General features: G+C 72.6%; 51 protein-coding genes, 3 tRNA genes and 1 pseudogene (2 of these 55 only partly in view). 34 read left to right on the top strand and 21 right to left on the bottom strand.

Features of this window, described 5'->3' with window-relative positions; all coding sequences use genetic code 11:
* Positions 1–1,608: the 3' portion of a pyruvate dehydrogenase (acetyl-transferring), homodimeric type gene (gene aceE, locus HEK131_RS06240; RefSeq protein ID WP_244333952.1), read on the top strand. It extends 1,149 nt beyond the left edge of the window; 1,608 of the gene's 2,757 nt are visible here — the last part of the coding sequence; its start codon lies beyond the left edge, outside the window; its stop codon occupies positions 1,606–1,608.
* Positions 1,609–1,726: 118 nt separating this feature from the next.
* On the opposite strand, the gene HEK131_RS06235 is transcribed toward aceE, so the two are convergent.
* Positions 1,727–3,343: an MFS transporter gene (locus HEK131_RS06235; protein ID WP_244333949.1), complete on the bottom strand. Its 1,617-nt coding sequence runs from the start codon at positions 3,341–3,343 to the stop codon at positions 1,727–1,729.
* A 121-nt stretch (positions 3,344–3,464) separates the two neighbouring features.
* On the opposite strand from HEK131_RS06235, the gene HEK131_RS06230 reads away from it, so the two are divergent.
* The 3 genes from HEK131_RS06230 (at position 3,465) to HEK131_RS06220 (ending at position 6,365) form a co-directional block, all read left to right on the top strand.
* A complete protein-coding gene (locus HEK131_RS06230) occupies positions 3,465–4,091 on the top strand; it encodes a TetR family transcriptional regulator (protein WP_217462796.1) in 627 nt (208 codons plus the stop codon).
* Positions 4,092–4,217: 126 nt separating this feature from the next.
* Positions 4,218–5,438, top strand: a complete 1,221-nt coding sequence (locus tag HEK131_RS06225; protein WP_244333948.1) for an alpha/beta hydrolase — start codon at positions 4,218–4,220, stop codon at positions 5,436–5,438.
* Between the two features lie 66 nt (positions 5,439–5,504).
* Complete coding sequence (locus HEK131_RS06220; protein WP_217462794.1) at positions 5,505–6,365, top strand: DUF4429 domain-containing protein; 861 nt, start codon at positions 5,505–5,507, stop codon at positions 6,363–6,365.
* 13 nt (positions 6,366–6,378) lie between these two features.
* Here HEK131_RS06220 and HEK131_RS06215 read toward each other — a convergent pair whose 3' ends face one another.
* Both HEK131_RS06215 and HEK131_RS06210 read right to left on the bottom strand, forming a co-directional pair.
* Positions 6,379–7,398, bottom strand: a complete 1,020-nt coding sequence (locus HEK131_RS06215; RefSeq protein ID WP_244333947.1) for an aldo/keto reductase — start codon at positions 7,396–7,398, stop codon at positions 6,379–6,381.
* The gene (locus HEK131_RS06210) at positions 7,395–7,850 is read right to left on the bottom strand and encodes a MerR family transcriptional regulator (RefSeq protein ID WP_217462792.1); all 456 of its coding nucleotides are present in this window, start codon (positions 7,848–7,850) and stop codon (positions 7,395–7,397) included. Before HEK131_RS06210 ends, HEK131_RS06215 begins: the two co-directional genes overlap by 4 nt.
* 97 nt (positions 7,851–7,947) lie before the next feature.
* Between HEK131_RS06210 and HEK131_RS06205 the strand changes: the two genes are divergently transcribed.
* Positions 7,948–8,418 (top strand): GNAT family N-acetyltransferase, encoded by a 471-nt coding sequence (locus HEK131_RS06205; protein ID WP_244333945.1) that lies wholly within the window; start codon positions 7,948–7,950, stop codon positions 8,416–8,418.
* A gap of 19 nt (positions 8,419–8,437) precedes the next feature.
* A complete protein-coding gene (locus HEK131_RS06200; protein WP_244333943.1) occupies positions 8,438–9,259 on the top strand; it encodes a serine hydrolase domain-containing protein in 822 nt (273 codons plus the stop codon).
* A gap of 29 nt (positions 9,260–9,288) precedes the next feature.
* Here HEK131_RS06200 and HEK131_RS06195 read toward each other — a convergent pair whose 3' ends face one another.
* Complete coding sequence (locus tag HEK131_RS06195) at positions 9,289–9,942, bottom strand: pirin family protein (RefSeq protein WP_244451952.1); 654 nt, start codon at positions 9,940–9,942, stop codon at positions 9,289–9,291.
* A gap of 119 nt (positions 9,943–10,061) precedes the next feature.
* Between HEK131_RS06195 and HEK131_RS06190 the strand changes: the two genes are divergently transcribed.
* The 5 genes from HEK131_RS06190 (at position 10,062) to fabF (ending at position 15,034) form a co-directional block, all read left to right on the top strand.
* Complete coding sequence (locus tag HEK131_RS06190) at positions 10,062–11,270, top strand: PucR family transcriptional regulator (protein ID WP_217462789.1); 1,209 nt, start codon at positions 10,062–10,064, stop codon at positions 11,268–11,270.
* A gap of 89 nt (positions 11,271–11,359) precedes the next feature.
* Positions 11,360–12,307 (top strand): ACP S-malonyltransferase, encoded by a 948-nt coding sequence (locus HEK131_RS06185; RefSeq protein WP_244333942.1) that lies wholly within the window; start codon positions 11,360–11,362, stop codon positions 12,305–12,307.
* A gap of 16 nt (positions 12,308–12,323) precedes the next feature.
* Positions 12,324–13,355 (top strand): ketoacyl-ACP synthase III, encoded by a 1,032-nt coding sequence (locus tag HEK131_RS06180; protein ID WP_217462787.1) that lies wholly within the window; start codon positions 12,324–12,326, stop codon positions 13,353–13,355.
* 83 nt (positions 13,356–13,438) lie between these two features.
* Positions 13,439–13,687 carry an acyl carrier protein gene (locus tag HEK131_RS06175; RefSeq protein WP_135785772.1) on the top strand — a complete coding sequence of 83 codons (249 nt, stop codon included), beginning with the start codon at positions 13,439–13,441 and terminating at the stop codon, positions 13,685–13,687.
* 84 nt (positions 13,688–13,771) lie between these two features.
* The gene (gene fabF / locus HEK131_RS06170; RefSeq protein ID WP_217462786.1) at positions 13,772–15,034 is read left to right on the top strand and encodes a beta-ketoacyl-ACP synthase II; all 1,263 of its coding nucleotides are present in this window, start codon (positions 13,772–13,774) and stop codon (positions 15,032–15,034) included.
* 82 nt (positions 15,035–15,116) lie between these two features.
* On the opposite strand, the gene HEK131_RS06165 is transcribed toward fabF, so the two are convergent.
* A complete protein-coding gene (locus HEK131_RS06165) occupies positions 15,117–15,611 on the bottom strand; it encodes a DUF3145 domain-containing protein (RefSeq protein ID WP_161147600.1) in 495 nt (164 codons plus the stop codon).
* 265 nt (positions 15,612–15,876) lie between these two features.
* On the opposite strand from HEK131_RS06165, the gene HEK131_RS06160 reads away from it, so the two are divergent.
* Positions 15,877–16,752: an SGNH/GDSL hydrolase family protein gene (locus HEK131_RS06160; protein WP_244333940.1), complete on the top strand. Its 876-nt coding sequence runs from the start codon at positions 15,877–15,879 to the stop codon at positions 16,750–16,752.
* 21 nt (positions 16,753–16,773) lie between these two features.
* Positions 16,774–17,745 carry an aldose epimerase family protein gene (locus HEK131_RS06155; protein WP_244333939.1) on the top strand — a complete coding sequence of 324 codons (972 nt, stop codon included), beginning with the start codon at positions 16,774–16,776 and terminating at the stop codon, positions 17,743–17,745.
* A 187-nt stretch (positions 17,746–17,932) separates the two neighbouring features.
* On the opposite strand, the gene HEK131_RS06150 is transcribed toward HEK131_RS06155, so the two are convergent.
* Both HEK131_RS06150 and HEK131_RS06145 read right to left on the bottom strand, forming a co-directional pair.
* A complete protein-coding gene (locus HEK131_RS06150; RefSeq protein ID WP_244333938.1) occupies positions 17,933–18,721 on the bottom strand; it encodes an EI24 domain-containing protein in 789 nt (262 codons plus the stop codon).
* A 51-nt stretch (positions 18,722–18,772) separates the two neighbouring features.
* Complete coding sequence (locus HEK131_RS06145) at positions 18,773–19,225, bottom strand: MarR family winged helix-turn-helix transcriptional regulator (protein WP_217462782.1); 453 nt, start codon at positions 19,223–19,225, stop codon at positions 18,773–18,775.
* A 96-nt stretch (positions 19,226–19,321) separates the two neighbouring features.
* On the opposite strand from HEK131_RS06145, the gene HEK131_RS06140 reads away from it, so the two are divergent.
* A complete protein-coding gene (locus HEK131_RS06140; RefSeq protein ID WP_244333937.1) occupies positions 19,322–20,344 on the top strand; it encodes an NADP-dependent oxidoreductase in 1,023 nt (340 codons plus the stop codon).
* A 99-nt stretch (positions 20,345–20,443) separates the two neighbouring features.
* Here HEK131_RS06140 and HEK131_RS06135 read toward each other — a convergent pair whose 3' ends face one another.
* Positions 20,444–21,601, bottom strand: a complete 1,158-nt coding sequence (locus tag HEK131_RS06135; RefSeq protein WP_244333936.1) for a serine hydrolase domain-containing protein — start codon at positions 21,599–21,601, stop codon at positions 20,444–20,446.
* A 351-nt stretch (positions 21,602–21,952) separates the two neighbouring features.
* A complete protein-coding gene (locus HEK131_RS06130; protein ID WP_244333935.1) occupies positions 21,953–22,804 on the bottom strand; it encodes an SCO2400 family protein in 852 nt (283 codons plus the stop codon).
* A gap of 201 nt (positions 22,805–23,005) precedes the next feature.
* Between HEK131_RS06130 and HEK131_RS06125 the strand changes: the two genes are divergently transcribed.
* From HEK131_RS06125 to HEK131_RS06075, 11 genes are all read left to right on the top strand, one after another.
* On the top strand, positions 23,006–24,163 hold the full coding sequence (locus HEK131_RS06125) for a mandelate racemase/muconate lactonizing enzyme family protein (RefSeq protein WP_244333934.1): 1,158 nt from the start codon (positions 23,006–23,008) through the stop codon (positions 24,161–24,163).
* Complete coding sequence (locus HEK131_RS06120) at positions 24,160–25,155, top strand: zinc-dependent alcohol dehydrogenase (protein WP_244333933.1); 996 nt, start codon at positions 24,160–24,162, stop codon at positions 25,153–25,155. The genes HEK131_RS06125 and HEK131_RS06120 overlap by 4 nt, the downstream gene beginning before the upstream one ends.
* An 80-nt stretch (positions 25,156–25,235) precedes the next feature.
* On the top strand, positions 25,236–26,204 hold the full coding sequence (locus tag HEK131_RS06115) for a hypothetical protein (protein WP_161148332.1): 969 nt from the start codon (positions 25,236–25,238) through the stop codon (positions 26,202–26,204).
* 68 nt (positions 26,205–26,272) lie between these two features.
* On the top strand, positions 26,273–27,391 hold the full coding sequence (gene chvE / locus HEK131_RS06110) for a multiple monosaccharide ABC transporter substrate-binding protein (RefSeq protein ID WP_244333932.1): 1,119 nt from the start codon (positions 26,273–26,275) through the stop codon (positions 27,389–27,391).
* Positions 27,392–27,429: 38 nt separating this feature from the next.
* Positions 27,430–28,959 carry a multiple monosaccharide ABC transporter ATP-binding protein gene (gene mmsA, locus HEK131_RS06105; protein ID WP_217462354.1) on the top strand — a complete coding sequence of 510 codons (1,530 nt, stop codon included), beginning with the start codon at positions 27,430–27,432 and terminating at the stop codon, positions 28,957–28,959.
* Positions 28,956–30,188 carry a multiple monosaccharide ABC transporter permease gene (gene mmsB / locus HEK131_RS06100; RefSeq protein ID WP_244333931.1) on the top strand — a complete coding sequence of 411 codons (1,233 nt, stop codon included), beginning with the start codon at positions 28,956–28,958 and terminating at the stop codon, positions 30,186–30,188. The genes mmsA and mmsB overlap by 4 nt, the downstream gene beginning before the upstream one ends.
* A 118-nt stretch (positions 30,189–30,306) precedes the next feature.
* The gene (locus HEK131_RS06095) at positions 30,307–32,100 is read left to right on the top strand and encodes a pyridoxal phosphate-dependent aminotransferase (RefSeq protein ID WP_244333930.1); all 1,794 of its coding nucleotides are present in this window, start codon (positions 30,307–30,309) and stop codon (positions 32,098–32,100) included.
* Between the two features lie 206 nt (positions 32,101–32,306).
* A complete protein-coding gene (locus tag HEK131_RS06090; protein ID WP_244333929.1) occupies positions 32,307–35,276 on the top strand; it encodes a beta-galactosidase in 2,970 nt (989 codons plus the stop codon).
* Positions 35,277–35,404: 128 nt separating this feature from the next.
* Positions 35,405–36,001 (top strand): toxin-antitoxin system, toxin component family protein, encoded by a 597-nt coding sequence (locus HEK131_RS06085; RefSeq protein ID WP_217460428.1) that lies wholly within the window; start codon positions 35,405–35,407, stop codon positions 35,999–36,001.
* An 11-nt stretch (positions 36,002–36,012) separates the two neighbouring features.
* Positions 36,013–37,230 (top strand): MAB_1171c family putative transporter, encoded by a 1,218-nt coding sequence (locus HEK131_RS06080; RefSeq protein ID WP_244333928.1) that lies wholly within the window; start codon positions 36,013–36,015, stop codon positions 37,228–37,230.
* Positions 37,223–38,617 carry an NAD(P)/FAD-dependent oxidoreductase gene (locus tag HEK131_RS06075; protein WP_244333927.1) on the top strand — a complete coding sequence of 465 codons (1,395 nt, stop codon included), beginning with the start codon at positions 37,223–37,225 and terminating at the stop codon, positions 38,615–38,617. The genes HEK131_RS06080 and HEK131_RS06075 overlap by 8 nt, the downstream gene beginning before the upstream one ends.
* Positions 38,618–38,692: 75 nt before the next feature.
* Here HEK131_RS06075 and HEK131_RS06070 read toward each other — a convergent pair whose 3' ends face one another.
* Positions 38,693–39,538: an SMP-30/gluconolactonase/LRE family protein gene (locus HEK131_RS06070; RefSeq protein WP_244333926.1), complete on the bottom strand. Its 846-nt coding sequence runs from the start codon at positions 39,536–39,538 to the stop codon at positions 38,693–38,695.
* Positions 39,535–40,308 carry an IclR family transcriptional regulator gene (locus tag HEK131_RS06065; protein ID WP_244333925.1) on the bottom strand — a complete coding sequence of 258 codons (774 nt, stop codon included), beginning with the start codon at positions 40,306–40,308 and terminating at the stop codon, positions 39,535–39,537. The genes HEK131_RS06070 and HEK131_RS06065 overlap by 4 nt, the downstream gene beginning before the upstream one ends.
* Positions 40,309–40,446: 138 nt before the next feature.
* Here HEK131_RS06065 and HEK131_RS06060 point away from each other — a divergent pair, with 138 nt between their 5' ends.
* On the top strand, positions 40,447–41,004 hold the full coding sequence (locus HEK131_RS06060; RefSeq protein WP_244333924.1) for a hypothetical protein: 558 nt from the start codon (positions 40,447–40,449) through the stop codon (positions 41,002–41,004).
* A 3-nt stretch (positions 41,005–41,007) separates the two neighbouring features.
* Here HEK131_RS06060 and HEK131_RS06055 read toward each other — a convergent pair whose 3' ends face one another.
* Complete coding sequence (locus HEK131_RS06055) at positions 41,008–41,886, bottom strand: ATP-grasp domain-containing protein (RefSeq protein ID WP_244333923.1); 879 nt, start codon at positions 41,884–41,886, stop codon at positions 41,008–41,010.
* A gap of 146 nt (positions 41,887–42,032) precedes the next feature.
* Between HEK131_RS06055 and HEK131_RS06050 the strand changes: the two are divergent.
* The 3 genes and pseudogenes from HEK131_RS06050 (at position 42,033) to HEK131_RS06040 (ending at position 45,789) form a co-directional block, all read left to right on the top strand.
* A pseudogene (locus tag HEK131_RS06050) lies at positions 42,033–43,098 on the top strand (MerR family transcriptional regulator).
* A 37-nt stretch (positions 43,099–43,135) separates the two neighbouring features.
* Positions 43,136–44,611, top strand: coding sequence for an acyl-CoA synthetase (locus HEK131_RS06045; RefSeq protein ID WP_244333922.1), 1,476 nt, complete (start codon positions 43,136–43,138; stop codon positions 44,609–44,611).
* Positions 44,612–44,751: 140 nt separating this feature from the next.
* A complete protein-coding gene (locus HEK131_RS06040) occupies positions 44,752–45,789 on the top strand; it encodes a rod shape-determining protein (RefSeq protein WP_217460437.1) in 1,038 nt (345 codons plus the stop codon).
* A gap of 276 nt (positions 45,790–46,065) precedes the next feature.
* Here HEK131_RS06040 and HEK131_RS06035 read toward each other — a convergent pair whose 3' ends face one another.
* The 5 genes from HEK131_RS06035 to HEK131_RS06015 all read right to left on the bottom strand — a co-directional run bounded on the left by HEK131_RS06035 (position 46,066) and on the right by HEK131_RS06015 (position 49,956).
* Positions 46,066–46,602 carry a DoxX family protein gene (locus HEK131_RS06035; RefSeq protein WP_217460439.1) on the bottom strand — a complete coding sequence of 179 codons (537 nt, stop codon included), beginning with the start codon at positions 46,600–46,602 and terminating at the stop codon, positions 46,066–46,068.
* A gap of 74 nt (positions 46,603–46,676) precedes the next feature.
* Entirely contained in the window at positions 46,677–48,239 is a 1,563-nt protein-coding gene (locus tag HEK131_RS06030; protein WP_244333921.1) for an N-acetylmuramoyl-L-alanine amidase, read from the bottom strand.
* An 86-nt stretch (positions 48,240–48,325) separates the two neighbouring features.
* Positions 48,326–49,066, bottom strand: a complete 741-nt coding sequence (locus HEK131_RS06025) for a D-Ala-D-Ala carboxypeptidase family metallohydrolase (protein WP_217460441.1) — start codon at positions 49,064–49,066, stop codon at positions 48,326–48,328.
* A 23-nt stretch (positions 49,067–49,089) separates the two neighbouring features.
* Complete coding sequence (locus tag HEK131_RS06020; RefSeq protein WP_244333920.1) at positions 49,090–49,506, bottom strand: hypothetical protein; 417 nt, start codon at positions 49,504–49,506, stop codon at positions 49,090–49,092.
* Positions 49,507–49,554: 48 nt separating this feature from the next.
* The gene (locus HEK131_RS06015; protein ID WP_244333919.1) at positions 49,555–49,956 is read right to left on the bottom strand and encodes a hypothetical protein; all 402 of its coding nucleotides are present in this window, start codon (positions 49,954–49,956) and stop codon (positions 49,555–49,557) included.
* Positions 49,957–50,158: 202 nt separating this feature from the next.
* Here HEK131_RS06015 and HEK131_RS06010 point away from each other — a divergent pair, with 202 nt between their 5' ends.
* The 4 genes from HEK131_RS06010 to HEK131_RS05995 all read left to right on the top strand — a co-directional run bounded on the left by HEK131_RS06010 (position 50,159) and on the right by HEK131_RS05995 (position 54,570).
* Positions 50,159–51,157, top strand: coding sequence for a helix-turn-helix domain-containing protein (locus tag HEK131_RS06010; protein WP_217460445.1), 999 nt, complete (start codon positions 50,159–50,161; stop codon positions 51,155–51,157).
* 203 nt (positions 51,158–51,360) lie between these two features.
* Positions 51,361–52,248 (top strand): alkaline phosphatase family protein, encoded by an 888-nt coding sequence (locus HEK131_RS06005; RefSeq protein WP_244333918.1) that lies wholly within the window; start codon positions 51,361–51,363, stop codon positions 52,246–52,248.
* 1 nt (position 52,249) lies between these two features.
* Positions 52,250–53,551, top strand: coding sequence for an MFS transporter (locus HEK131_RS06000; protein ID WP_244333917.1), 1,302 nt, complete (start codon positions 52,250–52,252; stop codon positions 53,549–53,551).
* A complete protein-coding gene (locus HEK131_RS05995; protein ID WP_244333916.1) occupies positions 53,548–54,570 on the top strand; it encodes a TolB family protein in 1,023 nt (340 codons plus the stop codon). Before HEK131_RS06000 ends, HEK131_RS05995 begins: the two co-directional genes overlap by 4 nt.
* Before the next feature lie 16 nt (positions 54,571–54,586).
* Here the strand turns inward: HEK131_RS05995 and HEK131_RS05990 are convergent, their stop codons facing one another.
* The 4 genes from HEK131_RS05990 to HEK131_RS05975 form a co-directional block, all read right to left on the bottom strand.
* Positions 54,587–55,597, bottom strand: a complete 1,011-nt coding sequence (locus tag HEK131_RS05990; protein ID WP_244333915.1) for a hypothetical protein — start codon at positions 55,595–55,597, stop codon at positions 54,587–54,589.
* Positions 55,598–55,820: 223 nt separating this feature from the next.
* Positions 55,821–55,894 (bottom strand) — tRNA-Ile (locus HEK131_RS05985).
* 177 nt (positions 55,895–56,071) lie between these two features.
* Positions 56,072–56,144, bottom strand: a tRNA-Asn gene (locus HEK131_RS05980).
* A 6-nt stretch (positions 56,145–56,150) separates the two neighbouring features.
* Positions 56,151–56,223: transfer RNA gene (locus HEK131_RS05975), tRNA-Asn, on the bottom strand.
* Between the two features lie 170 nt (positions 56,224–56,393).
* Here HEK131_RS05975 and HEK131_RS05970 point away from each other — a divergent pair.
* Positions 56,394–56,596, top strand: the 5' portion of a protein-coding gene (locus HEK131_RS05970; RefSeq protein WP_161145768.1) for a YtxH domain-containing protein. It continues 106 nt past the right edge of the window; the window shows 203 of its 309 coding nt (coding positions 1–203); its start codon is at positions 56,394–56,396; the stop codon falls past the right edge of the window.

Here is a 56,596-nt window from a genome sequence, read left to right as displayed (position 1 = left end):
ATCTACGCGGCGTTCAAGGCGGCCAAGGAGCACAAGGGCCAGCCGACGGTCATCCTGGCCAAGACGGTCAAGGGCTGGACGCTGGGCCCCAACTTCGAGGGCCGCAACGCCACCCACCAGATGAAGAAGCTGACGGTCGACGACCTCAAGGGCTTCCGCGACCGGCTGCACCTGCCGATCACCGACAAGGAGCTGGAGTCCGGCGCACCGCCGTACTACCACCCCGGCCGGGACTCGGAGGAGATGCAGTACATGCACGACCGGCGCAAGTCGCTCGGGGGCTACGTCCCGACGCGCGTCGTGCGCTCGAAGCCGCTCGCCCTGCCCGACGAGAAGGCGTACGCGAGTGTGAAGAAGGGGTCTGGCCAGCAGTCCATCGCCACGACGATGGCGTTCGTGCGGCTGCTGAAGGACCTCATGCGGGACAAGGAGATCGGCAAGCGGTTCGTGCTGATCGCGCCGGACGAGTACCGCACGTTCGGCATGGACTCCTTCTTCCCGAGCGCGAAGATCTACAACCCGCTCGGCCAGCAGTACGAGTCGGTGGACCGGGAGCTGCTGCTCGCCTACAAGGAGTCCCCCACGGGCCAGATGCTGCACGACGGCATCTCCGAGGCGGGCTGCACGGCCTCGCTGATCGCGGCGGGCTCGGCCTACGCCACCCACGGCGAGCCGCTGATCCCGGTGTACGTCTTCTACTCGATGTTCGGTTTCCAGCGCACCGGAGACCAGTTCTGGCAGATGGCCGACCAGCTCTCGCGCGGATTCGTCCTGGGCGCGACCGCCGGCCGCACGACCCTGACCGGTGAGGGCCTCCAGCACGCGGACGGCCACTCCCAGCTCCTCGCCTCCACCAACCCGGCCTGCGTGGCCTACGACCCGGCGTACGGGTACGAGATCGCGCACATCGTGGAGGACGGGCTGCGCAGGATGTACGGCGGCCCCGACGAGAATCCCGGGCACCCGCACGGCGAGGACGTCTTCTACTACCTCACCGTCTACAACGAGCCCATCCAGCACCCGGCCGAGCCGGCCGGCGTGGACGTCGAGGGCATCCTCAAGGGCGTCCACCGGCTGAGCGAGGGCACGGACGGCTCGATCCCGGCGCAGATCATGGCGTCCGGTGTCGCGGTGCCGTGGGCGCTGGAGGCGCAGCGGATCCTCGCCGACGAGTGGAACGTCAAGGCCGACGTCTGGTCCGCGACCTCCTGGAGCGAGCTGCGCCGTGAGGCGGTGGCCTGCGAGGAGCACAACCTGCTGCACCCCGAGGAGGAGCAGCGGGTGCCGTTCGTGACGCGGAAGCTCGGCGAGGCCGAGGGGCCGTTCGTGGCGGTGTCCGACTGGATGCGGTCGGTGCCGGACCAGATCGCGCGCTGGGTGCCGGGGCCCTACCAGTCGTTGGGCGCGGACGGGTTCGGGTTCGCGGACACGCGCGGGGCGGCGCGGCGGTTCTTCCACATCGACGCGCAGTCGATCGTGGTGGCCGTGCTGACCGAGCTGGCCAAGGAGGGGAAGGTCGACCGGTCCGCGCTGAAGCAGGCCATCGACCGGTACCAGTTGCTGGACGTGAAGGCCGCCGCGCCCGGTGCGGCCGGAGGCGACGCGTAGCGCCGCACGGCCTGGACGTGGCCGCGCGATCACCGTTCTTGCCTCGGTGATCGCGCGGCCTCGGGTCCGTCGCGGGCTTGTCGCGCGGTTCCCCGCGCCTCTCACAAGCCGCCGGGTCTCAGATGTGGCCCACTCCCGCGCCCGCCTCCGCGTTGACGCCTCGGCGGGTCAGGAGGGCCACCAGGATGGCGACCGCCGCCACGCCCGCCGCCACCAGGGAGGCGAGGCTCATGCCGGAGATGAAGGTGTCGTGGGCGACGTCGGTGACCTTGGCGACGATCGCCGGGGGCATCTGCTTCGTCACCGGGGCCACACCTACCTGGACGGCCTGGGACGCCTGGTCGAGCTGAGCGGGGGTCAGCGGGGGCAGGCCCGCGCCGGTCCAGTTGCCCGCGAGGTCGTTGTCGACCTTGGAGGCCATCACGGCGCCCAGTACGGCGGTGCCGAGGCTGCCGCCGATCTGCATGGCCGCCTGCTGGAGTCCGCCCGCCACACCGGAGAGCGCCATGGGGGCGTTGCCGACGATGACCTCGGTGGCGCCCACCATGACCGGGGCGAGACCCAGGCCGAGCAGGGCGAACCAGATCGACATGGTGGCGCTGCCGGTGTCCGCCTTGAGCGTGGACATGCCGTACATGGCGACGGCGGTGAGCGTCATGCCGCCCGCGAGCGGGACGCGCGGGCCCAGCTTGGTGATGGCGAGGCCAGCCAGCGGGGAGCCGACGATCATCATGCCGGTGAGCGGGAGCAGGTGCAGACCGGCGTCGATCGGGCTGAGCCCGTGCACGTTCTGCAGGTAGAAGGTGACGAAGAACAGGCCGCCCATGAAGGCGATGGCCATGAGCACCATCAGCACCACGCCCGCCGACAGCGGGACCGAGCGGAACAGGGTCAGCGGGATCAGCGGTTCGGCGACCTTCGTCTCCCACCAGGCGAAGGCCACGAAGAGCAGCGCCGAGGCGCCGATGAAGCCCCAGGTCCGGCCGTCGCCCCAGCCCCACGCCGGGGCCTTGATCAGCGCCCAGACCAGGCAGAACATGGCGCCGGAGAGCAGCGCGATGCCGAGCAGGTCGAAGGAGCGCGGGGCGTTCTCCGCGCGGTGGTCGAGCAGGATCAGCGTGCCGAGCAGCAGGGCGAGCAGGCCGACGGGCACGTTGATGAAGAACACCGACTGCCAGTTGACGTGCTGGACCAGCACACCGCCGAGGATCGGGCCGCCGGCGGTGGAGGCGCCGATGACCATGCCCCAGATGCCGATCGCCATGTTGAGCTTCTCGGCCGGGAAGGTGGCCCGCAGCAGGCCGAGCGCGGCCGGCATCAGCAGCGCGCCGAACAGGCCCTGGAGGACCCGGAAGGTGACGACCATCGGGATGCTGTCGGACAGGCCGATGGCGCCGGAGGCCAGCGCGAAGCCGGTCACGCCGATGAGGAAGGTCTGCCGGTGGCCGAAGCGGTCGCCGAGCTTGCCCGCGGTGATCAGGGCGACCGCGAGGGCGAGGAAGTAGGCGTTGGTGATCCACTGCACGTCGGAGAAGCTCGCGTGCAGGTCCTTGGCGATGGCCGGGTTGGCGATGGCCACGATGGTGCCGTCGAGGGCCACCATCATGACGCCCACGGCGACGGTGATCAGGGTGAACCAGGGATGGCCGCGCAGGCCCGCTGAGGCGGGCGGCGACACGTCGGTGGGTGACCCGTCCTCCGGTCCCGTCTTGTCGATGGTGGTCTGACTAGTCATGTAATGAGGCTAGTGACAGTCGCTGACAGTTGACAAACGGATTCACCAGTCGGTGACTGACACATGACCGCCGTTCGCCTGAGCGCATAGGCTGATCTGGAAGGACGTACAGGGAGAGGCCATGGAGACGCTGCGCGAGCGCAAGAAGCGGCGTACCCGCGAGGCGCTGGTGCGCGCCGCCCTCGAGCTGTTCACCACCCAGGGGTACGAGCACACCACCGTCGACGAGATCGCCGAGGCCGTCGACGTCTCGCAGCGCACCTTCTTCCGCTACTTCGCGGGCAAGGAGGACGCCGCCTTCGCCGTGCAGGAGATGACCGAGGCGCACTTCGTGGCCGCCGTACGCGCCCGGCCGGCGGACGAACCGCCGATGGAGGCGCTGCGGCAGGCGGTCCTGGAGGGCTGGGACGACATACGGGAGACCGTCGAGTCGGTGGTCCCGGTCGAGCTGTACCTGCGCATGTACCGCATGATCGAGTCGACGCCGGCGCTGCTCGCCGCGCATCTGCGCCGTTCGGCGGCGACCGAGCAGACCATCGCCCGGCTGCTCGCGGAGCGCGAGGGGGTCGACGTGGACGCCGACCCGCGCCCGCGGCTCGCCGTGGCCGTGTTCGCCGGGGTGATACGGGTCACCGAGCGCCAGTGGAGCACGGGCGACGACTTCAGCCTTTCGGCCATCCGGGGGCTCACGGCGGCGTACCTCGACCAGGTGGGCCCGGCGCTGACGGGGAACTGGCGCGCGGCCTGAAATCGTTGGCGGATCACGGGAGATCGTTTAGAAAGATCGTCCGTGGACCGGCCCCCGGCACACGAAACGTGATCCCTGCCACTCGATTGCCCCGAGACCCTTCCGTTCTCCTAGTGTGTCCTCCCAGTGACTTCCTTCGGCACCTCTCCCCAGCTCAACGTATGGCGCGCACTGCTGGCGCTGGCCGTCGTGTTCGTGATGCTCGCGACCACCGGCTGGACCGCCCTGCACACCCACCGCGAGTCGACCGCGCTGCGGTCCTCCCTCTCCCAGTGGGTGCGCGACAGCGTGCACGGCAAGCCCCTCCCGGACCCGGCGAAGACCGCCCCGGACGGGCTCGCCCGCTTCTTCGGCTCGCTCACCGCCCACGACCGCCACGACCTGGCGAAGCGCTACCCGCTGGCGGTGGGCAACATGAACGGCGCCCCCGTCGCCCTGCGCTACGAGGCCAACCGGGTGGCGCTGGAGCGGGCGCGGGACGTGGAGTCGCGGCGCATGCACGACAACCGGCTCAGTACCGCCGGCCACCAGGACGCAGCCCGTCGGCTGCACCGCTACGAGGCCCTGATGCGGCCCGAGCGGCACATCCTCGCCTTCGACCCCGAGGGTTCCGGCCGGATCGCCGAGGTCTTCGGTGACCTGCGCCGCGCCGAGCGGATCTCCGTGGTGGTGCCCGGCGTCGACACCGACCTGCTCACCTTCGAGAAGTCCTACCGCCAGTACAGCGCCCCGGTCGGCATGGCCAAGGCGCTCTACTCGGCGGAGCGGCAGGCCGCGCCCTCGACCCGTACCGCCGTGATCGCGTGGGCCGACTACACCGCGCCCGCCGGGCTCGGCGTGGACGCGGCGACCGCGATGCGCGCGGCGGACGGCGCCATCCGGCTGAACGCGCTGCTGCGCGGGCTGCCCGGCCGGGCCGAGGTGTCGATGTTCTGCCACAGCTACGGCTCCGTGGTCTGCGGGGTCGCCGCGCCCGGCATGCCCCGCCTGGTCAGCGACATCGCCGTGGCCGCGAGCCCCGGCATGCGGGTGGCCAAGGCCGCCCATCTGAACCGCACCGCCCGTGTGTGGGCGATGCGGGACGCCACCGACTGGGTGCAGGACGTGCCGTATCTGGAGGTCGGCGGGCTCGGCCACGGCGCCGACCCGGTGTCCGGCGCGTTCGGCGCACGGGTGCTGTCCTCGCGCGACGCGCAGGGCCACGCCGGTTATTTCCAGCCGGGTACGGACAGCCTGCGCAATCTCGCCGAGGTCGGCGTGGGGGCGTACGGCGCGGTGACGTGCGCCCGCGGGGACGAGGCGTGCCGGGCCGGAGTGCCTGACGCGCCCGCCGCGGGACGCGCGTAGAAACAGCAGGAAGTGCGGTCCGCGCGGGTGGCGACGGAGGGACATGTGCCGCATACGATGAGCCGCATGGGTGACGTACTGGCGGGTATTCATGCCGTCTGGGAGTTCGACTCCGACTCCGTGCTCATCCGCTACGAGCGGGGGATACGCACACCGAAACTCTTCCAGGCACTCGGTGAACGGCGAGTACCGCTCGCCGCGCTGGAGGGCGTGAGCCTGACCGAGGGCAGACGGGGGACGGTCGTGCTGCGGCTCCAGCCGCGCGCCGGAGCCGACCCGCTGCTGGAGGCGGCGGCGGGCCAACTGCCCGAGGGCCTGGACCCGTACCGGCTGGTGCTGCCCGCCGAGCGGGAGACCCTGGCCGAGTACTACGCCGACGAACTGAAGGCCGGGCTGACCGGGTCCGGTCCCGCCGACCGGTATCTGATCGAGGCACCCGAGGCGCCGCTCCGCTTCAAGGCGTACGACGGGAAGGCGTCCTTCGACGGCACCTCGGTGCGTTTCCGCTGGTCGTGGACGGGTGCGTCCTCCGCGAAGTGGAAGGCGGGCGACCAGCGGTTCGCGGTCGCGGACCTCGGCGGGGTGGAGTGGCGCTCACCGGAGGCGTTCGAGGGGTATCTGCGGCTGCTGCCGAACGACCTCGCGGGCGCGGCTCCCCCGGTGCCGCCCGACCAGGACGCGGCGACCGTGGTCTTCGGGCTCGGGTACGGGCCGGTGCACGAGTCGCTGCCGTTCGCGGCGGCGGTCCTCGCGGCCGTGCGGACCCGAGGGGCGGTACCGGCCGTGCCGGCGGCCCCGGCCGCGCCCCGGCGGGACCCGGCCGACATCGCCGAGCGCATCCGCCACCTCGGTGAGCTGCACCAGGCCGGTCTGGTGACCGACGAGGAGTTCTCCGCCAAGAAGGCCGAGCTGCTGGCGGAGCTGTAGGGCCCCGCTTTCCCTACCGCTCCCGGCCCGCCGAGGTGAACGTCATGTCGGCGTACCGGTCCCCCGCGACGCGCCCGGCGATCGGCTCCAGCAGGGCCAGCTCCTCCCCGGTGAGGACGAGGTGCGCGGCTCCGGCGTTCTCGGTGACCCGGTCCGCCTTGCGGGTGCCGGGGATGGGCACGACCGCGAGGCCGTGCACCGCCGCCCGCTGGTGCACCCAGGCCAGCGCGACCTGGCCGAGGGTCGCCCCGTGCGCCTCGGCCACCTGGCGCACCGGCTCCAGCAGGGCCGCGTTGGCGCTCGCGTTGTCGCCGGTGAAGCGGGGCTGGGACCGGCGGAAGTCGTCGGCCGTCAGCTCCTTGGCGGCGTCGGTGAAGGCGCCGGTGAGGAAGCCACGGCCCAGCGGGGAGTACGGCACCAGGCCGACGCCCAGTTCGCGGGCGGCCGGGACCACCTGGGCCTCGATGTCCCGGCTGAACAGCGACCACTCGGACTGCACGGCCGCGACCGGGTGGACGGCGTGCGCGGCGCGCAGCTCGGCGGCCGTGACCTCGCTCAGCCCCAGGTACTTCACCTTGCCCTCGCGCACCAGGTCGGCCATGACTCCGACGGTCTCCTCGATGGGCACGTCCACATCGCGGCGGTGCATGTAATAGAGGTCGATCACGTCGACGTCGAGCCGCTTGAGGCTGTCCTCGACCGCCTGACGGATGTACGGGGCGTCGTTGCGGATGATCCGCTTGCTGGGGTCGTCCGGCGGGATGGACAGCGCGAACTTGGTGGCGATCACCACGTCGTCGCGGTGGGCCTTGAAGAAGGGGGCGAGGAACCGCTCGTTCTCCCCGGCGCCGTAGGCGTCCGCCGTGTCGTACAGCGTGACGCCGAGGTCGAAGGCGCGCTCCAGCGCGGCCCGTGACTGCTCGGCGTCGGCCGGGCCGTAGCCGAAGCTCATGCCCATGCAGCCGAGGCCCTGGACGCTGGTCTCCGGGCCGGTCCCGCCCAGGCGTACGGCCGGGAGTGTGCGGTCGGTCATCGGGAGGTCCCCTCCGTGGCGTAGAAACCGATCTTCAGGTCGAGCACCGCGAGCGTGTCCCGCAGTTCGTCGATCCGGGCGAGCACGTCCCGGCGGGTCGACTCCAGCAGCCCGCGCCGCTCGTCGTAGGTGCTCTCCCCCTGCCGCACCAGCTCGGCGTACCGGACCATGTCGGCGACCGGCATGCCGGTGAGGCGCAGCTTGGTGACGAAGACCAGCCAGTCCAGATCGCGGTTGGTGTAGCGGCGCTGGCCGGTGTGCGAGCGGTCGACGTGCGGCATCAGGCCGATCCGCTCGTACCAGCGCAGGGTGTGCGCGGTCAGTCCGGTGAAGGCGACGACCTCACTGATCGTGTACCGGTCCTGGCCGTCGGGCCGGGGATGGCGCGGCGGGGGGCCGGAGCAGATGTCCTGGCCGGCCGCCTCCGCTTGCGTGGTCTGCATCACCGTCATGCCCTCAACGCTATGGCCTTCGAGCGCACTCCAAGCAAGCGGTATCAGGCAGAAATGGCCAGGACGGGGGCCGGGGCCGGACGCTAGCGTGCCCGGCATGAGTCTCGTACGCCGGGCCCTGCCCGAGGATGCGCGGGAAGTGCTCCGCCTGCGCCAGGTGATGATCGACTCCGTCTCCGGAGGAGGTGACGCGGGGACCTGGCACGAGGAGTCCCTGCCCGGCCTGCGGGCCCGCCTCGCCGACCCGGACGGCACGTTCGCCGCCTTCGTGGTGGACCACCCGGAGCGGCCGGGGGCGCTGGCCGCGCTCGCGGCGGGGACCGTGGAGTACCGGATCGGGCGCGAGACCAACCCGCACGGCACGGTCGGCTTCGTCTTCAGCGTCGCCACCGACCCCGGCACCCGCCGCCGGGGCTACTCCCGCGCGTGCATGGACGAGCTGCTGGCGTGGTTCCGCGAGCGGGGCGCCCGGCAGATCCAGTTGACCGCCTCCGCCGACGCCCGCCCGCTGTACGAGGCGCTGGGGTTCAAGCCCAAACCGGACCCCTTGATGGAGCTGCGGCTGTGACCCGCATAGGCTCCCTGACATGTCGTTGCAGAGCCTGGCACTGATCGAGAACTGGCCCGTCCCCACCGCCGCGGCGGGCGTCGTACGAGCCGACGGCACGGTGCTGGGCACCCACGGCCCGGCCGGCCACCGCTTCCCGCTGGCCTCGGTGACCAAGCCACTGGCCGCCTACGCGGCGCTCGTCGCGTACGAGGAGGGTGCCGTCGAGCTGGACGAGCCCGCCGGGCCGCCCGGTGCCACGGTGCGCCATCTGCTGGCGCACACCTCCGGGCTCGCCTTCGACGAGCACCGCACCATGTCCGCGCCGGGCGAGCGGCGGCTGTACTCCAACGCCGGTTTCGAGCAGCTCGGCGACCACATCGCCAAGGTCACCGGCATCCCCTTCGCCGAGTACCTGCGCCAGGCGGTGCTGGAGCCGCTGGGCATGACCTCGACCTCCCTGGAGGGCTCGCCCGCCAAGGACGGGATCTCCACGGTGGCCGATCTGCTGCGCTTCGCGGCCGAGCTCCAGGCGCCGCGCCTGCTGGACCCCAGGACGGTCGCGGAGGCGATGACCGTGCAGTATCCGGGGACCAAGGGCGTGCTGCCGGGGTACGGGCACCAGAACCCCAACGACTGGGGCCTGGGCTTCGAGATCCGGGGCGCCAAGTCACCGCACTGGACCGGGAGTTCGTCCTCCCCGCGCACCTTCGGCCACTTCGGCCAGTCCGGCACCTTCCTCTGGGCCGACCCGGACGCGCAGGTCGCCGCCGTCGCCCTCGCCGACCGGCCCTTCGGCCCCTGGGCCGTGGAGGCGTGGCCGGTGTTCACGGACGCGGTGCTGGCGGAGGTACGCGGCTGAGCCAGGGCCTTTCTTCCGGATCACAGGCCCTAGGGACCCATCTCCCACAGCAGCAGCTCGGCCGCCGTCACGCCCACCGCCGCGAGCCCCTCGGCGCCGGTGATCCGCGCCGAGTCGCCGGGCCCGAGCGTCTCCCCGGCGAGCCGGACCTCACCGCGCACCACGTGGACGTAGAGGTGCGCGGCGTCCGGCACCGCCGTCCACTCCCCCGCCGCCGGGCGCCGGACGTGCAGCATCGCGCCGGCCCCGGGGAGGGCGTACGGGGTGGAGTCGGCGATGCCGGGCACGACCTCGTAGGACGGCTCGCCGCCGGGCTCGAGCGGAGCCAGCCACATCTGCACGAAGGTCAGCGGGGCCGTGCCGTCGTTGCGCTCGATGTGCCTGACCCCCGCGGCCGCGCTCAGGTGCTGGACGTCCCCGGGGCGCACCACGCTCTCGTGCCCGGCGGAGTCGCGGTGGGTCAGCTCGCCCTCGACGACCCAGGTGACGATCTCGGTGTGGCTGTGCGGGTGCTCGCCGAAGCCGGCGCCGGGCGCGAGCCGCTCCTCGTTGCAGGCGATCACCGCGCCGAAACGCAGGTTGCCGGGGTCGTAGTGCGGCCCGAACGAGAAGGCGTGCCGGGAGTCGATGCCCGCCTCCGGGTCTCCTCCGTGGTAACGCTCAGCGGCGCGCCGTACCTCCATCACGGACCCCACGGTAGTGCCCGCGGCGCCCGTGCCGCAGGCATGTACCAGCCGGGTACGGAAGCCCGGTACGGACCCGGCGGCGCATGCCCGCGTCCCGATAAGGCAGTCTTGTCCACGTGCCCGAACCCGAATCCCACCACAGCGACCCCGCGGTACACGCCGTCCACCCGCACACCGCGACCCTGCGGCGGCTGGAGAAATCCTCCGGCAGTCTCGCCGCGCAGGCCATCGCGCGGATGGACGACACCCTGCCGTGGTACCGGGCCATGCCTCCGGAGAACCGGTCCTGGATCGGGCTCGTGGCCCAGGCCGGTATCGCCGCCTTCACCGAGTGGTTCCGGCACCCCGAGGCGCCCCAGGCCATCTCGACCGACGTCTTCGGCACGGCGCCCCGTGAGCTGACCCGCGCGATCACGCTGCGCCAGACCGTGGAGATGGTGCGCACCACCATCGAGGTCATGGAGAGCGCCATCGACGAGGTGGCCGCCCCCGGCGACGAGCGCGTGCTGCGCGAGGCGCTCCTGGTCTACGCGCGGGAGATCGCCTTCGCCACCGCCCAGGTCTACGCCCAGGCCGCCGAGGCACGCGGTGCCTGGGACGCCCGCCTGGAGTCGCTGGTGGTGAACGCGGTGCTCAGCGGCGAAGCAGACGAGGGCGCCGTGAGCCGGGCCGCCGCCCTCGGCTGGAACTCGCCGGAGAACGTGTGCGTGGTGCTCGGCACCGCCCCGGACGGCGACAGCGAGCTGACCGTGGAGGCGATCCGTCGGGCCGCCCGGCACGCCAAGCTCCAGGTGCTCACCGGGGTGCTCGGGGACCGTCTCGTGGTGATCGCCGGGGGCAGCTCGGTGCAGCCGCTGAACGTCGCCAAGTCGCTGATCGGCCCGTTCGCGCCGGGTCCGGTGGTCGCGGGGCCGGTCATGAACGACCTCCAGGCCGCGACCCGGTCCGCGCAGGCCGCGGCGGCGGGACTGAAGGCGTGCACCGCCTGGCAGGACGCACCCCGGCCGGTGCTGGCGGACGATCTGCTTCCGGAGCGCGCCATCGCGGGTGATCCCGGTGCGCGCGAGCAGTTGGTGGAGGAGATCTACAGACCGCTGGAGGAGGCGGGGTCGGCGCTCCTGGAGACGCTGAGTGTCTACCTGGAGCAGGCGAGCAGCCTGGAGGGCGCGGCGAGGATGCTCTTCGTTCACCCGAACACCGTGCGCTACCGGCTTCGACGTGTGACTGACGTCACCGGCTGGTCGCCCTCCGATGTACGATCCGCGTTCACGTTGCGGATCGCCCTGATCCTGGGGCGGCTCACCGACGGGGAGTCCCAGCCCTAGCCTTTTGTCGGGGGCCCACAAAAGCCTTCCATGTTCTTCGTCCCTGTCCCCACGGGCGGCTTCGGCCGTCTCCAAGAGAGAGTGTGAGAGTGCTCGTACTCGTCGCTCCCGGCCAGGGCGCCCAGACGCCCGGCTTCCTGACCCCCTGGCTCGAACTCCCCGGTGCCGCCGACCGCGTCGCCGCGTGGTCCGACGCCATCGGACTGGACCTCGTCCACTACGGAACGCAGGCCGACGCGGACGCGATCCGCGACACGGCTGTCGCGCAGCCGCTGCTGGTCGCGGCCGGGCTGCTGTCCGCCGCGGCACTGGGTGACATCTCGGAGATCGCGCCGGGCGCGGTGGCGGGCCACAGCGTCGGCGAGATCACCGCGGCCGCCTTCGCGGGCGTGCTGGACGACATCTCCGCGCTGAACCTGGTGCGCAAGCGGGGTCTGGCCATGGCCGACGCCGCCGCGATCACCGAGACCGGCATGTCGGCGCTGCTCGGCGGCGACCCGGAGGTCTCCGTCGCGCACCTGGAGAAGCTGGGCCTGACCCCGGCCAACATCAACGGCGCGGGCCAGATCGTCGCGGCGGGCACGATGGAGCAGCTCGCCGCGCTGCTGGAGGACAAGCCGGAGGGCGTCCGCAAGGTCGTCCCGCTGAAGGTGGCCGGCGCCTTCCACACCCGCCACATGGCGCCCGCCGTCGAGACGCTGGCCAAGGCCGCGGCCGAGCTGGCTCCGGCGGACCCGAAGCTGACCTACGTGTCCAACAAGGACGGCCGCACGGTCGCCTCCGGCACCGAGGTGCTCGAGCGGCTGGTCGGCCAGGTCGCCAACCCGGTCCGCTGGGACCTGTGCATGGAGACCTTCAAGGAACTGGGCGTCACCGCGCTGATCGAGGTGTGCCCCGGCGGCACGCTGACCGGCCTGGCCAAGCGCGCGCTGCCCGGTGTACGGACGCTCGCCCTGAAGACCCCCGAGGATCTCGACGCGGCGCGCGCGCTCATCGCCGAGACCGCGACTCCTGCCGCTGACGCGGCGGGCGCCTGACAAGGAGCCCATGGCAATGGCGAAGATCAAGCCCAGCAAGGGCGCCCCGTACGCGCGCATCCTCGGGGTCGGCGGCTACCGCCCGACCCGGGTGGTGCCCAACGAGGTGATCCTGGAGACGATCGACTCCTCCGACGAGTGGATCCGCTCCCGCTCCGGCATCGAGACCCGGCACTGGGCGGGCCCGGACGAGACGGTCGCCGCGATGTCCGTCGAGGCCGCGGGCAAGGCGATCGCCGACGCGGGCATCGACGCCGAGCAGATCGGCGCCGTGGTGGTCTCCACCGTCTCGCACTTCAGCCAGACCCCGGCCGTGGCCACGGAGATCGCGGACAAGCTGGGCACCGACAAGGCCGCCGCGTTCGACATCTCGGCGGGCTGCGCGGGCTTCGGCTACGGTCTGACCCTCGCCAAGGGCATGGTGGTGGAAGGTTCCGCCGAGTACGTGCTCGTCATCGGCGTGGAGCGGCTCAGCGACCTGACCGACCTGGAGGACCGCGCGACGGCCTTCCTGTTCGGTGACGGCGCGGGCGCGGTCGTGGTCGGCCCCTCCAAGGAGCCCGCCATCGGCCCGACCGTGTGGGGCTCCGAGGGCGACAAGGCCGGCACCATCAAGCAGACCGTGCCGTGGGACCGCTTCGCCGTCGGCGACGTCTCCCAGCTCCCCCTGGACAGCGCGGGCAATGTCAAGTTCCCCGCGATCACGCAGGAGGGCCAGGCGGTGTTCCGCTGGGCCGTGTTCGAGATGGCGAAGGTCGCCCAGCAGGCGCTGGAAGCGGCCGGGATCTCCTCGGACGACCTGGACGTCTTCATCCCGCACCAGGCCAATGTGCGGATCATCGACTCGATGGTGAAGACTCTGAAGCTGCCGGAGCATGTCACGGTCGCCCGTGACATCCGTACCACCGGCAACACCTCGGCCGCGTCGATCCCGCTCGCGATGGAGCGGCTTCTGGCGACCGGCGAGGCCAAGAGCGGCGACACGGCGCTCGTCATCGGATTCGGGGCGGGTCTGGTCTACGCCGCCACGGTCGTTACCCTCCCCTAGGCACTCCGTGCCGGACCGTCCGGTCCGATACGGGGAAAAATGCCGCTTAACTGTCTGAACATCGAAGAAGGAGAGCGCCTGACATGGCCGCCACCCAGGAAGAGATCGTCGCGGGCCTTGCCGAGATCGTGAACGAGATCGCCGGCATCCCCACCGAGGACGTCCAGCTCGACAAGTCCTTCACGGACGACCTCGACGTCGACTCCCTGTCCATGGTCGAGGTCGTCGTCGCCGCCGAAGAGCGCTTCGACGTGAAGATCCCGGACGAGGACGTCAAGAACCTCAAGACCGTCGGTGACGCCACCGACTACATCCTCAAGCACCAGGGCTGAGTCACCCCTCGGCCCTAGGCTGCTAGGCCCCGCCACCCGGCGGTGGCGCCGTCGAATCCCGCATCTGTTGGAGAAAGAATTCCCGTGAGCCCGACCAATCGCACCGTGGTCGTCACCGGTATCGGCGCAACCACACCGCTGGGTGGCGACGCAGCTTCCACCTGGGAGGCACTGCTCGCCGGCCGGTCCGGCGTCAGCCGCCTCGAGCAGGAGTGGGCGGCTGAGCTGCCGGTCAAGATCGCCGCGCAGATCGCCGTCGAGCCGGGCGAGATCATCCCCCGGCCGCAGGCCCGCAAGCTGGACCGCTCGGCGCAGTTCGCGCTGATCGCCGCTCAGGAGGCCTGGAAGGACGCCGGTTACACCGCCAAGGCCGGTGAGGACCAGTCCGTGAACCCCGACCGCCTCGGCGCGGTCATCGCCTCCGGCATCGGCGGCGTGACGACCCTGCTCGACCAGTACGACGTGCTGAAGGAGAAGGGCGTACGCCGCGTCTCCCCGCACACCGTGCCGATGCTGATGCCCAACTCCCCGGCGGCCAACGTCGGTATCGAGCTGGGCGCGCGTGCCGGTGTGCACACCCCGGTCTCGGCCTGCGCCTCGGGCGCGGAGGCCATCGGGTACGCGATCGAGATGATCCGCACCGGGCGTGCGGACGTGGTCGTGGCCGGTGGTACCGAGGCCGCCATCCACCCGCTTCCCATCGCCGCCTTCGGCAACATGATGGCGATGTCCAAGAACAACGACGACCCCGAGGGCGCCTCCCGCCCCTACGACTCGGGCCGTGACGGCTTCGTGCTCGGTGAGGGCGCCGGTGTCGTCGTGCTGGAGTCCGAGGAGCACGCCAAGGCGCGTGGCGCCCGGATCTACGCCGAGGCCGTCGGCCAGGGCGTCTCCGCCGACGCGCACCACATCACGCAGCCGGAGCCCTCGGGCAACGGCATCGCGCAGGCGCTGCAGAACCTGCTGGACTCGACCGACCTGAAGCCGGCGGAGATCGTGCACGTGAACGCGCACGCGACCTCGACGCCGCAGGGTGACGTGGCCGAGATCAAGGCGCTGCGGAAGGTCTTCGGCGACGACGTCGACCACATGGCCATCTCGGCGACCAAGTCGATGACGGGTCACCTGCTGGGCGGTGCGGGCGGTATCGAGACCGTCGCGTCCATCCTGGCGCTGGTGAACCGGAAGGCTCCGCCGACCATCAACGTCTCCGAGCTCGACCCCGAGGTGAACGCGGACGTCGTCGTCGGCGAGGCGCGGGCTCTGCCCGAGGGCCGCATCGCCGCGCTGAACGACTCGTTCGGCTTCGGCGGCCACAACGTGGTGCTGGCGTTCCGCAGCGTCTGACGCGCAGAACCTGACGCACAGCATGAGGAAGGCCCCCACCGAGGTGGGGGCCTTCCTCATGTACGAGCGCTCTACGGGCGGCTCACACCACCTGGTGGAGCCAGCGGACCGGGGCTCCCTCGCCCGCGTAGCGGAAGGGTTCGAGTTCGTCGTCCCAGGGCTTGCCGAGGAGCTTGGACAACTCGGCCTCCAGGTCGGTCTCGCCCTGCCTGCTGCGCTGGAGGGCGGCACGCAGGCGGTCCTCGGGGATGAGGATGTCGCCGTGGATACCGGTGACGGCGTGGAAGATGCCGAGGTCGGGGGTGCAGCTGTAGCGCTCGCCCTCGGCGGCGGAGGAGGGCTCGGCGGTCACCTCGAAGCGGAGCAACTGCCAGCCGCGCAGCGCGGAGGCGAGCTTGGAGGCGGTGGCCGCCTCGCCCTGCCAGGAGAACTCCGAGCGCCAGGTGCCGGGGGCGGCGGGCTGCCTGATCCAGTCGAGGCTGACGCGTGTGCCCAGCACCCCGGCGATGGCCCACTCGACATGCGGGCACAGCGCGCGCGGCGCGGAGTGCACGTACAGAACTCCACGTGTCGTCACCGGAACCTCCGGGCTGAGCGGGACATCTTGCGGCTGACTGAGCGGCAGTGACGCGAAGGCCGCACTGATGGCGAGGCTACCTTGCGGGGATGCAAGGAGTGTGACGTACCGTCGGTCCCGGTGCCAGGAAACCTGCGCCATTCACCCAGGGGGACGCTTGTACGGGGGTGTGCCGTTCCAGCGTGGCCGGACGGGAACCCTCGCGCGTTGTGATGGGTGGGCGTACCGGCACGCGGTGCGCCGACTAGCGAGGGGACCTGCGGGGATGCGGAAACCAGGCCACCGGGCGCGGGCCGTCCTCGCCGTGCTGGCGGCGGCCGTGCTGGCGAGCGGGTGTGACTCCATCCGGGGTGACGGCGTGGGCACGGGCGTGTCCCGGCCGTCGGCGAGGCCGTCGCCGGCGTGGGACGCGAGCCCGGACTCGATCGCGGCGGTGGGCGACTCGATCACGCGCGGCTTCGACGCGTGCCAGGTGCTCTCGGACTGCCCCAGCGTCTCCTGGGCGACCGGCGGCGACGCGTCGGTGGACAGCCTGGCGGTGCGGCTGCTGGGCCGGCGGGGCGCGGCCGAGCGGGGCTGGAACTACGCGGTGACCGGAGCCCGGATGGCCGACCTGCCGGACCAGGTGGCGCTGGCGGTGAAGCGCCGGCCGGAGCTGGTGACGGTGATGGTGGGGGCGAACGACGCCTGCCGCTCCTCGGTGTCGGCGATGACCCCGGTGGCGGACTTCCGCGCGGACTTCGAGCGGTCGATGGCCGCGCTGCGCGAGAAGCTGCCGCGGACGCAGGTGTACGTGGCGAGCGTGCCGAACCTGCTGCGGCTGTGGTCGCAGGGGCGTGCGGACCCGCTGGGCAAGGAGGTGTGGAAGCTGGGCATCTGCCCGTCGATGCTGCGCGGCGCGGACGATCTGACCGAGGCGGCGACGGTGCGCCGGGAGGAGGTCCAGCGGCGGGTGCAGGCGTACAACTCGGTGCTGGCCGAGGTGTGCGCGAAGGACGAGCGCTGCCGCTCCGACGGCAACGCGGTCTTCGACTACCGCTTCGGCACAGGGCAGTTGAGCCAGTGGGACTGGTTCCACCCGAGCCGGGACGGTCAGGCCAGGCTCGCCGAGATCGCGTACCGGAAGGTCACGGAGCGCTGACCGTGACCTAAGGTTTCCCACATGGGCGAACTTTTCGGCACACTTTCCGACGGGACCCAGGTGCACCGCTGGACGCTCGAGCGCGGTGGGGTGCGGGTCCGGGTGCTGTCGTACGGCGGGATCGTGCAGACGGCCGAGGTGCCGGACCGGGAGGGGCACGCGGCGGACGTGGTGCTCGGGTTCCCGTCCCTCCAGGGCTACGTGGACCATCCGGGGCCCTATCTGGGCGCGTTGGTGGGCCGGTACGCCAACCGCATCGCGGGCGGCAGCTTCCCGCTGGACGGGCGGACGTACGCCCTGGCGCGGAACAACGGGCCCAACTCGCTGCACGGCGGTGAGCGCGGCTTCGACCGGTACGTGTGGGACGCGGAGCCGGTGGAGCACGGGCTGCGGCTGAGCCGGGTCAGCCCGGACGGCGAGGAGGGCTTCCCGGGGCGGCTGGAGGTGTCGGCGACGTACGCGCTGGACGCGTCGGGCGCGCTGCGGATCGCCTACGAGGCGGTGACGGACGCGCCGACGGTCGTGAACCTCACCAACCACTCGTACTGGAACCTGGGCGGCTCGGGCCACGCGGGCGGTCACGAGCTGCGGCTGGACGCCTCGCGGTACACGCCGGTGGACGACGGTCTGATCCCGGCGGGCGAGCCGCTGGACGTGACCGGCTCGCGCTTCGACTTCCGCGCCTCCCGCAAGATCGGCTCGGGGTACGACCACAACTTCGTGCTGGACAAGGGCGTGACGGGGGCGGCCGAGGAGGTGGCCGAGCTGTACGACCCGGCGTCCGGGCGGGTGCTGACGGTGGCGACGACCGAGCCGGGCCTCCAGCTCTACACCGCCGACCATCTGGGCGCCCCGTTCGCGCCGGGCGAGGGGGTGGCGCTGGAGACCCAGCACTTCCCTGACTCGCCGAACCGCCCGGACTTCCCGACCACCCGGCTGGAGCCGGGCGAGGTGTACCGCTCGGAGACCGTGTACGGCTTCGGGGTCCGCTAGAGGCCCCGGACAGCATTCAGCCCCGGTCCAGGTGTCAGGTTCCGGGACCGGGGCTGGTGTCGACGTTAATCCGCGCCGGGCGGCTCGGGGCCACGGATCGGGGGTCCGGGCGGGTTCTCCTACGAACCCTTCACGCGCGCCCCACGACTTCGCCTCCTCCGCCCGCCGGAACGGGCGTCGTGCGTGGTCAGGCGGTGACCGGCCGCTCGCTCTCCGGCTGTTCCTCGGCGAGGGGTTCGCCGAGGAGGTCGCGGGCGAGGAGGGTGGCTCCGGCCACCGCGCCGGGCATCAGGAAGACCGCGACGACGGGGACCAGGAAGGCGAGGCCCAGCGGGACGCCGAAGCCCCAGGCGAGCATCTTGCGCGAGCGCAGCAGGCCGAGGCGGGCGCGCAGGTCGATGCCCCGGCGCTGGAGGGCGACGGCGGTCAGTTCCTCGGTGAGGAAGAACCCGGTGACGAAGAAGCCGAGGACCGGGACGACGGTCTGGCCGACGACGGGCAGGAAGCCGAGCGCGAAGAGCAGGACGCCCCAGACGCAGGCGCGCAGCAGGATGCGCAGGCTGTCGCGGGCGGAGATCCACAGCTCGCGCCACAGGGGCAGGTCGGAGCTGGGCGCGGTGCCGTCGGGCGAGACGTCGGCGTCGGTGCGCTCCGACAGGCTCTCGTAGAAGGGCTGGCCGAGCAGCAGGGTGGCTGCGGTGAAGGTGAGCACCGCCAGCAGCAGGGCGAGGGCGAACAGCACGACGGTGAGGAAGCCCCGGAACACGCCCTGCCAGGGACTGGCCCAGTCGTCGGCGAACGGGGTCGCCCAGGAGACGGCGTCCGAGCCCCACAGGGCGAGCGCGACCAGCGCCACCGTGTAGAGGACGAGTGTGATCAGGCCGGGCAGCAGCCCGAAGCCGTACTGCCGTCCGTGCCGGGCCACCCACCGCTGGCCGCTGAGGAGATGACGGAACCCCACCCCGAAGTCACGCATGACGGGGACTTTACCCGGCGCCGCGCGGGGGCCGGGCGGCCGGTCGGCGGTTCAGGCGCCCAGCATGCGGCGCAGCAGGTCGCGCAGGGAGGCGCGTTCGTCGGCGGAGAGGCCGGCGAGGGGCTCGCGGGCGAAGCGCAGACCCTCGCGCAGCTCGCGGGCGACCCGCAGCCCCTCCTCGGTGGCGGCGGCGAGCTTGACCCGGCGGTCGGCGCTGTCGGGGCGGCGCTCGGCCAGGCCGCGCGCCTCCAGCCGGTCCACGATCCCGGTCACGTTGGACGGCTCGCACTTCAGCCGCTGGGCGAGCTTGCGCATGGGCAGCGGTTCGAGGGCGAGGAGGCTGAGCAGCCGGGCCTGCGGACCGGTGAGCGCGTGGGTGGCCGCGGCCTCCTCGTAGTCCGCGTAGAAGCGGGCCACGACGTCGCCGATCAGCTCGACGACCTCCATGGCCAGGGGGTCGGCGGCGCGGTGGTGCGCGGCGGGACGTGGCGGCGGGGTGGACATGCCGTCCAGGATACCGGGTTACTTGACATCCTGAAATATTCAGGCGCATGGTTGTTTCAGGTTCTGAAGCATTTTTGAGGAAGAAGGTCGTCCCCCATGTCCGACTCCCCCACCCTTCCCGCGGTGAGCCGCGAGTGGCACCTGCTGCGCCGTCCGGTCGGCTGGCCGGAGCCCGAGGACTTCGCGCTCGTCGAGGTGCCGCTGCCGGTACCCGGCGAGGGCCAGGTGCTGGTGCGGAACGAATACCTCTCGGTGGACCCGTACATGCGGGGCCGGATGAGTGCCGCGAAGTCCTACTCCGCCCCGTTCGGGCTGGGTGAGCCGATGGAGGGCGGCGCGGTGGGCGTGGTCGTCGCCTCCGACGTCGACGGCGTCGAGGTCGGCGACCATCTGCTGCACTTCCTCGGCTGGCGCGAGTACGCGGCCGTGGACGCGAAGAAGGCCGTCAAGGTCGACCCGGACGCCGCGCCGCTGTCGACGTACCTCGGCGTGCTCGGCATGACCGGTCTGACCGCGTACGCCGGTCTGCTGCGCACCGCCGGCTTCAAGGAGGGCGACGTCGTCTTCGTCTCCGGCGCCGCCGGGGCCGTGGGCAGCCAGGTCGGCCAGCTCTCCAAGCTGAAGGGCGCCTCGCGGGTCATCGGCTCGGCCGGGTCCGACGAGAAGGTCCGCCTGCTGGTGGACGAGTACGGCTTCGACGCCGCGTTCAACTACAAGGACGGCCCGGTGGACGAGCAGCTCCGCGCGGCCGCCCCGGACGGCATCGACGTGTACTTCGACAACGTCGGCGGCGACCACCTCCAGGCCGCCATCGGCGCGCTCAACCTGCACGGCCGCATCGCCATCTGCGGCGCGATCTCGGTCTACAACAACACCGAGCCCGCCCCCGGCCCGAACAACCTCACCCGGCTGATCCAGACCCGCGGCCGCATCGAGGGCTTCCTGGTCGGCGACCACTACGACCTCCAGCCGGAGTTCGTGGGCGAGGTCGGGCCGTGGGTCGCCTCGGGCGAGCTGAAGTACCGCGAGACGGTCGTGGACGGCATCCAGAACACGCTGGAGGCGTTCCTCGGGGTGCTGCGCGGCGACAACACCGGAAAGATGATCGTCAAGCTCTGATCCGGCACGCACCGGTGACGTGGACCCGGTGCCGGTCGTTGGGCCGGGCGGAAGGCCGCATCCCTGGACGTGGGGTGCGGCCTTTCGCCATGTCCCGGCTCAGCCGCCCAGCGCCGCCCGGTGCACGGCCGCCGCCAGGCGGTCGTTCTCCGCCGCCGCGCCGCCCGGGTGGGCGAAGCGGCGGCGGGTGTAGCCGTAGGCGAGGCCGCTGCGCGGGTCGGCGAACGCCTGTGAGCCGGCCGCGCCGCAGTGGCCGACGGTGCCCGCCCCGAGGAAGGGGTGCCAGGAGTCGGCCGTGCACTCGAAGCCGAGACCGAACACCCCGCGGGCGCGGGTCACCAGGTCGTGGCCGACCGAGTGCGGCTGGCCGAACTCCGCGAGGACGTCGCTCTTGAGCAGCGGCGCCTTCCCGTCCACCTCGCTGATCATCGCCGCGTACATCCCGGCCAGACCGCGCGCCGAGGCGACCCCGCCCACGGATGCCTGCCCGCTCGCGCGGACGGCGCGGTCGTTCGGCAGCGCCTGGAGGTCGGTGGGCTGCGGGGCATGCTGGTTTATGGCGATGGCCGGGAGGGTGTGCGGACCGCTGCGGCGCAGCTCGGCCTCCGCCTGCTGGGCCGGGGTCGGCATCATGGGCTGGGTGGCGCGGAACCGGGGCTCGCGCGAGGCGGGCAGTCCGAGGTGGAAGTCCAGCCCGTAGGGGGCGCGGACCCGCTCCTCGTACAGCTCCTGGAGGGTGTGGCCGGTGGCCCGGCGGACCACCTCGCCGGTGAGGGCGCCCATCGTCAGCGAGTGGTAGCCGAAGGCCGTGCCGGGGCGCCAGAAGGGGCGCTGGTCGGCGAGGCGTTCGGCGAGCGCGCGGTCGTCGGCCAGCTCGGCCGCGCTGAAGCCGGTGTCGGTGCCGACCAGTCCGGCGCGGTGCGCGAGCAGGTCGCGCAGGGTCAGCGCACCCTTGCCCTCGACACCGAACTCGGGCCAGTAGTAGGTGACTTTGCGGTCCAGTTCCAGTGTGCCGTCCTGGACCAGCAGGGCCGCGACCAGATGGGCGGCGCCCTTGGTGGAGGAGAAGACGCCGTACAGCGAGCCGCCGTCCACGTCGTCACCCGCCCACAGGTCGACGACCCGGCGGCCGTCCACATAGGCGCACAACTGGCCTTCGTAATCTGGCTGTTCACCGGAGACGAACGCGGCGAATTCCTCGCGCACCGCCTCGAACCCCTCGGCGACCGTGCCCTGGACGTCGATGTCCTGACTCATCCGCTCTCCTCAACTGAGCCGCTGCTCGCTGCTCCTCCTCGCACGGCGCCGGATCCGGCCGGCGCATTCCGAGGTCGTGTACGGCGAGATGTACCTGTTCGACTCAACCGCCGCGGGGCCCGGTTGGTGTCACCGTTGCCCCGGATGGCCGATGGCACGGGGGTTCGTACGGCAGCGACCGGGGCACGGACGGGCGGCCGGGTCTCAGGGCGTGCGCCTACCCGTGCCGGGGCGGCGGACGCAGGCCGTCGGGGCGCGCCTGCGGGTCGGACGCCGCCGGTACACAGCGGTTCGGCCCGCCGGGGGCCATGGCAGGGACGCCCCCGGAGGTCACGGCGTGCGCCGCGGCGCCTACGTGCACCACCACAGGAAGCGGTCGCAGCTCTTGGTCGGGGTGGGCTGGGGGGCCGGGCCGGAGGTGGTGGGGGCCGCGGTCGGGGTGGGGGTGGGCTTGGCCGGCGCCGGACGGGCGGGGGCCGGGGCCGAGTCCCCGGGGGTGGTGGCGGGGCGTTCGGTGACCGGTTCGGCCGACGGGGACTCGGACGCCTTCTCGGTGGGGGACTCGGACGGGGACGCGGAGGCCGAGTCCGAGGGTGAGGCCGAGGCGCTGCGGGCGCTGGTCGCGGCGGCGGAGGCGCTGCCCGGCGCCGCGCCGGTCGCGTCGGGCGGGACGGAGGCCGCGCCGCCGTCCGGGGAGGCGTCGCCGGAGGCGGCGGGCCGGTCGAAGGAGAAGGGGGCGTCGGTGCCCAGTTCGGCGAGGCTCAGGGCGCCCGCCGCCAGTACGAACCCGGTGGCCACGATGAGGGTGCGGCGTCTGCGGCGGCGGTGCGCTGCGGCCTTCCGGTCGCGTCTGCTGCCGTCGGGGGCGGGATCGTCCGGCTCGTCGGGGTCCGGATCGTCGTACGCGGGCTCGGGGGCGGCGGATCCGGCGGGCGGCTCGTACGTCCCGCGTCTGTCGGCCTGTTGGGGCACTCTCGGCGGCTCGGGGACGGGAGCGGCGTCGGGGGCGGGGACGGGAGCAGCGTCGGCCGCGGGGGCCGGGGCGGCCTGTCCCTGGGAGGCGGCGCTCGGTCCGTAGGGGTCCGCCACCGTGCCCGCCGGGGCGTGGGTGACCGGCGCGACGGCTGTCAGAGCGGGCGCGCCGCAGCCGGGGCAGGCCAGGGCGCCGTTGAGGTGCCGTCGGCACGGGTGGCAGTAGTCCATGACGCGGGAAGACTAGATTCCACCCGGGTCACGTTCCTAGGTGCCGCTGTGAAGGTTTGGTGCGGGACCGGAAATCCTCCGCATCCCGTTGCCGGAACCGTTACGTGTTCACCCCATTGACACCCCCCGCGCCCGCTCCCTACTGTCGCGCCAGCATTTCGAACGCATGACGAAATTTCGAACACCGAGGGGTGGACGGGCGTGCGTATCACCGGAATCAGCACCCATGTGGTCGGCACACCGTGGCGCAATCTGACCTATGTGCAGGTCCACACGGACGAAGGGCTCACCGGCGTCGGGGAGACCCGCATGCTCGGCCACACCGACGCCCTGCTCGGCTACTTGCGGGAGGCCGAGGCCAACCACGTCGTGGGCTCGGACCCGTTCGCCGTGGAGGACCTGGTCCGCCGGATGAAGTACGGCGACTTCGGCCGGGCCGGGGAGATCGTGATGTCCGGGATCGCGGTCATCGAGATGGCCTGCTGGGACATCAAGGGCAAGGCGCTCGGCGTACCGGTGTGGCAACTGCTCGGCGGGAAGGTCACCGACCGGGTCAAGGCGTACGCCAACGGCTGGTACACCACCGAACGCACCCCTCAGGCGTACCACGAGGCGGCCCGCGCGGTCGTGGACCGGGGCTACCGGGCCCTGAAGATCGACCCGTTCGGCACCGGCCACTTCGAGCTGGACCACGAGCGGACCCGGTACGCCGTCTCGCTGATCGAGGCCGTACGGGACGCGATCGGGCCGGACACCGAGCTGATGCTGGAGATGCACGGCCGCTTTTCCCCCGCCACCGCGATCCGGCTAGCCCGCGAACTGGCGCCTTTCGAGCCCGCGTGGCTGGAGGAGCCGGTGCCGCCGGAGAATCTGAAGGCGCTCCAGAAGGTGGCCGCCAGGGTGGACATCCCGGTCGCCACCGGGGAGCGCGTGCACGACCGGATCGAGTTCCGCGAGCTGTTCGAGAGCCAGGCGGCGGACATCCTCCAGCCGGACGTCGGGCACATCGGCGGCATCTGGGAGACGCGCAAGCTGGCCGCGACCGCCGAGACCCACTACATGCTGCTCGCCCCGCACAACGTCGGCGGCCCGGTCCTCACCGCCGCCTCGCTCCAAGTCGGTTTCAGTACGCCGAACTTCAAGATCCTGGAGCACTTCAACGACTTCGCGGACGCGGAGATCAAGAACGTGGTCAAGGGTGCGCCCGAGGTGGTCGACGGCTACTTCCACCTCTCCGACGCCCCCGGTCTCGGCGTCGAGCTGGACACCGACGCGGCAGCCGAGTTCCCCCAGCAGCAGGCCCGGTTCGACCTGTGGGCCGAGGGCTGGGAGCGGCGCCGGCCGAAGGGGACGATGTGAGCGTCCAGGTCGTGGTCGAGGCGCCGGGCGCGCACCGGCTGGAGCCGCACACGCCCCGCCCGCCGGGCCCCGGCGAGGCGCTGGTCGCCGTGCACGCGGTCGGCGTCTGCGGCAGCGACCGCGAGCTGTACCGGGGCAACCGGCCCGCGCAGTACGTGCGTTACCCGGTGGTGCCCGGCCACGAGTGGTCGGGGACGGTCCGCGCGGTGGGCGCCGGGGTGCCGGAGGATCTGGCGGGCCGCAAGGTGGTCGGCGAGGGGTTCCGCAACTGCCAGGTGTGCGAGCGCTGCCACGCGGGCGAGACGACGCTGTGCGAGGCGGGGTACGAGGAGACCGGCTTCACCCGGCCCGGCGCGATGGCTCCCACGCTCACCCTGCCCGCCCGGCTGCTGCATCCGCTGCCCGACGGCGCCGACCTCACCGCGGCCGCCCTGCTGGAGCCCGCCGCCTGTGTCGCGGCCGCCGCGCTGCTGGCCGACGCCCGGCCGGGCGAGCGGGTGGCGGTGGTCGGCGCGGGGACGCTGGGGATGCTCGCGGTGCGTTTCCTCGCCGCGGTCTCGCCCAGGGAGCTGCTGGTGGTGGGACTCGACCGCGAACGCGAGGCATTGGCCAAGGAGTTCGGCGCCACCACCTTCGGCCTGAGCGGCACGGACCTGCCCGGCGGCTTCGACGTGGTGATCGAGGCCGCCGGCTCCGCCGAGGCCGCCCGCACGGCGGCCGCACTGCTCCGGCGCGGTGGACGCCTGGTGCTGACCGGCATCCCGGCACCGGGTGCCGACGGCCTCGACCCGGCCGACCTCGTCGTACGGCGGCTGGAGGTGCGCACGGTCTTCGGCGCGCCCCCGGCGGCCTGGGCGCACGCGGTACGGCTGTTCGGCGCCGGGCTGCTGGACCCGCTGCCCCTGGTGACGCACCGGCTGCCGCTGACGGAGTTCGCGCGGGCGGTCGGGCTGGCCGGGCCGGGGGTGGGGAAGGTGCTCCTGCTGCCCTGACCCGCACCCGCGCGGCCCCTGAGGCCCTCCCGCCCGAAGATCCGAACCCTGTCCGGCATACCGAACACGAAAGGCAGCCCGTGACCGACCTTTCCGCTCCGGCAGTCCGCAGGCCCGGTGAGCAGGCGCTCGCCGCTCTGGGACTGGGCGCGCCCGCCCCCGACCCGGCCGACGCCTCCCCGCACCGCTTTCCGGGCGGGGGTACCTGGCGCACCGAGATCCCGTCGTGCGAGGGACCCGAGGCGCTGGCCGTCGTGCTCGCCGAGGCGGACCGGCTGGACGTTCCGGTGCACCGGATCAGCCAGGGCAGCGGCGTGTGGATGCTGACGGACGCCGAGATCACCGAGATGGCCGGGGCGACCCGCGAACGCGGCATCGAGCTGTGTCTGTTCACCGGGCCACGCGGCACCTGGGACATCGGGGGCGCGGTGCGCTCCGACTCGCGTGGCGCCGGCCCGCGCGCCCGTGGCCACGACGCGGTGGCCGGCTGCGTCGAGGACGCGGTGCGCGCGACCGAACTGGGCGTGCGCTGCCTGCTGGTGGCCGATGAGGGCGTGCTGTGGGCGCTGCACCGGGCACGGGAGTCCGGGGTGCTCCCGGCGGACACCACGCTCAAGGTCTCCGCGCTGATCGGCCCGGTCAACCCGGTCTCCTACGCGGTGTTCGAGCGGCTGGGCGCCGACTCGATCAACGTGCCCGGCGATCTCACCCTCGCCCATCTCACCGAGATCCGCCGGGTCTCCGGCGCCCCCATGGACATGTACATCGAGGCACCGGACGACCTCGGCGGCCAGGTACGGATGTACGAGGTGGCCGAGCTGATCCGGCGCGGCGCCCCGCTGTACCTGAAGTTCGGCCTGTCGAAGGCGCCCGGCATCTATCCGTGGGGCGCCCACCTCAGGAGCGTGGCCCTGGACACCGCGCGGGAGCGGGTGCGGCGCGGCCGGCTGGCGCTGGACCTGCTCGCCCGGCACGGCGCCGACCAGGGCATGGCTCCGCTGGGCACCCGCCTGCCCGGCCCGCTGCACCGCTTCCCGACCACCGCGTGACCCGTACGACCCCCGCACCACGCACGGCCCGACCCGCTCAACGCCGAGACGAAAAAGGACGGTTCACCATGCGCGACCGGTTCACCGCACGCTCCCCCAGAGTCGCCTTCGCCGCGACCGCCGTACTCGCCCTCACCCTGACCGCCTGCGGGCAGAGCGGCGAGGGCGGGGCCGAGGACAAGGGCGGCGACGCCAAGGGCGGCACCATCGGCGTCGCCATGCCCACCAAGTCCTCCGAACGCTGGATCGCGGACGGCGCCAACGTCGTCAAGGACCTGCGGGCCAAGGGGTACAAGACCAAGCTGGTCTACGGCGAGGACGACCCGGACACCCAGGTCGCCCAGATCGAGAACCTCATCACCCAGGGCGTCAAGGGCCTGGTCATCGCGGCGATCGACAACAAGTCCCTGAACAACGTGCTCCAGGAGGCCGCCGACGCCCACATCCCGGTCATCGCCTACGACCGGCTGATCCTCGGCACGAAGAACGTCGACTACTACGCCTCCTTCGACAACGAGAAGGTCGGCGAGCTGCAGGCCACTTACATCACGCACCGGCTCGGGCTGGACAGCGGCAAGAAGGGGCCGTTCTCCATAGAACTGTTCGCCGGGTCCAACGACGACAACAACACCAAGTACTTCTTCGGCGGCGCGATGAAGGTGCTCCAGCCGTACATCGACAAGAAGCAGCTCGTGGTGAAGTCCGGGCAGACCGCGCTCAACCAGGTCACCACCCTGCGCTGGGACGGCACCACCGCCCAGCACCGCATGGAGGACCTGCTGACCTCGGCCTACCGCTCCGGCCGGGTAGACGCGGTGCTCTCCCCCTACGACGGCATCTCCATCGGCATCCTGTCCGCGCTGAAGTCGGACGGGTACGGCCAGAAGGGCAAGCCGCTGCCGGTCGTCACCGGGCAGGACGCGGAGCTGGCGTCGGTGAAGTCGATCATCGCCGGGGAGCAGACGCAGACCGTCTACAAGGACACCCGCAAGCTCGCCGAGGTCGCGGCCGACATGGTGGACGCCACCCTCAAGGACAAGAAGCCCGAGGTCAACGACTCCAAGACCTATGACAACGGTGCCAAGGTCGTGCCCGCCTATCTACTCCAGCCGGTCAGCGTCGACAAGGGCAACTACCGCGAGGTCCTGGTCGACGGCGGCTACTACACCGAGTCCCAGCTCAAGTGACGGCCGAATCCCCCAGCACGGCCGGGCCCGTGCTCGAGATGCGCTCGATCGTCAAGACCTTCCCCGGCGTCAAGGCCCTCTCCGACGTCACCCTGACCGTCCGCCCCGGCGAGGTGCACGCCATCTGCGGGGAGAACGGTGCCGGGAAGTCCACCCTGATGAAGGTGCTCTCCGGCGTCCATCCGTACGGCAGTTACGAGGGCGAGGTGCGCTTCGAGGGGGAGGAGTGCCGGTTCCGGGACATCCGGGCCAGTGAGCGGCAGGGCATCGTCATCATCCACCAGGAACTGGCCCTGGTGCCCTACCTCTCCCTCGCGGAGAACCTGTTCCTCGGCAACGAGCACGCCCGGCGCGGTCTGATCGACTGGACGGAGACCCTGCGGCACGCCACGAAGCTGCTGCGCCGGGTCGGCCTGGACGAGCACCCGGAGACCCGGGTCGCGGACATCGGCGTGGGCAAGCAGCAGTTGGTGGAGATCGCCAAGGCGCTGGCGAAGTCGGTGCGGCTGCTGATCCTGGACGAGCCGACGGCCGCGCTGAACGACGAGGACAGCGGGAAACTCCTGGACCTGATCCTGGAGTTGAAGGCCCAGGGCATCACCTGCATCGTCATCTCGCACAAGCTGAACGAGATCCGCCGGGTCGCCGACTCGGTGACCGTCCTCCGGGACGGCCGCTCGGTGGAGACCCTGGACGTGCGGGCGCCGGAGACCACCGAGGAGCGGATCATCGCGGGCATGGTCGGCCGCGACCTCGACCACCGCTTCCCCGAACGCCCGCCGCACCAGGCGGAGTCGGGGGCGGCCCCCGCGCTGGAGGTGCGCGGCTGGACCGTACGGCATCCCATCGACCGGCAGCGCAAGGTCGTCGACGACGTATCGATCGAGGTGCGCCGGGGCGAGATCGTCGGCATCGCCGGGCTGATGGGCGCGGGCCGCACCGAGCTGGCGATGAGCGTGTTCGGCCGCTCCTACGGCCGGTACGCGGGCGGCACGGTGTTCAAGGACGGCCGGGAGATCCGTACCCGGACCGTGGCGGAGGCGGTCGGGCACGGGATCGCGTACGTCACCGAGGACCGCAAGCACTACGGGCTCAACCTCATCGACACCGTGCACCGCAACGTCTCGCTGACCGCGCTGGGCAAGCTGGCCCGGCGCGGGATCGTGGACGAGCACGCGGAGCGCCGGGCGGCGGAGGGGTTCCGTACCGCCATGAACATCAAGGCGCCGACGGTGCTGGAGCCGGTGGGCCGGCTGTCGGGCGGCAACCAGCAGAAGGTCGTCCTCAGCAAGTGGATCTTCGCGGACCCGGACGTGCTGATCCTGGACGAGCCGACGCGGGGCATCGACGTGGGCGCCAAGTACGAGATCTACACCGTGATCGGCCGGCTCGCCGCCGAGGGCCGAGCGGTCGTCTTCATCTCCTCCGAACTGCCCGAGCTGCTCGGCATGTGCGACCGGATCTACACCATGGCCGCCGGGCGGCTGACCGGCGAGGTGCCAGGGGCCGGGGCCACACAGGAAGCGCTGATGCGCCTGATGACCAGAGACGAAGAGGTGACGCCATGAGCGCGGACGTGACGGCCCCGGCACCGCCGGAGCGCGGCGGACCGCCCGCCGGACCGGGCGTGCTCCGGCTGATGCTGGACGGCCTGCGCCGCAACATGCGCCAGTACGGGATGGTGATCGCGCTCGGCCTGATCGTGGCCCTGTTCGCGGTGTGGACCGACGGGGACCTGCTGCTGCCGCGCAACGTGTCCAACCTGGTGCTGCAGAACAGCTACATCCTGGTGCTGGCGATCGGGATGATGCTGGTGATCATCTCGGGGCACATCGACCTGTCGGTGGGCTCGCTGACCGCGTTCGTCGGGGCGTTCCTGGCCGTGCTGAACGTGCGGCACGACGTGCCCTGGCCGCTCGCGCTGGTGCTCTGCCTGCTGGTGGGCGCGGCGGCGGGGGCGGTGCAGGGGTATCTGATCGCCTACCTGGGCATCCCGTCGTTCATCGTGACGCTCGCCGGGATGCTGCTCTTCCGGGGGCTGACGGAGATCCTGCTGAAGGGGCAGACCCTGGGACCGTTCCCGGACGGGCTCCAGAAGCTGGGCAACGGCTTCCTGCCCGCCTTCGGCCCCGACACCGACTACCACAACCCGACGCTGCTGCTCGGGCTTGCACTGATCGCGGCCGTGGTCTGGCAGGAGGTCCAAGGGCGGCGCAGGCAGGCGGAGTTCGCGCTCCAGGTGCCTCCGCTGAGGCTGTTCGCGCTCAAGCTGGCCGCCCTGGTCGCCGCGATCCTCGCCCTGACCATGCTGCTCGCCAGCTACAAGGGCGCCCCGATCATCCTGATCGCCCTCGGCGTCCTGGTCGTCGGCTACGGCTACGTCATGCGCAACGCGGTCTTCGGGCGCCACGTGTACGCGATCGGCGGCAACCTGCCCGCGGCGAAGCTGTCCGGGGTGAAGGACAAGAAGGTCACCTTCCTGGTCTTCCTGAACATGGGCGTCCTCGCGGCCCTCGCCGGCCTCGTGGTCGCCGCCCGGCTGAACGCGGCCTCGCCGAAGGCCGGGGTCAACTTCGAACTGGAGGCCATCGCCTCGTCGTTCATCGGCGGCGCCTCCATGAGCGGCGGGGTCGGCACCGTCCTCGGCGCGATCATCGGCGGGCTCGTCCTCGGGGTGCTGAACAACGGCATGAACCTGCTGAGCGTCGGCACCGACTGGCAGCAGGTGATCAAGGGGCTCGCGCTGCTGCTGGCCGTCGGCTTCGACGTCTGGAACAAGCGCAGGTCGGGCGCGTGAGATGAGCCTTCAAGTGAAGTGGCTCACATGGAAAGCGAGTTGAACACCATCCCGGAGTCCTCCGTATGCATGGATGGCCCGCGTCCCCCGCGCGGGCCACCCGTCCTCGGAGGTCCCCTTGCCCGACAACGTCACCTCGTTGTTCCGCAGCACCGCCGCGCACAGCCCTTCGATGGCGGCGCTGGCGCGGGAGAGCGACGGTACGGGTCCGGTGGACTTCTGCATCCCGTGCAACCCCTACTTCCCGACCCCCGCCATGTTCGAGGAGATGGCGTCCCGGCTGCGCGAGATCATCACGTACTACCCGAGCGGCGCCGACACCATCACCGCCGAGCTGTGCCAGTTGCTCCAGCTCCCCCCGCAGTGCGTGGCGATGGGCAACGGCTCGACCGAGCTGATCACCTGGATCGACCATCTGCTGGTCCGCGAGTCCCTCGCGGTGCCCGTCCCCACCTTCGGCCGCTGGACCGACCAGCCGATGGAGACCGGCAAGCGGGTCGACATGTTCCCGCTCCAGGAGGCCAACGGCTTCGCGCTGGACCTCGGCCGGTACGCGGAGTTCATCCGCGCCCGGGGCACGCGGGTGGCGGTCATCTGCAACCCCAACAACCCCGACGGCGGCTTCCTGCCCCGGCAGTCGGTGGTGCAGTTCATGGACGCGATGGCCGACCTGGACCTGGTGGTGATCGACGAGTCGTTCCTGGAGTTCGCCGACGCCGAGTCGGAGCCGAGCGTGGTGCAGGAGGCGATGCTCAGACCCAACGTGATCGTCCTGCGCAGCCTCGGCAAGAACTTCGGCCTGCACGGCATCCGGTTCGGCTACCTGGTGGCCAACCCGGGCCTCGCGAACAAGGTCCGCTCGATGCTGCCCAAGTGGAACCTCAACTCCTTCGCCGAGTACGTGGTGTTCATGCTGAAGCAGCACGGCACCGAGTACACGCAGAGCCTGCTCCAGGTGCGGCGCGACCGGCTGGAGATGGCGAGCCAGTTGTCCGCGCTGCCGGGTCTGACGGTCTACCCCTCGCAGGGCAACTTCCTCTTCGTGCGCCTCCCCCTGGGCGCCGAGGGCACCGTGGTCCGGGACAGGCTGCTCACCGAGCACCGGATCCTGGTCCGCGAGTGCGGCAACAAGATCGGTTCGTCCAGCCGCTTCCTGAGACTCGTGGTGCGCCCCGAGACCGACGTCCACCGTCTGGTGGCCGGTCTGGAGCAGGTGCTCTACGAGCCCAGGAGGGAAGCCGCCGTACCCGAGCTGGGCTCCGGGACCAGCTACAGCTCGGGCACGGCGGCGGTGGACCGGCTGGTCGGCGAGACCAACGGGGCAGGAGTCCGGCTGGCCGCCCCGGCCACCTCCGGCTCACCCGTCATCGCCGCCGCCCTGGCCGCCGGTACCGGCATGCCGCTCCCCGCCGCCTCGCCCCCACCGGGCGTCGGGATGCCGGTACCGGCGGCCCAGCCGGGCCCCGCCCCCCAGCCCGCGCCGCCGCAGCAGCCGGCCCCGCCCCAGCAGGTGCCCCAGCAGCCGGTGCCGCAGCGGGCCCCCGCCCCGCCGCCGCAGCCCGCGCCCATGGCACCCCCGGTCCCCATGCCCCAGCAGCCCGTCCCGGCGTCCCCCTACCCGGCCCCCGCGGCCGCCGCCGTCGCCGCGGCTCCCATGGCCGCCCCCATGGGAGCTCCCATGGCCGCCCCGATGGCCGCCCCCGTCCCCGCACCCGCCGCCGCCCTGGGCCCGACCCCGCCCGGCGTCCCCGCGCGCGGCGGCCTGACGGCCGCGCAGGTGCGCGGCATGACCGCGCCCCCCGTCGCCGCCCCCGCCACGCCCGGCCTGACCACGGCCCCCGCGACCGGCTGGCCCAACGCCCAGAGCTGGCCGAACGCGGCGGGCGCGGCTCCTGCGGGCCAGATGGGCTGACGCCCCGCCGCCCTTGCGCCGCAGAGGTCCCCGCAGCCGAGGCGCACGTCTGTGCGAGCTGTCCCGTTTCCGCCCGCTTCACCGCGCGGCCATCCCCCCGTACCGGGTGATTCGCCCACGCCGGGGGCCCCGTGGGTCGGCCGGAGCTGACGGGGCGTGGACAATGGCCGGACCCACGCTCGTTATGGGGTCGACCGGAGGATTCCTTGGCGCTCAGCAGACGTACTTTCAGTGCCCTGACCGGCTGTGCCGCGCTCGGCTTCGCCCTGGGCGGCAGCGGTGGTCCGGGCGCGCCCTCGGCGTTCGCGGCACGGAGCGTGCCCACCGGTCCCCCGCCCGCCCCGCCGCGTGCCGACGGCCGCCGCCACACCATCGGCTACGACCCGTACTCGCTGCTGGTCGACGGGCGGCGGCTGGTGGTGTGGTCGGGCGAGATGCACCCCTTCCGGCTGCCGAGCCCGTCGCTGTGGCGTGACGTGCTCCAGAAGATGCGGGCGCACGGCTTCAACGCGGTGAGCGTGTACGTCTCCTGGAACTACCACTCCCCCGCGCCCGGCACCTACGACTTCACCGGCATCCGGGACCTGGACCTGTTCCTGCGCACGGCCGCCGAGACGGGTCTGTACGTCATCCTGCGGCCGGGCCCGTACATCAACGCCGAGGTCGACGGCGGCGGCTTCCCCGGCTGGCTGACGACGACCGAGGGCACCGCGCGTACGGCCGACCCCACCTACCTGGGGCATGTGGACGAGTGGCTGACGCAGGTCGACCGGATCGCCCGCAAGCACCTGTTCACCCAGGGCCGCGGCACGGTCCTGCTCTACCAGATCGAGAACGAGTACGACTCCCACGTCACCGAGGCGACCGGCCGGGAGTACATGTCCCACCTGTACAAGAAGGTGCGGTCGGACGGCATCGACGTACCCCTCTTCCACAACGACAAGGGTCGCAACGGCCACTGGACGCCGGGCTCCTTCGACACCGGTGGTGAGGAGGGCGGTTACCTGTACGGCTTCGACGGCTACCCCTCGCCGTCCCAGAACCCGCCGGACTGGGGGAAGTTCGGTCCGGGCGGGCCAACCGGTGGCTCGACCGCCTCGCCGCGCACTCCCGGCTTCACCCCGGAGTTCGGGGGCGGCTGGTTCGACCCGTGGGGCGGCGCCTGGTTCGGCGGCAAGGGGTACGCGGAGGCCCGGCGCACCCGTGACTCGGCCTACGAGCGCCGCTTCTACCTGACCAACCTGGCCAACGGTCTCACCCTGCACAACGTCTACATGACGTTCGGCGGCACCAGTTGGGGCTGGCTGCCGGCGCCGGTCGTCTACACCTCGTACGACTACGGCGCGGCCATCGACGAGGCCCGCAACGTCACCGCGAAGATGGCGCCGATGCACCAGTTGGGGCATCTGTTCCAGCGGATGCCGGACTTCGCGCGGCTGGACCGGGCGGCGGACGTGACGGTGGCTGGGCTGAAGGTCTACCACCTGGCGAACCCGGACACGGGCGCGCATGTGTACGTCACCCGCAACGACGGCACGAAGCCGGTCACCGCCGAGCTTCCGACGGACGCCGGCAAGCTGCGGATCACCGTGCCCGCGCGCGACGCCCGCATGCTGGCGACCGGACTGCGCCTGGGCAAGCGGAAGATGAAGCACAGCACCGCCCAGCCCGTGATGAGCGTGACGGCGGGCAAGCGGGACGTCGCCGTCTTCGCGGGCCGCCGGGGCGACATGGCGGACCTGGTGCTCGACTGCCCGCAGGAGCCGGCCGTCACCCGTCTGGACCCGGAGGCCGGCTGGGCGTACGAGCGCGGTGAGCTGCACGTCAGCGCCCCGCTCGGGGAGGCCGGACTGAGCCGGGTGCTGGTGACCGGGGGCGAGACCGAGACCCCGCTGGTACTGCTCTTCGCGGACGACGCCACCTCGATGCGGATCTTCCCCTTCGACACCCCCTCCGGCACCCTCGTGGTGTACGGCCCCGCGCTGCTGCGCCACGCCGAGGTGCACGGCTCCGAGGTGCGGCTGACCGGTGATCTGGACGGCGCGTCGGTGATCGAGGTGTGGGGACCGCGCGGCGCCGACACCCTGGTGTGGAACGGGCGCCGGGTGCCGGCCCGGGTCACCCTCTCCGGCAGCCTGATGACGACCGCCACCCTGCCCGGCGTGCCGGAGGTGCGGCTCCCGGAGCTGACCGGCTGGCGCATGCGCACCGAGAACCCGGAGGCGGGTCCGGGCTTCGACGACTCCAAGTGGCGCCGCGCGGACCGCACGTCGTCGCACAGCACCACCCCCGTCCCCAAGGGCGGCCCGGTGCTGTTCGCCGACGACTACGGCTTCCACTACGGCGACGTCTGGTACCGGGGCTCCTTCAGCGGGAGTTCCCGGATCGAGGAGGTCTCGCTCGCCTACAGCAGCGGCACCCAGGGGCTGTTGATGGCCTGGCTGGACGGGGAGCCGCTGGGTACCCACCGGCTGCCGGTGCCGGACAAGACGACCACGATCCGCAAGGGCACCTGGGAGGCGACGGCCACCTTCCCGGTGCGCCCGGAACTGCGCTCCCCCGGCCGCCATGTGCTGTCGGTCCTGGTGCGGCGCATGCAGCACGACCAGGACGGCAAGGGCGACGACACCCACAAGGCGGCCCGCGGTCTGACCTCGGTGTCCTTCACGGGGGCGGCGCCGAAGGTGTCCTGGCGGCTCCAGGGCGAACGGGGCACGGACCCGGTGCGCGGCCCGCTGAACACCGGCGGGCTGTACGGGGAGCGGGAGGGCTGGCACCTGCCCGGCCTCCGCGACCGGGACTGGGAGCCGGTCGGCTTCCCGAGGGAGGAGCGGCGCCAGGGCGTGACCTGGTACCGCACCACGTTCCGGCTGTCGGTGCCGGGTGACGTGGACGCCTCGGTGGGGCTGCGCCTGGAGGACGATCCGTACCGGGCCTACCGGGCGCAGATCTTCCTCAACGGCTGGAACATGGGGCAGTACATCAACAACGTGGGCCCGCAGCACACCTTCGTGCTGCCGAACGGCATCCTGCGCACACGTGGCACCAACACACTGGCGCTGGCGGTGCTGTCCGAGTTCACCACACTGTCCGGTCCGGGCAAGGTGAGCCTGACCCTGCTGGGCGCGGCCGCGGGCGGCATCCCGGTGACTCCGGTGCCCTCTCCCGGCCACTGAACACCGGTACGCGCGCGGGTGGTTCTCGGTTGAACCATGCCCGCTGATCCGCATGACGTGGACACACCCGTGCGCGTACGCTCGGACCGTCCGGCCACGGGGCGGGGTGAAGGAGGAGAGGGCGGCACATGGTCAGCGCGGGCGCACGGGCGCGAGCGGCACGACTGGCCGCCCGGCTGCGTCCCTCCCGGCATGGGCACACGATGCGCTCCCTGGCCAGGGAACTCGCCGCCGAAGTGGCCGCGTCGCCGCGGCCTCCGACCGACGTACGCGGTGTGTGCCGTGCCCTGTGCGCGGCGATGAGCGCGCGCCGGGGCGGGCGGCCGGTGGAGCTGCGGTTCGAGCGCTTCCCGGACGAGATCGAGGTCACCGGGCTGTGGGTGGAGTTCCAGGACTTCGACCTTGTCATCGTGGAGGAGCGCGCCGAGGCCGTGCAGCAACTGGTGATCCTGGGACATGAGTTGTGGCATCTGCACGCCGGGCACCGGCACCATCCGCCCCTCGGCCCCGCCACCCTGGCGCTCGCGGAGGGGTCCGGCTGGGAGGAGCGGGCGCTGACGGTCGCCGCCCGCGACGGCTCCCGCGAGGCCGACGAGGCCGCCGCCGAGGACTTCGGCCACCGGCTGGCCACCCTGTTCCGCTCCCGGCTCGGACGCCCGGCCGAGCCGCTGGACCTCGTACAGCGTTCCCTCGGCTATCGCGGCCGTGGCGGGGCCGCGAGGTGAGCGTGCCGGTCATGGAACCCGCAGCCACCCTGCGGGACTTCTCGATCTCGTTCTGGATCCCGACGGCGGTGCTCGGCATCGCGCTGGTGATCAAGCTGCCCACGATCATCCGGCTGTGGCGCGACCCGCTGCTGCGCGCGGTCGGCGGTCTGCTGCTGGTGGCCTGCGGGGTCTTCGTGTTCTGCTCGCCGTCCACCATCGCGTGGGTGAACCGGCTCACCGGCGTACCCAACATCTCGGCACCCTGGTGCTATTCGCTGCTCACCGCGTTCTGCGGCTCCTGTCTGCTGCTGATCATCACCTGGCGCAACGGCCCGGCCGACCGCTCGGCCGTCACCCGGCGGGCCCGGCGCTGGGTGGTGTCGGTGTACAGCGGGGTGATCGCCGTGCTCTGGCTGCTGTTCTGGCTGGCCGACGTGCCGGTGGAGCGGCTGCGGGACCTGGACACCTACTACGCCACCACCCCGTTCATACGCGAGGAGATCCTGCTCTACCTCGTCGCGCACGCCGTGGCCTGCCTGATCACCTCGCGGCTGCTGTGGAACTGGGTGCGCACCGAGGGGCTGGACGCCTGGCTGCGCTGGGGGCTGAAGCTGCTGGGCGTCGGCTACGTGCTGAACCTGATCTTCGACGCGGCCAAGCTGGTCGCGGTCGGCGCGCGCTGGCTGGGCGGCGACCTGGACTGGCTGAGCACCGACCTCGCGCCCCCGGTGGCCGCGCTGTCCGCCATCCTGATCGCGGTCGGGTTCATCCTGCCGCACGCGGGCCAGTACGCCCGCGACCGCTGGCGGGTCCGGCTCGCCCACCGCGAACTGCGGCCGCTGTACCTGCTGATGCGGGCGTCGGCGGGCGAGGGCGTGCCGTTCGTGCTGCGGGCGACACCGGAGCTGCGGCTGACCCGGCGCGAGACGTTCATCCGGGACGTACTGCTGCCACTGGCCCGGCACCTCGACACCGCCCTCGGCGCCCGCGCGTACGCCGGCGCCCTCGCCCTCGGCCACCCGGACGAGAGGGCGAGGGCGCTGGCCTCGGCGGTGACCATCCTGGACGCGGTCGAGGCCAAGGCGCGGATGCCGGAGCCGCCCGCCACGGTGACCGCGCCGGACACCACGAACCTGCTCCAGGAGATCGGGGCCGTCTCCCGAGCCCTCCGCCGTCCCGACGAGATCTCGGCGGTCCGCGCCCGTGCGGCCGCCGATCCAGCAGAGAGCGTTGCCGCACATGAGTGAACGCAAGCCCACGGCCGTCGTGCTCGGCGGCTCCCTGGCCGGTCTGCTCGCGGCCCGCGCCCTGGCCTCGACAGGGGCCCGCGTCACGGTGGTGGAGCGGGACGCCCTGCCCTCGGGGTCCGAGCCGCGCAAGGGGCTGCCCCAGGCGCGCCACGTCCACCAGCTCTGGTCGGGCGGCGCCCGCGCACTGGAGGAGCTGCTGCCCGGAGCGCAGGACGCGCTGCGGGCGGCCGGGGTGAACCGGGTGCCGGTGACCACCGACATGGTGGTGCTGTCGGCGCACGGCTGGTACCGGCGCTGGCCGGAGTCGGCGTTCATGCTGCCCGCCGGCCGCGATCTGCTGGACCGGGTGGTCCGTGACCTGGTGCTGGCGGACGACGCGATAGAACTGCTGGACCGCACCGAGGCCCTCGGCGTGACCGGCACCGGCCAGGCCGTGACCGGGGTGCGGGTGCGCGGCGACGGCGCCGAACGCACCCTGGACGCCGACCTGGTCGTGGACGCCACCGGGCGCGGCTCCCGCGCCGCCCACTGGCTGATGGAGCTGGGCCTGCCCGAGCCGGCGCGGCGGGAGGTCGATTCGGGGCTGACCTACGCCAGCCGCCTGTTCCGGGCGCCGGAAGGGGCACGGGAGGGCTTCCCTGTCGTCAACATCGAGCCCGACCAGCGGGGTTCGGGCACCGGGCGCGGCGGTGTGCTGCTGCCCGTCGAGGACGGCAAGTGGCTCGTCACCCTGATCGGCGGCCGGGCCGACGAACCGCCCGCCACCGGGGCCGAGTTCCTCCGGTACGCGCGTGAGGAGCTGCGCCATCCGCTGATCGGCGAGCTGCTGACGCACGCCGAACCGCTGACAGGTGTCACGGTCACCCGCACCACCGCCAACCGGCGCTTCTTCCATGAGCGTTCACCGCGGTGGCCGGAGCGGTTCGTCGTCCTCGGCGACGCCCTGTGCGCGCTCAACCCGGTGTACGGGCACGGCATGTCGGTCGCGGCACGGTCGGCCGTGGCCCTGCGGGAGGCGGTGCTGCGGCAGGGCGGGCTCGGCGCTCCGGGGCTGGCCCGGCGGGCGCAGCGGGCGGTGGGCCGTACGGTCCGTGCCGCCTGGGACCTGGCGATCGGCGCCGACGTGTTCTACCCCGGCGCCACGCCGGCCGGCCCGACCGTCCGGGACCGGCTGGTCTCCGCGTACGTCGGCCGGCTGCTGCTGACCGCCACCGGCAACGGCCGGGTCGCGCGCCGGGTGACCGATGTGACCTCGCTGGAGGCGGGCGCGCAGGTGCTGCTCGCGCCGCGCATGCTGCTCGCGGCCGCCGTGGGCCCGCTGCGCCCGCCGCTGTCCGGGCCGCCCATGACGACGGCGGAGCGGAAGGCGGCGGGGCTGCTGTAGCCCCGGCATCCTTCGCCGGGCTCAGGTCGCTCAGTCCGTTCAGCCCGCTCGGTCCGCTCAGCCCGTTCAGCCTGTTCAGCCCGCGAACGGCGGTTGCGGCAGCCCCTGTCCCGCGCCCGGCACCACCAGCACCGACCCCGACAGGGGGGTGGGCGCGGTGAGGCCGACGCGGGCGGTGGTGACGTACAGGTCGGTCAGGCCGGGGCCGCCGAAGGCGCAGGCCGTGGTGCGCGGGGCCGGCAGCCGGATCTCGCGGTCCAGCGCGCCGGAGGGCGTGTAGCGGCGGACCGCTCCCCCGTCCCACAGCGCCACCCAGACGCAGCCCGCCGCGTCGACGGTCAGCCCGTCCGGGAAGCCCGCGCCGTCCTCGACGACGGCCAGGGTGCGCCGGTTGCGTACGCCGTCGCCGTCGTGGTCGAAGACGTCGACGCGCCGGGTCGGGCTGTCGACGTAGTACATGAGCGTGCCGTCCGGGCTCCAGCCGATGCCGTTGCTCACGGTGACGTCCGACAGGATCGTCCCGGCGGTTCCGTCGCCGGTCAGCCGGGTCAGGGTGCCGCCGCCGGGGGCCTCGTCGTAGCGCATGGTGCCCGCCCAGAGCGAGCCGTCGGGGGCCACGGCCGCGTCGTTGGCACGGCGGGCGGGGACCGGGTCGCGGTGCAGCCAGCCGAAGGTGGAGTCGGGGTCGAGCAGGGCGACGCCGTCGCGCAGGTTCAGGACCAGGCCGCCGCCCGCGCGGGGCTTGGCCGCGCCCACGTGCTGTCCGGTGGCGCGGACCGTGCGGCGGCCGGTGGCCGGGTCGTAGGTGTGCACCCGGTTGGCCAGCACGTCCACCCACAGCAGGCGGCCGGTGGCCGGGTCCCAGGTCGGGCCCTCGCCCAGCTCCGCCCGTGCCGCGACGGCGACCTCGTAGCCGCTCACGCCGCCTCCCGGTGGCCGAGGCGCGCGGAGAGTTCGGCGGCGCCCTTGAGGGCCAGCGCCTCCAGCTCGGTACGGCGTTCCTCGCTCCAGCGGATGGACGGCACCGAGATCGACAGCGCGGCCACCACCCGCCCGGTGCGGTCGCGGACCGGGGCGGCCACGCAGCTCACGTCCGGGTTGGACTCCCGGCGCTCCACCGCGACGCCCCGGCGCCGGATCTCCGCGAGCGCGTCCCGCAGCCGGCCGGGGTCGGTGAGGCTGTCGGGGGTCATCGCGGCCAGCTCGGCGCCGTCCGGGACCCGCGCGGCCAGCTCCGGTGCGGGCAGCGAGGCGAGCAGCATCTTGCCGACCGCGGTGCAGTGCGCGGGCAGCCTGCGCCCGGCCGCCGAGACCATGCGGACCGCGTGCGTGGAGTCGACCTTGGCGATGTAGATGACGTCGGTGTCCTCCAGCAGCGCCACATGGACCGTCTCGTCACAGGTCTCGGCGACGCCGCAGGCGACCTCCCGGCCCTCGGCGGCGAGATCGAGCTGCTCGGCGTACCGGCTGCCGAGCTGGTACGGCCGCACGCCGAGCCGGTACCGGCCGGACTGCCCGGGCACGGTCACGAGGTAGGAGCGGGCGGCGAGCGTGGTGACCAGCTCGTGCACGGTGGTGCGCGGGAGTCCGAGTCTGCGCACGATGTCGGGCGCGGAGAGCGTGCCGTCCCCTTCGAGGAACAGCTCCAGGATGTCGAGGGCCCGCGTCACGGCGGGCACGAGGCGTCCCACGTCCGGCCTCCTTGCCTCTCGCGGGCGGCGGTCCGCCACCCGTGTTCGAAATCCCAACCGGCGGTCGGCCAGGCGAACACAGGCTAGTCAGCGTGGGTCGTCCGGGGCAATGGCCGCCCGCCCGGCACCATGGGGAGCATGGCTCTCGACTTCTCCCTGGTGCTGCTGCGCCGTATGGCCGACCACAACCCGGAGCTGGCCGAGGACGCCCGCAGGCGGCTCGGTGCCTCGGCGACCGAGATGCGCGAGGCGAACAGACACTGGCAGGCGATGGCCCGTTCACCGAGGTCCCGCCCCGCCGCCACCCGGTACCACGCGGTGCTGGGCCGGCCCGAGTCGGCCGAGCCGCACCGGGTCGGTGACCTGGACTGCGAGGCATGGCGGTGGACGCTGCCCCTCTGGCCCGACCTGCGCTTCGAGGTGCTGGTCGGGCCGGGCAAAGAGGTCCTGACCGAGTGGCTGGTGCGCGCCCCGGACGCCCCGGCCCCCGAGCTGACCACCCTGGAGGACCTCACCCCGTGGTCCTGCACGGTCGAGGAGGTGGCCGCCGCCTTCGCCCCGGCCCGCCCCGTCCAGGGCACCGCGCCCGGCCGTCAGGCGCTGGCCTTCACCGCACCGGACCGGGACGGGGTACGGCACGAGATGGCCGCCGAGTTCACCTGGGGTCTGCTCCAGCGGACGGCGCTGCGGGACTGAGCCTCAACTGCCCTTGGCCGCCTCGATGATGAACTGGGCGATGCGGGGCCGGGACTCCGGGTGCAGGTCGAGGAAGAGCTGGGGCTCCGTGAGCTCCAGCTCCATCACGCACGGCTGCCCGTCCTCGCCGTCGACCAGGTCGACCCGGCCGTACAGCAGCCGCTCGGCCCCGCCGGGCACGGCCGCCAACGCCCGCTGCGCCACGTCTAGTTCGGCGTCGGTCGGCTGCCACTTCTCCAGGCTCGGATGGGCGGTCTTTTCAGCGTCGAAGGGCGTGCCGGAGACGAGGACGGCGCCCTTGCGGCTGGCGTGCAGCAGGCGTCCGCCGAAGAAGTGGAGTGCCCGTTCGCCGTGCCGGTCGATGCCCCGTAGGTACGGCTGCACCATCGCCGTCAGCCCCTCGGCGTGCATACGCTCCAAGTGGCGCGTCGCCACCTCGCGTTCCTCCGGTGCGTAACGGGCGGCGTACCGCGCCCCCGCCCCCGAGGCCGGCTTGATCACGTACTCGTGTGCGGTGGGCAGGACCGGCTCGGTGCCGGGCGGGAGGTAGCGCGTGGGCACCGTCGGCACGCCCGCCCCGGCCAGCTCGCCCAGGTACCGCTTGTCGACGTTCCAGCGCACCACGTCGGCCGGGTTGAGCAGCCGGGTCAGCGCGTCGACCCGGTCCACCCAGGCCAGGAACTCGGCGGTGCGCCAGGCGTAGTCCCAGGTGGAGCGGATGAGGACGAGGTCGTAGACGGCCCAGTCGGCGTCCGGGTCGTCCCAGTACCGGCTCTCCGCGTCGGCGCCCGCAGCCCGCAGCTCCGCGATCAGACCCCGCAGATCCGGGTCCCTGCTGGGCTCGGTGCCGGGGTCGTAGGTGGCGAGGGCGATACGCGGCACGGCGGGCTCCTGTCGTACGTCGGCTCGATGATCGCGAGGCTAGCAACCGCCCCGGAACCGGGACACCCCTGTTGACCTTCCCCTTCGGTGAAGCCCCAGCATCGGTGGCGAAGCGAGGAAACGGCCTTCGAGCACCCGGAGTTCACATGGACCTGCTGACCATCGGCGCGTTCGCCAGGGCGTCCGGGCTCTCCCCGAAGGCCCTGCGGCTCTACGGCGAGCTGGGCCTGCTGCGCCCCGCACGGGTGGACCCGGACACCGGCTACCGCTACTACGCCGTCGCCCAGTTGGACCGGGCCCGGCTGGTGGCCTGGCTGCGCCGGCTCGGCATGCCGCTGGCCGGCATCCGCGCGGTGAGCGCCCTGGAAGGGGCGGACGCGGCGCGGGAGGTCCGGGCGTACTGGGCCCGCGTCGAGGCGGAGACGGCCGTACGGCGGGATCTCGCCGAGTTCCTCGCGCAGGAACTGACCGAAGCACCGCGAGGGGAAACCGCCATGCTGGAACTGCGTTGTGCCGCCCACTCCGACCGGGGGCACGTCCGCCCCGCCAACCAGGACACCGTGTACGCGGGCCGCAGGCTGCTCGCCGTGGCCGACGGCTTCGGACCGGCGGGGGCGCCCGCCAGCGGGGCCGCCGTCGCGGCGCTGCGGTTCCTCGACGACGGGGCCGGACCGCGGCCGGGAAGCGTGCTGAACCTGCTGGCGGACGCCGTGCGGGGCGCGGGCGACGCCGTACGGGACGTCACGGAGGGGGCCGGGGACGTGGGCACCACGCTGACCGCGCTGCTGTGGACCGGCTCGCGGCTGGCGCTCGTGCACATCGGGGACTCGCGGGCCTATCTGCTGCGCGGGGGCGAGCTGTTCCGGATCACCCAGGACCACAGCGTCGTCCAGTCGCTGCTGGACGAGGGCCGGCTGACCCCGGCCGGAGGCCGAGAGCCACCCCCAGCGCTTCCTGCTGCTGAAGGCCCTCGGGGCGGGCGTCCCCTCGGACCCCGAGCTGCGGCTGCGCGAGGCCCGCCCCGGCGACCGCTACCTCCTCTGCTCGGACGGCCTGACCGGGGTCGTCCCGGACGACCGGATCAGGGAGCTGCTCACCGGGGCCCCGGACCCGGAGACGGCCGTACGCTCCCTGACCGACGCGGCGAACGCGGCGGGCGGCCCGGACAACGTGAGCTGCGTGGTCGGGGACGCGGTGCCGTCGGCGGGGTAGGAAGGAGCTGTCGTACCCGGCAGCGAAGGAGTCCCGAGTGTCCTGTCTGTTCCCCGCCCTGACGGACCCCTCGGCGGCCGGGCGGACCGCGCTGCGCTTCGGCACACGCTCGCTGACGTACGCGGACCTCGCCTCGGCCTCGGGCGCGCTCGCCGCCCGGCTCCGGGGTGTCGGCCGGGTCGCGGTGTGGGCGACGCCCGAGCTGGAGACGGCCGTGGCGGTGACCGGCGCGCTGCTCGCCGGTACGGCCGCCGTCCCGCTCAACCCGAAGTCGGGCGAAGGGGAACTGGCGCACATCCTCTCCGACAGCGGACCGGCGCTGGTGCTGACCGCACCGGGCACGGAACTCCCGGCGGTGTTCGATGAGTTGCCCCGGCTCGAGGTGTCGGCGTCCGGCACCGGCACGGTCCCCGAGGACACCTGCGCGGACGAGGACCCGGCGCTGATCGTCTACACCTCCGGCACCACCGGCCCGCCCAAGGGCGCCGTCGTCCCGCGCCGCGCGCTCACCGCGACCCTGGACGCGCTGGCCGACGCCTGGCGCTGGACCGGGGACGACGTCCTGGTGCACGGGCTGCCGCTGTTCCATGTGCACGGACTCGTCCTGGGCGTCCTCGGCCCGCTGCGGCGCGGCGGCTCGGTACGGCACCTGGGCCGCTTCACCCCCGAGGGCGTGGCCCGTGAACTGAACGACGGCGCGACCATGCTGTTCGGCGTACCGACGATGTACCACCGGCTGGCCGAGGCCCTGCCGGACGACCCGGAGCTGGCGAAGGCGCTCGGGCGGGCCCGGCTGCTGGTCTCCGGTTCCGCCGCGCTGCCCGTGCACGACCACGAGCGGATCGCGGCGGCGACCGGACGCCGGGTGGTCGAGCGGTACGGCATGACGGAGACCCTGATGAACACCTCGGTGCGCGTCGACGGCGAGGCCCGCGCGGGCACCGTGGGCGTGCCGCTGCCCGGTGTGGAGCTGCGGCTGGTGGAGGAGGACGGCACCGAGGTGGGCGCGCGGGACGGGGAGAGCGTGGGCGAGATCCAGGTGCGCGGCCCGAACCTGTTCACCGGGTATCTGAACCGGCCCGACGCGACCGCCGCCGCGTTCACGGCCGACGGCTGGTTCCGCACCGGGGACGTGGCGGTGCGGGAGGCCGACGGGTACGTCCGGATCGTCGGCCGGAAGGCCACCGACCTGATCAAGAGCGGGGGTTACAAGATCGGGGCGGGCGAGATCGAGAACGCGCTGCTGGAGCACCCGGCGGTGCGGGAGGCGGCGGTCACCGGGGAACCGGACCCGGACCTGGGCGAGCGCGTGGTGGCGTGGGTGGTGCCGGCGGACCCCGGAAACCCGCCCCCGCTCACGGAGTTGGCCGACCATGTGGCCGCGCGGCTGGCCCCGCACAAGCGTCCCCGCGTGCTGCGTCTGCTGCCGGCGCTCCCCCGCAACGACATGGGCAAGATCATGAAGCGTGCGCTGACGGTCCCGGACCCCGACCGCCAGTCCGACACGGCCTAGGGCCGCCGAAACCCCCCATTCAGCGGCGCCCCGCCCGGCCCCCTCCAGAAGGCACCCCCACCGGGGTCCGCGCAGGATTCCAGTGAGGGCCGCCGGATCGGACGGTCCGCACAGGGTCAGCGCACTCGGGAGGAACTGCCGTGACCGTCAGCCTGGAGCAGTTGAGCCGCTGCCACTTCGCCGTCGACCTGGGCGCGGCCCGCACCCGCGTGTACGTGAAGGGCGCCGGACTCGTCGTCGACCAGCCCTCGGTGGCGGCCGTGAACACCCGTACCGGCGCGCTCATCGCGGTCGGCGACTTCGCGGAGCAGATGACGGGGCGCACCCCGCAGTACATCCGTGTGGTGCGACCGGTCTCCGGTGGCACGGTCGTGGACATCGAGATGGCGCAGCGCATGCTGCGGCACCTGCTCGGCGACAAGATGCGACGCGCCCTGCGCCGCCGGCCCCGGCTGCGCGCGGCGGCGTGCACCCCGCACGAGGCGGACCCGCTGGCGCGGCGGGCGACGATCGAGACGCTGGTCGGGCTGGGCGCGCGGCGGGTGGAACTGGTGGACACGCTGATCGCGGCGGCCGTGGGCTGCGGGCTTCCCGTGGAACGCCCCGAGGCCAGCATGATCATGGTGTGCGGCGCGGCGGCGACCCAGGTCGCCGTGCTGTCGCTGGGGTCGATCGTCACGGCCGAGCGCATTCCGGTGGGCGGTGAGGCGGTGGACCGGGCGATCGTGCAACACCTGCGTCACAACCACGAGTTGATGCTGCCCAGCCAGTCGGTACGGCCGCTCCAGATCGCCCTGTCGGACAACGGGCTGACCCCGCAGGGCCCCGTCTCCACCGAGATCCACGGCCGGGACGTGGCCACGGGCCTGGCCCGCAGCGTACGGGTGGACACGGCGGCGATGCGCGACGCGATCCACACCCCGCTGCTGGCCGTCCTCGACGGCATCGGCAAGGTGCTGCGGGACTGTCCGCCGGACCTGGTGGCCGACCTGGTGGACCGGGGCATCATGATGGTCGGCGGCACCGCGCTGCTGCCGGGCCTGGACCAGATGCTCCAGGAGGCCATCGGCATCCCGGTGCACATCGCGGAACGCCCCGACATCTGTGCCGTGCAGGGTCTGGGCGCCATGCTGGAGGGGCAGATCGCCCCGCTCGTCCTGGCACCGCTGGCCGCCTGACGGCCGCCGCTGTCCGGTCTCAGTAAGGCAGGACGCGCCCCGAGGGCGTCCTGCGGTCGATCTCCTGGCCCCGCGGAGCCGCAGGCCGACGACTGATCCGTACCCGAAGTTGACGCTCCACGTCACCCTCCTCCCAACCGACACCGAACACCGGTAGGAGGACGGTGCCCAGAACGCGACCGCCCCAAGCCCACCCGACGAAAAGAATGCGATCACGCGGGGCCCGGTCCGGGCGCCGGGGAACGACACCCGCAACGCCCGAACCGCAGACACCCCTTACAGGCTGAGCGTGATCGCCGCGCCGATGCCGCCCAGGCCGAGGGCCAGGGCGGCCGACAGCCAGCCGCCTCGGCCCCAGGGGAAGAAGCGGTCGAGGGACAGGCGGCCGGGGCCGGTGGCGGCGATGCCGAGGGCCACGGCGGCGATGCAGAGGTTGTATTCCAGGCCGCCGTCCGACGCCCACAGGCCCTTCGGCGCCGTGACCAGCGCCATCGCGTTGATCATGACGCCGATCAGCGCGGCGCAGGCCAGGGGCGTCAGCAGGCCGACGGCCAGGCCGAGGCCGCCGAGCAGTTCGGACAGTCCCGCGATGGTGGCGAAGACCTTGCCCGGCCGGTAGCCGAGGCCCTCGAACCCCTTGCCGGTCGCGGTGAGCCCCTGGCCGCCGAAGATCCCGAACAGCTTCTGCGCCCCGTGGGCCGCCATCAGCAGACCGAGGGTGAGTCTGATGAACAGCAGCCCCCAGTCGGCGGCGGAGCCGAACGCGGTGCGGTCGGTGGCACGGTCGGACGGAAAGGTGCGCGTAGTGGTCATGGGCGATGCTCCGAAAAGCCCCCCGCTTCGTCGGGAAGGTACGGGCGCCCCCCTTGCACACACCTTCCAGGCTATTAGCGACCGGCCTGCAGCGCGCCCCAGGTGGCCGGGCCGACCTGACCGTCCACGCCCAGTGAGCGGCTGGTCTGGTAGTCCCGTACGGCCTGCTGGGTGCCCGAGCCGAAGTCGCCGTCCGCCGAGACGGTACGCCCGAGGGCGGCTGTCAGGGCCCGCTGGAGTCGTTGGACGGCTGCGCCGGTGCTGCCCTGGGCGAGCGCGGGCGTGCTGCCGGCCGAGAGCAGCGCGGTCCAGGTACGGGCGCCCACCACGCCGTCGGCGCCGAGTCCGCGGGCCTTCTGGAAGGCGGTCACGGCGGAGACGGTCTTCGTGCCGAAGCTGCCGTCGACGGTGCCCGCGTCGAAGCCCTGCGCGTTCAGGAGCGACTGCGCGGCCGAGACCTGGGCGCCGGAGGAGCCGGAGCGCAGGGTGTCGTAGGACGGGAAGCTGAGCTGGACCTCGCCGCCGCCGGTGCTGCCTCCCACCAACTGCATGTAGTAGGTCCAGTTCCAGTTCGGACCGGGGTCGGTGTGGTCGTTGCCCGGCACCTCGGAGTGGCCGACGATGTGCGCGCGGTCCTTGGGGATGCCGTACTTGGCGCACAGGGACGCGGTCAGCGCGGCGGAGGAGCGGTACATCGCGTCGGTGAACCAGCTCGGGTCGTCGATGTACCCCTCGTGCTCGATGCCGATGCCGGACGCGTTCCCGGAACGGGCGTGCCAGGCGGTGTCCTTCTCCCGCACCGTCTGGGTGATCTGGCCGTCGGAGGAGCGCACCACGTAGTGCGCGCTGACCTGGGCCGAGGGGTTCTGGAACCAACTGATCGTCCCGGCGTACGAGCCCTGGGTGACGTGGATGACGACCTTGCTGATCGCCGCCGTGCGGCCGACGGCGTAGTTGGCCGCGTTGGCCGGGACCCAGAGGGCGGCAGGGTAGTCCGGGCTCTGCGCGGACGGGGCCAGGGCGGATTCGTACCGGCCGCGCTCGGGGGCGACGTCACGTGCGGGGAGGGTCAGCTTCTCGCCGCCCTCGGCGCGGGCGGTGACGCCCTTCGCCAGGAAGGTGTAGATGGTGTCGGCGTAGAGCCGGGCGGTGGCGGGGTCGGTGGCGCCGCCGTACCGGGCGAGCAGGGGGTACCAGGCGTCGGTGTCGTGTCGCCGGGCGTCGCCGAGTCCGGCGTCGTCGGCGTAGGAGCGCAGGACGGCCGCGCCGCCCCGGATGTTGGCGGCGGTGTCCGTGCGCAGCTCGCGGGGTGTCTCACCGGTCAGCCGGGAGGCCAGCTCCAAGGTGTGCTGGTCGGGGTTGCTGACCAGGTGCATCACGCCGTAGCCGCCCGCCTGGCTCGGCAGGCCGTCATGGCCGTCGAGGTGGGTCTCGCTGTAGCCGAGGGCGACCAGGACGTCGCGCGGGACTCCGTACTCGGCCGCCGCGCTGCTGAAGGCACGGGCGACGGGGCCGGGCGAGCCTCCGGCGCGGGGCGCGGCGGTGACGGGCTGCACGGCGGCGGCCAGCACGGCCAGGGTGCCGAGCCCGGAGAGGGCTGCGCGGGCCAGGGGTATGCGGGCGGATCTGCGGGGCATCGGGGTGGCCTTCCGGTGGGGGCGGACTTGAGGATGTGGGGAGGCCGGGAACCCGCTACGAGGTCCCCGGCCCTGGCCTCGGGCGGTCAGATGGTGCCGCTCTCCCACCACCAGGCGCGGCCGAGGTCCGCGCGGCTGTCGACGTGCTGGTGGTCGACGTCGTACCGCTCCAGTCCGGAGAACCCGCAGGTCTCCGCCTTCTGGTAGACCGTGCGGTTGGCGACACCGGGCACGTCGAGGTCGGCCGCGGTGCCGTAGAGGTGCATGCTGTCGCTGGCGCCGCCGATCTCGGCGTTGTGCGCGATGCTGCGGAAGCCGGAGTTGACGGTGATCGGCACGTTGCCGAGCTTCTTGCGCAGCGCCTCCAGCTTGTACATGGCCCGGCGGGCGTTCTCCTTGACGGCCGCCGCACTCACCTTGCCGCCGTTGAAGTTGCCGCTGGAGCGGTCGTAGAACTCGCTCCAGTTGAAGTGCGCCGTCGAACCGTCGGACTGCTCCAGGGCGTTGAGCTGCGCCTGGGTCGCGGGCCCGGCGCTGCCGTCGGCCGAGAGACCGTACGCGGCCTGGAAGCGGCGCACCGCGGCGGCCGTGCCCGGCCCGAAGTCGCCGTCGATGCTCACGCGCGAGTGGGAGGCGGAGTCGGCCGCCCACCCGGCGACCCGGATCTGGAGCTCCGTCACGTCGGCGCCCGTGGCGCCCTCGTTCATGGTGCGTGTCCAGTTGTAGGCGGACGCGCTACCCGACAGCAGGACGGGCCCGGCGAGGACTCCGGCGGTCGCGGCGAGGGTGCCGCGCAGGATCGTGCGGCGGTTCGGAGAGAAGGTCACGGTGAACTCCCTTTGCGGTGGGGTCAGAAGGCGAGTTGGAACGGCACGACCTGGGCGTCGGTGTCGTAGGCGTGCACGCGCAGCTTGAAGCGGGTGCCGTCCTTGACGTCGGTGGCGACGGTCGCCCACTGGGGGCCGAACGTCGAGTAGGTGTTGTCGTGGTTGCACAGCGTGGTGTGGTCCACGAAGACGATGCAGGCGTCCAGGAAGCCGGTGGCCGAGCTGCTGAGCTTGATGTTGATGTCGCCGCAGCGCGAGGTGGTCGTGTAGGTGCCGAACTCGACCGCGGCGGTGGAGTAGCGGTAGGTGAGGGACTTGGCGCCGCCGTAGCAGGTGGTCGCGGCCCGCTCGGGCAGGGCGACGGCGGGTGCGGTGGCGCCGGCGGCGAGGAGCGCCGTCGTGGCGGCGAGGACGGCCGCCGTTCGCCGGGTGCGGGTCATCTTTGGACTCCGATCACTTAAAGGGGAGCGGGAGGGCCCTTACGGGTGTCAGAAGGCGATCTGGACGCGCGCGGAGGAGCCTTCGAGGTCCACGCCGAGGGGCACGGTGAACTTGCTGCCGTCCAGGACGTCGGTGGCGATGGTCTTCCAGCTCCGGCCCACCTTGGTCCAGTGGTTGCAGTCCCCGACGCGGGTGAACTTCACGCAGGCCCAGACGAATTCGGCGTCGCCGCCGACCATGCGGAGGTTGATGTCGGTGCAGCGGGACGTCGTCGTGTAGGGCCCGAACTCGAGGGCGTCGCCGTAGTTCACGGTGACGGCGCCGCCGTAGCAACTGGTGGCCGTCGCGGGGGCGGGGGCGGGGGCGGCCGACGCGGTGGTGGGCACCGTGACGGCGAGGGCGGCGAGCAGGGCCGCGGCGGCGGCCGGGTGGGTGAGGATCTTCGCCATCGGGTTCCTTCGGTGTCCGTTGGTTCTGCGGCCGGGGACATGCGGAAGGTGCGGGGTGCGCTGTGGTGCCTCACGTGCTGCCGGGGAGCGGTGGTGTCACGGGGATGGGTGCGGCGGGGCGAGTTCATGCTCCGGCGTCTGCTTTCGGCTGTCATGCTCATTCGAACGAGGTGAAATGACGCCGGTGGAGAGGGTGTTGAGCGTGCTTCGCTTTCATTTCTCGGCTGAGGATCTGGCCAGGACCCGGGTGGCCGCCGCTCCGCACCCCCTGTGGGAGATCGCCGCCAGCCTCCACCGCTTCCAGACCCCGGCGGGCCGCTGGGCCTACGCGCACTGGTACCGCACGGCCCGCGAGCGGTTACGGGAGGCGGGGCTGGAGAACGCGGTACGGCAGATCCTGCTCCCGCTGTATCCACGCGCGTCCTACTGGCCGGACTTCCTCACCCCGCTGGAGGGCGCGGCCGGTCTCGAAGCGGGACTGAAGGCGATCCTGGCCACTCCCCCGGACCGGGTGACGGCGGAACTGGCGGCACTGGCCCGGGTCAGACGGGTCCCGCCCCACCTGGCCCGGCTGCCGGAGAAGGAGGGCCGCGACGAGTTGGTGGGCGTCCTGCGCGCCTACCACCGCACCGTCATCGAGCCCCACGAGGAGTGGATGCACGAGAGCGTCCACACCGAACGCATGCGCCTGGCCCGGCATCTGCTCGACGGCGGCACCGAGGGCCTGCTCGGCGGACTCGGCCCGGCGGTCCGCTGGCGGCACCCCCGGCTGGAGATCGGCGCGTACCCGGCGCACCAGGACGTCCGGCTGGAGGGCCGGGGCCTGCTCCTGATCCCGTCGTACTTCTGCTGGAAGGGACCGGTCTCGCTGGCCGACCCCGCCCTGCCTCCCGTCCTGACCTACTCCCTCCACCACGAGCCGTCCCGCCCGGCTCCCGGCTCACCCTCCCTGGAGGTCCTGCTGGGCCGGGCCCGGGCCACGGTGCTGCGCGCGACCGCCGCCGGGGCCACCACCACCGAGGCCGCCCGCCGGGCCGGCGTCACCCCCGCCACGGCGACCCACCACACCACGGCCCTCAGAGACGCCGGCCTCATCACCAGCCACCGCCACGGCAACTCCGTCGTCCACACCCTGACGCTGCTGGGGGCGACGATGCTGAGCCGGAACGTACGGGAGGCCGGGCCGGGGGCAGCCGGGTGAAGCGGTGCCCGGCGGCACACCCCGAGATCCCCGGTCACCTCCGCGGCCTCCGTGGCACTCCCGGCCCACCGCCGACGCGGCCCTGAGGGCAGGCGTTCACCCGGTCTTCACCTGACGTGCCGGGTGCCGTGGGGCGCGGCTCCATTGGCGCGTACATGCTCTTGCCGCACCGCCAACGCCCCGCTTCCTCACGGAGGTCAGAAGTGTCCGGCAGAAACGTCCACCGCCGCGGCCGTGCCGCCCTGGCGTCCGCTCTCGCCCTCGCCGCCGCCGCGGCCGGTCTGTGGTCGGGGCTCGGCGGCTCCTCCCCCGCCCAGGCCGCGGCCGCGGTACCGACCCCGGACCACACGGTCGTCGTGGTCTTCGAGAACCACGCCTACAGCCAGGTGATCGGCTCCTCCAGCGCGCCGTACATCAACTCGCTGCGCACCGGCGGCGCGAGCCTGACCGAGTCCTACGCCGAGACCCACCCCAGCCAGCCCAACTACTTCGCCCTGTTCTCGGGCTCAACCCAGGGCATCACCGACGACAGTTGCTACACCCCCGGCTTCTCCTCCGCCCCCAACCTCGCCTCGGAACTGATCGGCGCGGGCAAGTCGTGGGCCAGCTACAACGAGACGCTGCCCAGCCAGGGTTCGACCACGTGCGGCAGCGGCGACTACGCCCGCAAGCACAACCCGTGGTTCGGGTTCAGCAACGTACCGACGTCCAGCGCGAAGACGTTCACGCAGTTCCCGACGGACTACTCGACGCTCCCGCAGGTCTCCTTCGTCGTCCCGAACCTGTGCAGCGACATGCACGACTGCTCGGTGTCCACGGGGGACACCTGGCTGAAGAACAAGCTCGGCGCGTACGCGACTTGGGCGAAGACCCACAACAGCCTCCTCGTCGTCACCTTCGACGAGGACAACCGGCTCAGCGGCAACCGCGTCCCGACGGTGCTGTACGGCCAGCGCGTGACGCCGGGCGCGACCTCGTCGACCACGTACAACCACTACGACCTGCTGCGCACGCTGGAGGACATGCACGGTCTGCCGCACGCCGGCAACGCCGCCTCCGCGGGGGACATCACCGGTATCTGGACTCCGTGACATGTACGTAGCGGACAGCCGCGCCGGGGCGCCCCGGACGGCGGCATCCGCGGCGGGCGCCGCCCGGCCCGGGGCCGGGCGGCGCCGTACCGCGGTCGCGCCCACCGTGCTGGCGCTCGGCACGGTCAGCCTGATCACCGACGTCTCCTCGGAGATGGTCACCGCCGTGCTGCCCCTGTACCTGGTGGCGGGCCTCGGCCTGTCCCCGCTGGGCTTCGGGCTGCTCGACGGGGTCTACAACGGCGTCTCCGCCCTGGTCCGGCTGGTCGGCGGGCACCTCGCCGACCGCGGCGGCGGGCACCACAAGTGGGTGGCGGGCGCCGGGTACGCCCTGTCGGCGGCCTGCAAGCCCCTGCTGCTCGTGGCCCAGACGCTCACCCCGATCGGCCTGGTGCTGGCCGCCGACCGCACCGGCAAGGGCCTGCGCACGGCCCCGCGCGACGCGCTGATCTCCCTGTCCAGCACCCCCGGCACCCGAGGGCGGGCCTTCGGTGTGCACCGGGCGATGGACACCGCGGGCGCGCTGCTCGGCCCGCTGGTCGCCTTCCTCGTCCTGCGGGCCACGGTCGACGGCTACGACGCGGTGTTCACCGTGAGCTTCTGCGTGGCGGTGGTGGGCGTCCTCGTCCTGGTGCTCTTCGTGCCGGGCGGCACGGCGAACGCCCTGGGCGCTGCTCCCCGGCCCTCCTCCGGGCGACCGGCCACCAGGGCCACCCTGCGCGCCGCCTTCGCGCTGCTGCGCCGCCGCGACCTGCGGCGCATCGCCGTCTGCGCCCTCCTGCTCGGACTCGCCACGGTCGGCGACTCGTTCGTCTACCTGCTGCTGCAACGGCGGCTCGGGGTACCGGACCGCTGGTTCGCGCTGCTGCCGCTCGGCACGGCGGCGGCCTTCCTGCTGCTGGCGCTGCCGCTGGGCCGGATCGCCGACCGGGCCGGCCGCTGGCGGGTGTTCCTCGGCGGCCACCTCGCCCTCCTCCTGGCGTACGGCCTGCTGCTCTCCTCCTGGCACGGCGCCGCCCTGCCGTACGCCGTCCTGCTCCTGCACGGCGCCTTCTACGCGGCGACCGACGGGGTGCTGATGGCGGCGGCCGCCGACAGCGTGCCGCCGGAGCTGCGCTCGTCCGGCCTCGCGCTGGTCCAGACGGGCCAGGCGCTGGCCCGCTTCACCTGCTCGCTGTCCTTCGGCGCCGCCTGGACGGCGTGGGGCGACCGTGCCGCGCTCGCCGGCTCCGCCGTCGCGCTGGCGCTGTGCGGCGTGGTCGCGCTCGTCCTGCGCCCCACCGTCCCGGAAAGGCCGGCATGACCCTCCGTTCCCGCGTCCTGATCCTGGTCTCGGCGCTCGCCGTGCTGGCGGGTGTCGCGGCGGCGTCCGTGCTGCACGCCTCGGCCCGGGCCGACCGCCGCGACCAGGCCCGCCCCGGCGGCCCGCGGATCACCTCGGGGCGGCTCGCGCTGACCGGCGGCGGCCACCGCGTGGTCTTCCGGAACATGGCGTGGGGCCCGCACCGCGACGAGCTGGTGTCGGCCCCGGCCGCCGACCCGTCCGGCCCCCGCACCGCGTCCGGCGTCAAGTGCCTGCGCTTCCACGCCGCCTCGGGCACCGGAGTGTGCCTCAGGGCGGTGCACGGGCCGGTCCAGGACACCTACCGCGCGGTGATCCTGGACGCGCGGCTGAGAGAGCGGGCCCACTACGACGTGCCGGGCATCCCCTCGCGCGCCCGGGTCTCCCCCAGCGGCCGGTTCGCCGCCTGGACGGCGTTCGTCGGCGGCGACTCGTACGCCGGTACCGCCTTCTCCACCCGGGCGGCGATCGTCGACACCCGCACCGGCCGGCTGACCCCCACCCTGGAGGCGTACCGGATCGTCAAGGACGGCCGGCCCTACCGCGCGGCGGACGTGAACTTCTGGGGCGTCACCTTCGCCGCCGACGACCGCACCTTCTACGCCACCATGGCGACGCGCGGCAGCACCTATCTGGTCCGCGGCGACCTGCGCGCCCGTACGCTCACCACGCTGCACGCGAACGTCGAGTGCCCCTCCCTCTCCCCGGACGGCACCCGGATCGCCTACAAGAAGCGCGTCGAGGGGGCGCCCGAGGACGCCCCCTGGCGTCTGTACGTCCTTGAGCTGCGCACCGGGCGCGAGACCGCCCTCGCCGAACCGCGCAGCGTGGACGACCAGTTGGTCTGGCGCGACGCCCGCACCCTCGTCTACGCCCTGCCCGGCGACTACGGCGCCGACCTCTACACCGTCCGCGCCGACGGCACGGGCACCGCACGCCGCCTGACCGGTGCCGCGGTCTCCCCGGCGTACGTCGGCTAGCCCGCGACAGCCGTCCTCAGCAGTAGCCGCTGTCCAGGAAGCGGCGCTGGGAGGGCTTTCCCAGGTCCAGTTCGATGTCGGCGTGGCCGGGCAGCTCGTCGAACGCCGTGTTGGGGAGGACGAACTCCCTGCCGGTGTACTTCTGGAGCACCGACTGATCGCGGGCCGGCTTGCACACGAAGGGATTCGCGTAGGTGTTGTAGCCGAGTCCGACACCGGTGTTGAGGAACCCCGCGTCCTGGCACTGGTACAGCGCGCCCCGCAGTGCCCCGGCCGTCTTGGCGCCCTTGTACCGCGCCGCGAAGTTCCGGAAGCACGACTTCGAGTCGCCCGTGTCGTAGGGAGAGGGGCCGGCGGCCGCCAGCGCGCCGAGGAACTCCGCGTTGCAGCCGATCTTCGCCGACACCTCCTCACCGCCGAGCAGGGCGGTCCTGCGGCAGCCGGTCACCGCCTGGAACGCGTCGACGACGTCCTGGCGCGGGCCGAGCCGGGAGTACGCGTAGGCGAGCCGGGTCTGGGCGTCGAGGGGGTACGCCCCGGTGTCGCCGAACTCCTCGTCGAGCAGCCGGAACCAGGTCTCGAAGGCCGGCACCTGGGCCCGTGCACCGGGCGGAAGGGTGTAGACGGTCAGGTCCGTGGGCGTGTCCCAGGTGTCGAGGCCCGGATAGCCGACGTAGGACAGGATGCCGATGCCGACCTTCGGCGGGGTGTCGCCGTACGTCCTGCGCAGTTCCAGGTAGCGCTGGAGATTGGTGCTGGAGCCCGCCCACGCGTACCAGAATCCAGGGGGGTAGGGCGAAGCGCCGCCGCGGGCGTGCGTGGTCCCGAACAGCGACGGCGAGACGCACCTGACCTGCCGTGCGTTCCAGGCGGCCCGGTACTCACGCGGCGTGGAGATGCAGCGCGGCTTCCCGTCCGGCGCCGCGCTGGAGGACGCCGGCACCGCGCCCCCGAGGGCGAGGGCGCAGGTCGCGAGGACGACGAGGGGCATCCGGCCCCGGCCGGCTCCCAGACGCTTGAGACTCATGCTGCTCCCGAAGCTCGGTGGTCGATCTCCGGGGAAGTATCGGCCCCACCATGCTCATTTCACCGCAAACAGTGCGCATGCCGAGTGCTGTTGGGCCGATCGGACGCTCACGCGCCGGGCCGCGCCTTGCCGGGACCGGCCGATGCGGCGTTCGCGCAGCGACCGTTGAGGACCGGTCAGCACCGCGAGGCAGGTTCCGCCGGTCACGATGCCTGCGCTGAGGTGGGGCGGGTGGGACTCGAACCCACGGCCGACGGATTATGAGTCCGCTGCTCTAACCGGCTGAGCTACCGCCCCTCGCGGCGTGTCGCGTACAACTGTGCGCGCCGTCTGCCGCAGCATAGCCGCTCATACGATCTCCTGCTTCGGATGGTCGGCTTCCGCGCTGCTTCCCTGACCTGGAGGACTTCGCCCAGGCCACCGGCGGTTCCCCAGGACATGAAAAAGGACCCCGCAGGGTCCTTTTTCAACGCGCTCCCCCGACTGGACTCGAACCAGTAACCTGCCGGTTAACAGCCGGCTGCTCTGCCAATTGAGCTACGGAGGACCGAAGCTCCCCCGACTGGACTCGAACCAGTAACCTGCCGGTTAACAGCCGGCTGCTCTGCCAATTGAGCTACAGGGGATCGCTTCGTCTGCATCGAACGCATCCACCTGGGTATTCGCCAGGGGGCGGACGCTCGCTGCGACACATACATTAGCGCAAGCAGGGGGGTGCTCCGCCAATCGGTGCCCTCCAGGCCCCGCCCAGCACCACAGATCTCCGTCAGGGACTCAGCAAGGAAGGGTGGCCGACATGCGCTACCGGCTCACGTTCGTCGCCGGACTGGCCGTGGGATACGTACTCGGCGCACGCGCCGGTCAGCAGCGCTACGAGCAGATCAGGAAGGCCGCTCGCGGGGTCGCGCAGAACCCCGCCGTGCGCAACACCGCCGAGACCGCCGCCCAGCAGGGCCGGGTCTACGCGGGCAAGGCGATGCACACGGTCAGCGAGAAGGT

Source organism: Streptomyces seoulensis (assembly GCF_022846655.1).
In the GTDB taxonomy this organism is placed as follows: Bacteria; Actinomycetota; Actinomycetes; order Streptomycetales; family Streptomycetaceae; genus Streptomyces.
The sequence above is the reverse complement of the archived record's forward strand: the minus strand, read 5'-3'. Positions and strand labels throughout refer to the sequence as shown.

Coding starts and splice junctions, on each gene's coding strand:
- HEK131_RS06200 (WP_244333943.1), top strand. CDS start 8,438: ATGTCGTTGCAGAGCCTGGCACTGATCGAGAACTGGCCCGTCCCCACC.
- HEK131_RS06235 (WP_244333949.1), bottom strand. CDS start 3,343: ATGACTAGTCAGACCACCATCGACAAGACGGGACCGGAGGACGGGTCA.
- HEK131_RS06220 (WP_217462794.1), top strand. CDS start 5,505: ATGGGTGACGTACTGGCGGGTATTCATGCCGTCTGGGAGTTCGACTCC.
- HEK131_RS06135 (WP_244333936.1), bottom strand. CDS start 21,601: ATGAGTCAGGACATCGACGTCCAGGGCACGGTCGCCGAGGGGTTCGAG.
- HEK131_RS06060 (WP_244333924.1), top strand. CDS start 40,447: ATGGCTCTCGACTTCTCCCTGGTGCTGCTGCGCCGTATGGCCGACCAC.
- HEK131_RS06015 (WP_244333919.1), bottom strand. CDS start 49,956: ATGGCGAAGATCCTCACCCACCCGGCCGCCGCCGCGGCCCTGCTCGCC.
- HEK131_RS06210 (WP_217462792.1), bottom strand. CDS start 7,850: ATGACGGTGATGCAGACCACGCAAGCGGAGGCGGCCGGCCAGGACATC.
- HEK131_RS06085 (WP_217460428.1), top strand. CDS start 35,405: ATGGTCAGCGCGGGCGCACGGGCGCGAGCGGCACGACTGGCCGCCCGG.
- mmsB (WP_244333931.1), top strand. CDS start 28,956: ATGAGCGCGGACGTGACGGCCCCGGCACCGCCGGAGCGCGGCGGACCG.
- HEK131_RS06035 (WP_217460439.1), bottom strand. CDS start 46,602: ATGACCACTACGCGCACCTTTCCGTCCGACCGTGCCACCGACCGCACC.
- HEK131_RS05995 (WP_244333916.1), top strand. CDS start 53,548: ATGACCCTCCGTTCCCGCGTCCTGATCCTGGTCTCGGCGCTCGCCGTG.
- HEK131_RS06160 (WP_244333940.1), top strand. CDS start 15,877: ATGCGGAAACCAGGCCACCGGGCGCGGGCCGTCCTCGCCGTGCTGGCG.
- HEK131_RS06075 (WP_244333927.1), top strand. CDS start 37,223: ATGAGTGAACGCAAGCCCACGGCCGTCGTGCTCGGCGGCTCCCTGGCC.
- HEK131_RS06230 (WP_217462796.1), top strand. CDS start 3,465: ATGGAGACGCTGCGCGAGCGCAAGAAGCGGCGTACCCGCGAGGCGCTG.
- chvE (WP_244333932.1), top strand. CDS start 26,273: ATGCGCGACCGGTTCACCGCACGCTCCCCCAGAGTCGCCTTCGCCGCG.
- HEK131_RS06145 (WP_217462782.1), bottom strand. CDS start 19,225: ATGTCCACCCCGCCGCCACGTCCCGCCGCGCACCACCGCGCCGCCGAC.
- HEK131_RS06150 (WP_244333938.1), bottom strand. CDS start 18,721: ATGCGTGACTTCGGGGTGGGGTTCCGTCATCTCCTCAGCGGCCAGCGG.
- HEK131_RS05990 (WP_244333915.1), bottom strand. CDS start 55,597: ATGAGTCTCAAGCGTCTGGGAGCCGGCCGGGGCCGGATGCCCCTCGTC.
- HEK131_RS06140 (WP_244333937.1), top strand. CDS start 19,322: ATGTCCGACTCCCCCACCCTTCCCGCGGTGAGCCGCGAGTGGCACCTG.
- HEK131_RS06180 (WP_217462787.1), top strand. CDS start 12,324: ATGGCGAAGATCAAGCCCAGCAAGGGCGCCCCGTACGCGCGCATCCTC.
- HEK131_RS06000 (WP_244333917.1), top strand. CDS start 52,250: ATGTACGTAGCGGACAGCCGCGCCGGGGCGCCCCGGACGGCGGCATCC.
- HEK131_RS06130 (WP_244333935.1), bottom strand. CDS start 22,804: ATGGACTACTGCCACCCGTGCCGACGGCACCTCAACGGCGCCCTGGCC.
- HEK131_RS06155 (WP_244333939.1), top strand. CDS start 16,774: ATGGGCGAACTTTTCGGCACACTTTCCGACGGGACCCAGGTGCACCGC.
- HEK131_RS06080 (WP_244333928.1), top strand. CDS start 36,013: ATGGAACCCGCAGCCACCCTGCGGGACTTCTCGATCTCGTTCTGGATC.
- HEK131_RS06215 (WP_244333947.1), bottom strand. CDS start 7,398: ATGACCGACCGCACACTCCCGGCCGTACGCCTGGGCGGGACCGGCCCG.
- HEK131_RS06030 (WP_244333921.1), bottom strand. CDS start 48,239: ATGCCCCGCAGATCCGCCCGCATACCCCTGGCCCGCGCAGCCCTCTCC.
- HEK131_RS06205 (WP_244333945.1), top strand. CDS start 7,948: ATGAGTCTCGTACGCCGGGCCCTGCCCGAGGATGCGCGGGAAGTGCTC.
- mmsA (WP_217462354.1), top strand. CDS start 27,430: ATGCGCTCGATCGTCAAGACCTTCCCCGGCGTCAAGGCCCTCTCCGAC.
- HEK131_RS06020 (WP_244333920.1), bottom strand. CDS start 49,506: ATGACCCGCACCCGGCGAACGGCGGCCGTCCTCGCCGCCACGACGGCG.
- HEK131_RS06195 (WP_244451952.1), bottom strand. CDS start 9,942: ATGGAGGTACGGCGCGCCGCTGAGCGTTACCACGGAGGAGACCCGGAG.
- HEK131_RS06175 (WP_135785772.1), top strand. CDS start 13,439: ATGGCCGCCACCCAGGAAGAGATCGTCGCGGGCCTTGCCGAGATCGTG.